Annotated in this window: 52 protein-coding genes and 1 pseudogene (1 of these 53 running past the window's edge); 13 read left to right on the top strand and 40 right to left on the bottom strand. The window is 31.8% G+C overall.

The window, feature by feature from the left end:
• Nucleotides 1-794 precede the first annotated feature (794 nt).
• The 8 genes from K5R64_RS08805 to dinB form a co-directional block, all read right to left on the bottom strand.
• A complete protein-coding gene (locus K5R64_RS08805) occupies nt 795-1,436 on the bottom strand; it encodes an SOS response-associated peptidase (protein ID WP_220762737.1) in 642 nt (213 codons plus the stop codon).
• Nucleotides 1,437-1,466: 30 nt separating this feature from the next.
• Nucleotides 1,467-1,970, bottom strand: a complete 504-nt coding sequence (locus tag K5R64_RS08810; protein WP_220762739.1) for a peptide-methionine (S)-S-oxide reductase — start codon at nt 1,968-1,970, stop codon at nt 1,467-1,469.
• Nucleotides 1,971-2,039: 69 nt separating this feature from the next.
• On the bottom strand, nt 2,040-2,471 hold the full coding sequence (locus K5R64_RS08815; protein ID WP_220762741.1) for a DUF1810 domain-containing protein: 432 nt from the start codon (nt 2,469-2,471) through the stop codon (nt 2,040-2,042).
• Between the two features lie 101 nt (nt 2,472-2,572).
• Nucleotides 2,573-3,097, bottom strand: coding sequence for a hypothetical protein (locus K5R64_RS08820; protein ID WP_220762743.1), 525 nt, complete (start codon nt 3,095-3,097; stop codon nt 2,573-2,575).
• Nucleotides 3,098-3,219: 122 nt separating this feature from the next.
• Nucleotides 3,220-4,284: a glycoside hydrolase family 130 protein gene (locus K5R64_RS08825; protein WP_220762745.1), complete on the bottom strand. Its 1,065-nt coding sequence runs from the start codon at nt 4,282-4,284 to the stop codon at nt 3,220-3,222.
• 101 nt (nt 4,285-4,385) lie between these two features.
• On the bottom strand, nt 4,386-5,759 hold the full coding sequence (locus K5R64_RS08830) for an exonuclease domain-containing protein (RefSeq protein ID WP_220762748.1): 1,374 nt from the start codon (nt 5,757-5,759) through the stop codon (nt 4,386-4,388).
• A 49-nt stretch (nt 5,760-5,808) separates the two neighbouring features.
• Nucleotides 5,809-8,859, bottom strand: coding sequence for a DNA polymerase III subunit alpha (locus tag K5R64_RS08835; protein ID WP_220762751.1), 3,051 nt, complete (start codon nt 8,857-8,859; stop codon nt 5,809-5,811).
• 362 nt (nt 8,860-9,221) lie between these two features.
• Nucleotides 9,222-10,403, bottom strand: a complete 1,182-nt coding sequence (gene dinB, locus K5R64_RS08840) for a DNA polymerase IV (RefSeq protein WP_220762753.1) — start codon at nt 10,401-10,403, stop codon at nt 9,222-9,224.
• Between the two features lie 84 nt (nt 10,404-10,487).
• Here dinB and K5R64_RS08845 point away from each other — a divergent pair, with 84 nt between their 5' ends.
• Entirely contained in the window at nt 10,488-11,255 is a 768-nt protein-coding gene (locus K5R64_RS08845) for a helix-turn-helix domain-containing protein (protein WP_220762755.1), read from the top strand.
• A 121-nt stretch (nt 11,256-11,376) separates the two neighbouring features.
• Nucleotides 11,377-11,820, top strand: coding sequence for a hypothetical protein (locus K5R64_RS08850; protein WP_220762757.1), 444 nt, complete (start codon nt 11,377-11,379; stop codon nt 11,818-11,820).
• Between the two features lie 322 nt (nt 11,821-12,142).
• On the opposite strand, the gene K5R64_RS08855 is transcribed toward K5R64_RS08850, so the two are convergent.
• From K5R64_RS08855 to K5R64_RS08920, 14 genes are all read right to left on the bottom strand, one after another.
• On the bottom strand, nt 12,143-12,685 hold the full coding sequence (locus K5R64_RS08855; RefSeq protein WP_220762759.1) for a hypothetical protein: 543 nt from the start codon (nt 12,683-12,685) through the stop codon (nt 12,143-12,145).
• 210 nt (nt 12,686-12,895) lie between these two features.
• Nucleotides 12,896-13,417: a CinA family protein gene (locus tag K5R64_RS08860; RefSeq protein ID WP_220762761.1), complete on the bottom strand. Its 522-nt coding sequence runs from the start codon at nt 13,415-13,417 to the stop codon at nt 12,896-12,898.
• A 123-nt stretch (nt 13,418-13,540) separates the two neighbouring features.
• Nucleotides 13,541-14,161, bottom strand: coding sequence for a ferritin-like domain-containing protein (locus K5R64_RS08865; protein WP_220762763.1), 621 nt, complete (start codon nt 14,159-14,161; stop codon nt 13,541-13,543).
• A gap of 488 nt (nt 14,162-14,649) precedes the next feature.
• A complete protein-coding gene (locus K5R64_RS08870; RefSeq protein ID WP_220762765.1) occupies nt 14,650-14,787 on the bottom strand; it encodes a hypothetical protein in 138 nt (45 codons plus the stop codon).
• 211 nt (nt 14,788-14,998) lie between these two features.
• Entirely contained in the window at nt 14,999-15,631 is a 633-nt protein-coding gene (locus K5R64_RS08875; RefSeq protein WP_220762767.1) for a GNAT family N-acetyltransferase, read from the bottom strand.
• A 70-nt stretch (nt 15,632-15,701) separates the two neighbouring features.
• Nucleotides 15,702-16,238 (bottom strand): YfiT family bacillithiol transferase, encoded by a 537-nt coding sequence (locus K5R64_RS08880; protein WP_220762769.1) that lies wholly within the window; start codon nt 16,236-16,238, stop codon nt 15,702-15,704.
• Between the two features lie 54 nt (nt 16,239-16,292).
• On the bottom strand, nt 16,293-16,658 hold the full coding sequence (locus tag K5R64_RS08885; protein WP_220762771.1) for a nuclear transport factor 2 family protein: 366 nt from the start codon (nt 16,656-16,658) through the stop codon (nt 16,293-16,295).
• Between the two features lie 5 nt (nt 16,659-16,663).
• Nucleotides 16,664-17,188, bottom strand: coding sequence for a DinB family protein (locus K5R64_RS08890; RefSeq protein WP_255580333.1), 525 nt, complete (start codon nt 17,186-17,188; stop codon nt 16,664-16,666).
• Complete coding sequence (locus K5R64_RS08895; RefSeq protein WP_220762775.1) at nt 17,173-17,718, bottom strand: GNAT family N-acetyltransferase; 546 nt, start codon at nt 17,716-17,718, stop codon at nt 17,173-17,175. Before K5R64_RS08895 ends, K5R64_RS08890 begins: the two co-directional genes overlap by 16 nt.
• A gap of 253 nt (nt 17,719-17,971) precedes the next feature.
• On the bottom strand, nt 17,972-18,514 hold the full coding sequence (locus K5R64_RS08900; protein WP_220762777.1) for a YbhB/YbcL family Raf kinase inhibitor-like protein: 543 nt from the start codon (nt 18,512-18,514) through the stop codon (nt 17,972-17,974).
• A 47-nt stretch (nt 18,515-18,561) separates the two neighbouring features.
• Nucleotides 18,562-19,425 (bottom strand): AraC family transcriptional regulator, encoded by an 864-nt coding sequence (locus K5R64_RS08905; RefSeq protein WP_220762778.1) that lies wholly within the window; start codon nt 19,423-19,425, stop codon nt 18,562-18,564.
• 401 nt (nt 19,426-19,826) lie between these two features.
• Complete coding sequence (locus K5R64_RS08910) at nt 19,827-21,446, bottom strand: hypothetical protein (protein ID WP_220762780.1); 1,620 nt, start codon at nt 21,444-21,446, stop codon at nt 19,827-19,829.
• Nucleotides 21,447-22,039: 593 nt separating this feature from the next.
• Nucleotides 22,040-25,378 carry a hypothetical protein gene (locus K5R64_RS08915; RefSeq protein WP_220762782.1) on the bottom strand — a complete coding sequence of 1,113 codons (3,339 nt, stop codon included), beginning with the start codon at nt 25,376-25,378 and terminating at the stop codon, nt 22,040-22,042.
• Nucleotides 25,368-25,754, bottom strand: coding sequence for a hypothetical protein (locus K5R64_RS08920; protein WP_220762784.1), 387 nt, complete (start codon nt 25,752-25,754; stop codon nt 25,368-25,370). The genes K5R64_RS08915 and K5R64_RS08920 overlap by 11 nt, the downstream gene beginning before the upstream one ends.
• A gap of 256 nt (nt 25,755-26,010) precedes the next feature.
• On the opposite strand from K5R64_RS08920, the gene K5R64_RS08925 reads away from it, so the two are divergent.
• The 8 genes from K5R64_RS08925 (at nt 26,011) to K5R64_RS08960 (ending at nt 39,957) form a co-directional block, all read left to right on the top strand.
• Nucleotides 26,011-27,579, top strand: a complete 1,569-nt coding sequence (locus tag K5R64_RS08925) for a class I SAM-dependent DNA methyltransferase (protein WP_220762786.1) — start codon at nt 26,011-26,013, stop codon at nt 27,577-27,579.
• Nucleotides 27,563-28,816: a restriction endonuclease subunit S gene (locus K5R64_RS08930; protein WP_220762788.1), complete on the top strand. Its 1,254-nt coding sequence runs from the start codon at nt 27,563-27,565 to the stop codon at nt 28,814-28,816. The genes K5R64_RS08925 and K5R64_RS08930 overlap by 17 nt, the downstream gene beginning before the upstream one ends.
• Nucleotides 28,813-30,036 carry a DUF4917 family protein gene (locus K5R64_RS08935; RefSeq protein WP_220762790.1) on the top strand — a complete coding sequence of 408 codons (1,224 nt, stop codon included), beginning with the start codon at nt 28,813-28,815 and terminating at the stop codon, nt 30,034-30,036. Before K5R64_RS08930 ends, K5R64_RS08935 begins: the two co-directional genes overlap by 4 nt.
• A gap of 146 nt (nt 30,037-30,182) precedes the next feature.
• Nucleotides 30,183-31,721 carry an ATP-binding protein gene (locus K5R64_RS08940; RefSeq protein WP_220762792.1) on the top strand — a complete coding sequence of 513 codons (1,539 nt, stop codon included), beginning with the start codon at nt 30,183-30,185 and terminating at the stop codon, nt 31,719-31,721.
• A 161-nt stretch (nt 31,722-31,882) separates the two neighbouring features.
• On the top strand, nt 31,883-34,216 hold the full coding sequence (locus K5R64_RS08945; RefSeq protein ID WP_220762793.1) for an AAA family ATPase: 2,334 nt from the start codon (nt 31,883-31,885) through the stop codon (nt 34,214-34,216).
• Nucleotides 34,194-35,195: an HNH endonuclease gene (locus K5R64_RS08950; protein WP_220762795.1), complete on the top strand. Its 1,002-nt coding sequence runs from the start codon at nt 34,194-34,196 to the stop codon at nt 35,193-35,195. The genes K5R64_RS08945 and K5R64_RS08950 overlap by 23 nt, the downstream gene beginning before the upstream one ends.
• 80 nt (nt 35,196-35,275) lie before the next feature.
• On the top strand, nt 35,276-36,772 hold the full coding sequence (locus K5R64_RS08955; protein WP_220762798.1) for an ATP-binding protein: 1,497 nt from the start codon (nt 35,276-35,278) through the stop codon (nt 36,770-36,772).
• Nucleotides 36,769-39,957: a type I restriction endonuclease subunit R gene (locus K5R64_RS08960; protein WP_220762801.1), complete on the top strand. Its 3,189-nt coding sequence runs from the start codon at nt 36,769-36,771 to the stop codon at nt 39,955-39,957. Before K5R64_RS08955 ends, K5R64_RS08960 begins: the two co-directional genes overlap by 4 nt.
• A gap of 195 nt (nt 39,958-40,152) precedes the next feature.
• On the opposite strand, the gene K5R64_RS08965 is transcribed toward K5R64_RS08960, so the two are convergent.
• The 4 genes from K5R64_RS08965 to K5R64_RS08980 form a co-directional block, all read right to left on the bottom strand.
• On the bottom strand, nt 40,153-40,764 hold the full coding sequence (locus K5R64_RS08965) for a DUF6088 family protein (protein ID WP_220762803.1): 612 nt from the start codon (nt 40,762-40,764) through the stop codon (nt 40,153-40,155).
• Between the two features lie 104 nt (nt 40,765-40,868).
• Nucleotides 40,869-41,489, bottom strand: coding sequence for an ATPase (locus K5R64_RS08970; protein WP_220762806.1), 621 nt, complete (start codon nt 41,487-41,489; stop codon nt 40,869-40,871).
• Nucleotides 41,490-41,629: 140 nt separating this feature from the next.
• Nucleotides 41,630-42,541: a transcriptional regulator gene (locus tag K5R64_RS08975; protein ID WP_220762807.1), complete on the bottom strand. Its 912-nt coding sequence runs from the start codon at nt 42,539-42,541 to the stop codon at nt 41,630-41,632.
• A gap of 79 nt (nt 42,542-42,620) precedes the next feature.
• Nucleotides 42,621-42,926 (bottom strand): helix-turn-helix domain-containing protein, encoded by a 306-nt coding sequence (locus K5R64_RS08980; RefSeq protein WP_220762809.1) that lies wholly within the window; start codon nt 42,924-42,926, stop codon nt 42,621-42,623.
• Nucleotides 42,927-43,343: 417 nt separating this feature from the next.
• Between K5R64_RS08980 and K5R64_RS08985 the strand changes: the two genes are divergently transcribed.
• Nucleotides 43,344-43,514: a hypothetical protein gene (locus K5R64_RS08985; RefSeq protein ID WP_220762811.1), complete on the top strand. Its 171-nt coding sequence runs from the start codon at nt 43,344-43,346 to the stop codon at nt 43,512-43,514.
• Here the strand turns inward: K5R64_RS08985 and K5R64_RS08990 are convergent.
• The 11 genes and pseudogenes from K5R64_RS08990 to K5R64_RS09045 all read right to left on the bottom strand — a co-directional run bounded on the left by K5R64_RS08990 (nt 43,491) and on the right by K5R64_RS09045 (nt 54,293).
• Entirely contained in the window at nt 43,491-44,870 is a 1,380-nt protein-coding gene (locus K5R64_RS08990; protein WP_220762813.1) for a hypothetical protein, read from the bottom strand. The genes K5R64_RS08985 and K5R64_RS08990 overlap by 24 nt on opposite strands.
• Before the next feature lie 625 nt (nt 44,871-45,495).
• Nucleotides 45,496-46,512: a cytochrome-c peroxidase gene (locus K5R64_RS08995; RefSeq protein ID WP_220762815.1), complete on the bottom strand. Its 1,017-nt coding sequence runs from the start codon at nt 46,510-46,512 to the stop codon at nt 45,496-45,498.
• A gap of 4 nt (nt 46,513-46,516) precedes the next feature.
• Nucleotides 46,517-47,323 carry an MbnP family protein gene (locus tag K5R64_RS09000; protein ID WP_220762817.1) on the bottom strand — a complete coding sequence of 269 codons (807 nt, stop codon included), beginning with the start codon at nt 47,321-47,323 and terminating at the stop codon, nt 46,517-46,519.
• A gap of 130 nt (nt 47,324-47,453) precedes the next feature.
• Entirely contained in the window at nt 47,454-48,554 is a 1,101-nt protein-coding gene (locus K5R64_RS09005; RefSeq protein WP_220762819.1) for a DJ-1/PfpI family protein, read from the bottom strand.
• Between the two features lie 592 nt (nt 48,555-49,146).
• Nucleotides 49,147-50,007, bottom strand: coding sequence for a helix-turn-helix domain-containing protein (locus tag K5R64_RS09010; protein ID WP_220762821.1), 861 nt, complete (start codon nt 50,005-50,007; stop codon nt 49,147-49,149).
• 276 nt (nt 50,008-50,283) lie between these two features.
• Nucleotides 50,284-50,532, bottom strand: coding sequence for a hypothetical protein (locus tag K5R64_RS09015; RefSeq protein WP_220762823.1), 249 nt, complete (start codon nt 50,530-50,532; stop codon nt 50,284-50,286).
• A 66-nt stretch (nt 50,533-50,598) separates the two neighbouring features.
• Nucleotides 50,599-51,057: a GNAT family N-acetyltransferase gene (locus tag K5R64_RS09020; RefSeq protein ID WP_220762825.1), complete on the bottom strand. Its 459-nt coding sequence runs from the start codon at nt 51,055-51,057 to the stop codon at nt 50,599-50,601.
• A 190-nt stretch (nt 51,058-51,247) separates the two neighbouring features.
• A pseudogene (locus K5R64_RS17185) lies at nt 51,248-51,703 on the bottom strand (fasciclin domain-containing protein).
• 94 nt (nt 51,704-51,797) lie between these two features.
• Nucleotides 51,798-52,379 (bottom strand): hypothetical protein, encoded by a 582-nt coding sequence (locus K5R64_RS09035; RefSeq protein ID WP_220762829.1) that lies wholly within the window; start codon nt 52,377-52,379, stop codon nt 51,798-51,800.
• A gap of 66 nt (nt 52,380-52,445) precedes the next feature.
• On the bottom strand, nt 52,446-53,762 hold the full coding sequence (locus tag K5R64_RS09040; RefSeq protein ID WP_220762831.1) for an outer membrane beta-barrel protein: 1,317 nt from the start codon (nt 53,760-53,762) through the stop codon (nt 52,446-52,448).
• Between the two features lie 6 nt (nt 53,763-53,768).
• Nucleotides 53,769-54,293, bottom strand: coding sequence for an RNA polymerase sigma factor (locus K5R64_RS09045; RefSeq protein WP_220762832.1), 525 nt, complete (start codon nt 54,291-54,293; stop codon nt 53,769-53,771).
• Between the two features lie 313 nt (nt 54,294-54,606).
• Between K5R64_RS09045 and K5R64_RS09050 the strand changes: the two genes are divergently transcribed.
• A complete protein-coding gene (locus K5R64_RS09050; RefSeq protein ID WP_220762833.1) occupies nt 54,607-55,113 on the top strand; it encodes a Crp/Fnr family transcriptional regulator in 507 nt (168 codons plus the stop codon).
• 1 nt (nt 55,114) lies between these two features.
• Nucleotides 55,115-55,723 (top strand): DinB family protein, encoded by a 609-nt coding sequence (locus K5R64_RS09055; protein WP_308443159.1) that lies wholly within the window; start codon nt 55,115-55,117, stop codon nt 55,721-55,723.
• Nucleotides 55,724-56,015: 292 nt separating this feature from the next.
• Here the strand turns inward: K5R64_RS09055 and K5R64_RS09060 are convergent, their stop codons facing one another.
• The 3 genes in view from K5R64_RS09060 to K5R64_RS09070 are tightly spaced (at most 18 nt apart) and all read right to left on the bottom strand, a layout consistent with a single transcriptional unit that may run on beyond the window.
• Complete coding sequence (locus K5R64_RS09060; protein WP_220762834.1) at nt 56,016-56,543, bottom strand: DinB family protein; 528 nt, start codon at nt 56,541-56,543, stop codon at nt 56,016-56,018.
• Nucleotides 56,544-56,560: 17 nt separating this feature from the next.
• Nucleotides 56,561-57,304 carry an SDR family oxidoreductase gene (locus K5R64_RS09065; RefSeq protein ID WP_220762835.1) on the bottom strand — a complete coding sequence of 248 codons (744 nt, stop codon included), beginning with the start codon at nt 57,302-57,304 and terminating at the stop codon, nt 56,561-56,563.
• Between the two features lie 18 nt (nt 57,305-57,322).
• A protein-coding gene (locus tag K5R64_RS09070) for a thioesterase family protein (RefSeq protein ID WP_220762836.1) crosses the window boundary here: on the bottom strand, nt 57,323-57,671 show its 3' portion. It continues 161 nt past the right edge of the window; only the last 349 of its 510 coding nucleotides appear in the window; its start codon lies beyond the right edge, outside the window — the gene reads right to left on this strand; its stop codon occupies nt 57,323-57,325.

Here is a 57,671-nt window from a genome sequence, read left to right on the forward strand (position 1 = left end):
CTCAGTCCCTCGACTGCGCTCGGGATGACAAAAGAAATCTTAATATGTAGGTGGAGCGAAACGTAGCGGCTATGAGCGTGTAACGGCGGGGAAACAATAAAAGACTCCCGCCTTTTTTTGGCGGGTAACCTTGATTCAGGGCATAGCGCCCTTCGACTGCGCTCAGGATGACAATTCAAGGAAATAAACAATTTAATTTGTACAGAAGTGATTATAAGCAGATAGTGCAGTTGAAAGGGAGCGAGCCAACCCCGATGGCTGGGCGAAGGAGCAACCGCTGAAAAAACGGAGGGCGGCAGACATAATACTGCTGGAATGTAGTGAAGCGCCCTTCGACAAGCTCAGGATGACAAAAAATATTAAAAGGAGATGTTTCGTAATTTTAAAACAAAATATTCTGAAAGCGAAACGGAATGAAGCGGTATTATGGATGCATATGCCCGACCGAACGCAGGAAGAGACCGTGTGAAGATGAGGAACAAGCAGTGCAATAAAACAGCTGCTTATTTTCATATGAATATGTTTATTGAATTTTAAAGGTCATATGTAATTCGCTACCGCTCATTTCAAGCTGCTGTTTTATTGTAACTGCGCCGTGTCTGTGGAACGGAGGGCCCTTCGTCAAGCTCAGGATTGTTGAAAGTTACATTGAAATAAGTAATTCCACAAAATAGTGTAGCCCGACTGGAACAGCCGAACGGAACAAAGGGAACGACCGTAGAGAGACCGCTTGATTGCCCGAGTTGTTATACCGTGAAAGTGTTTTTATACCTTTCTAGAATCGTGAATATTAATTAGAATAAAGTTAAAGGTTCAGAATCTGGTTTTGTTGCAACAAGATTAACATCATAAGGGAAAGCGAATTCTTTATAAGCAATATGCTCTAACCATTTCATTTCATCTTCTGGTTTTAAGATTATTGGCATTCTTTTTTTGATATTGTGTATTTCTGCCATTAACTGATTAGCTTGTGTCGTGACTATAGTATAAGTGTCTTTAATTTCTCCTGTATTTTTATCTGTCCACTGCGAATATAAACCGGCAAAGGCAAATAAGTCATGATTACCAATACCGATTTCATATTTGGTTTTATTTTTTCCTGTTGCGTCATGCCATTGCCATTCATAAAACCCAGTGGCAATTACTAAACATCTTTTGTTTATCGAATTTTTAAATGCTGGCTTTTCTTCTAGTGTTTCGACTCGTGCATTTAAAGTCATTTTTTTAATGCTTTCGTCTTTTGCCCAGGTTGGTATTAATCCCCAATTGTAGTGTATGATTTCTGTTGGATTTTCATCAATAATAACTGGTGTCTGTGGAAATACAAATCCATTAAAATGAGAAGTTGGTTTGAATTTCTCTTCATCTATTATTTTAGCTTTGAAACGAGATTCCACTTCTTTTGGAAACTTAGTTTGTTCAGTATGAAAGCACATTTAGTATAAAGTATTTTGGTTTATCTAAAATTACAAATTTTTAAGTTTTGAGTTCGAAATATATTTAGAGTATCTTTCTAATAGTATTTTCAGCTTGGGTTTTATGTAATTTTTACAGAATGGTTTTTCTGGATTTTTATAGTAATAGTTTTGAATTACTTCCCTTGAAACCTTAAATTCTACAAAAGGTAAAACTTGTGTAATAATAGGATTTTCCGAAGTTTTTCGAAGTGTGCGTACTATTTCTCGGATTCTTGCCATCTGCTTTTTATCAAAATAATAAATAGCAGATCTATACTTCCTTCTCATTGCATGGTTTATAGAACTTTGGTGTGTTTCAAGATGAATTTGAATTAAAATTTCCAACGGAATTATACCCCTGTTGTAATGAACTATAATCGCCTCGGAAAAGTCAATATTGTCTTTATCTGAAGCCATCCAGCCTTGATCCACGTGTGTTACGCCTATCAATGATTGGAAAACTGCTTCTGTACACCAATGGCACCCCCCTCCTAGCCCAATTTTTTCAGTCATTAGTTATTTTTTTCTTTCCAATTTAATTTCTTTCAACGGCTGGTTTTAATAGATTAAAATTTTGCTTAACTAAATTGGTTTATTTAACATCATCAATGTTTTTTCATCTTTATTCCCTCCATAATACTTTTCTAATACAGCATTAAATATAGGATTGGGAAATTCCAACTGGCTAAATAAAGTCATACATGATTGTAACTTTCTAGCATCTGGTTTTCCAAAAATATCTACTGCTGTTACATTATCCAATGTAAGAAGTGCTGTTGACATAATAATAAGACGTTTGCCTAAAATGGGATGCGCATAATATTTTTCTGCTTCATTAATATCTTTGATAGCATAAAATATATTGTAATCTGTGAAACCCAGTCCTCTAATTTGGGGAAAAATAAACCACATCCAGTGAGTCTTTTTCTTCCCTTTTTTTATTTCTGTAAATGCCGTTTCAAAAGTATTTTGTTGGGCAACAATAAAACGATTTAGATTATTCGAAGATTCCATAAAGATTGTAACTGAAGTGATATGAATCTAATATTAGTATTGCAACAAATTTCTATATGTTAGCAATTAGGTCAATCGAGTTAAACATACTTATTGACATCCTAAAGATTAGGAATTTCAAAATAAATATGTTTTTCTTTTATTTTAGCTAAATAACTGTAGAGTGTTGCATTTGCTGGAATAACAAGTTCCGGCAGAAAGTTATCTTTTATAATATAAATTCTATCCCCACCAAGTATTTTGAGATCTTTAAAAATTCCCTGGTACACAGAATTATTAAAATAAGTATCTGTTAAAAATGCTGTTTTGATTGTATCAAAACTATCTTCCCATGCTGGTAAAAAATTAATAAAATCATTATAAATCAATGTGGACTCTTCACCAAATTCTAAAACAAAGTTATAATTTGTAGAATTGTCAGTAGTACAATCATATAAAGTAGCTTTGAGCTTATTGTCGGATTCTTTACTAATGCCTTTCAAAAAAAATTCTAACTTGTCGTTATTGTTTTGATAACTTCCATATTCAACTGTTGCGATACCTCTTTTACTAATATCTTCTGCCAAATTTTCTAGCGAGGTACAATCAAGATTGTGTTTGCTAATTATTTTAAATTGTGCTTCCATCGTGTCCTATATTAATATTTTCTACAAATTTAGATAAGTATTCAAACCAAAATGATTCCAATATTCAAAAAAATGGCTTCTTTTAAGTAAAGTTGCCTAGTTTATTGCAGTTCACTTGGCTGCTATTTATCTTTATCACTAAAGTGTAATGATGTTAGAATCTCGTTAATTGAAAAATATGCCACACAGACTACTTCATCACTTGCTCCATAGTAGATAGTAAGCTTATCATCTTGCACAATATGTCCGTTGGTAAAGACTACATTTCCAAAAAATCCTGTCAATTCATATTGTTCAGTAGGAATCATTATTGGATTTTGTGTTCGAGCTAATACTATTGAAGGATTCTTAAGATCCATTAGAAAAGCTCCTAAGCAGTATTGGTGTTCTTCATTTGCACCATGATATATTTCGAGCCAACCTATTTCTGTTTTTATCGGGGCAGCACCTGCACCGACACGAGCACTATCCCAATATTTTTTTCGTGTTTGTAAAATACATTTATGGTTTCCCCAATGAACACCATCAGGAGATTCAGCAATCCATATAAAATTCCCTCCAATTTGTGGACTTGAAGGGCGGTGTAATGCATAAAACTTATTATTAATTTTTTCCTCAAAAATGGCACAATCTTTATTGTGTGGTGGCAGTATCAACCCTTTGTAGTCAAAAGTTTTCCAATCTTTAGTTGTTCTTAATCCCACTGCCACACCATTTGCTGAAACTGCTGTATAGGTTAGATAGTAGGTATCGTCGATTTGACTTACTCTACAATCTTCGATTCCATAGTTTTCAAGCGAACCATTTCCCGCAATTGAATAGTAGTCTTCTGCTTCATTAAAATGTAAGCCATCATCACTACAAAGTAATCGTAAATGGGAAACTGTTGTTAGGTAATCGAGTCCTTTGTAATTTACAACTCTAGGGTCATCAGCTTGTAAATCTTTATCATCAGATTTGATTTTAGTAATTTTTATTTTAGCTGACGTATCTAATGTTGGTATGGAAACGTATCCCTCTTGTTCAGGAATTGATTCGGCTACTCTTACTATAAGCCAGATTTTGCCATTATATCTAAATACACCAGGATTAAGGAGGCTAATGATTTTTAATTGATTTTCGCTAGGCGTTAAATCAATTGGAGTTAAAATAGGATTTTGAGAAAAACGTTTTGCTAAGTCACTCATAAAACTTTCTTTTTCTATTAGTTAAGTGAAATGTACAACGTTTTTCGTGCTTCGTGAAATCTATTTTCTTAAAATGTTGCTAATTGTGAATTGCTGTGTCTTTATATTTTATCTAAAAAATACTGTTTACGTGGTGCTTTTTCAATAAAACTATGGATAAGTTGCATAATGTATTGATTGCTTTTGTATAATGTAACTGCCTCTTTCACATCATTGAGATTAGTAATAGGTGTATCCCATGGAATATATCCCATCCCATAAAAATGACCTTTTTCGACCCAAATAATACTTCTTTCATCTTCCGTTCTGCCTTTGTCAATTATCGCAAATGTTTTTTTACTGTTTTTTAGAGATTGAATCGCATTTTCTACTTTATTATTATGAACATGTATGTCTGGTAAATTGGTGCTTTCTGTTTCTACCGTTTGTATGGCTCCTGTTTTCCATCCATAATTACAAAAACGATAATCCAATTGAAATTCATTAGCTAAACTTTGCAATACATTTATTCCATCTGATAAACTATTAAAATGTTCTAATGAGTCTTGAAATTTACTTTGTTTTCCTATAGCCAAATAGGAATATCCATTTCGTGCTTGATAATGGTAAAGTCCAAACTTGGGTTCAAATTTTTTTAATGCTCTGTTGTAAGCTGGCCAAAGCTTTTTGATTTCGGTGCATTCTAGTATTAATGCCATAAGTTCAGTGGCACATTCTTCAAAAGAAATGGAATGTATATCTCTTAAAAAGTTTTGTCTTTGAGCGTTTACGCTGTGTCCAGTGAAATGGGTTGCTACTCTCTTTTTTATATTGATGGCTTTGCCTACATAGATTACTTTTTTGAATTCGTTGTAGAAATAATATACTCCGGGTTTTTCGGGTAGTTTATTAAAATCATCAGGATGAAGATTGGGAGGCAGTCTTTGGTCTTGTGCTGTTTTTTTCAACATTTGTTCCAATATTTTGTCATCATCCCATTCGATTAATTTTCTAAATAGAATTGCTGTGGCATCCGCATCACCTCCAGCGCGATGTCGATTTTCTAATGGGATTCCTAAAGAATTACATAGTCTTCCTAGGCTATAGGATGGTAATCCAGGTTTAATTTTTCTAGCTGCTCTAACTGTACATAATTTTCGTGCCGTCCATTTGAATCCTGATGCTTCTAATTCATGGCGAACAAAGGAATAATCGAAATTGACATTGTGAGCCACAAATATTCTGTCAGTGAGTAATTCTAAAACTCTTTCGGAAATATCTTCAAAAAGAGGTGCATTTTTGACCATTTCATTATTAATTCCAGTTAGTGCAAAAATGGGTATTGGAATTTCTTTTTGGGGATTTACTAGTGTTTCATAGCGTTCTATAATTTCGGTTCCGTTGTGAATAATTATTGCAATTTCGGTAATGCGACTGCCACGAGCGTTTCCGCCTGTTGTTTCAATATCTACGATAGCGTATTCCATCTTTTTCATTTATCTCCTTTATGCTTTTTATTGATTAATTGCTTAACTCTTATTGTTGTTATTGCATTCGAAATCGTGGCAAATTTATTTGATGTTCTTGTGGATAAGGTTCTCGATGGGTGCAACTCACATCTTCTTTAATTTGGTTTTGTGTTTTGAATTGGTCTTTGGCATCCATATAACGAGGATCAGGCACAAAGGGCATTTTAGCCATTTTGGTTATTGTAATTGTAGGGAAGTGATAATCTACTTCGACAATTCCTAATAACAGATAACAGCCACCGCCTTGAAATGGGAATTGTAATAAGTTATCAGGAAAATGTACTGAATCAAAGTAAGTACCCTCCTTATCAATCCATGTCCCGAAATACATTGTTCCTTTCACTGTTGGTACTTGTTTACGTGATATAAGATAGGCTAGCATTTTTACTTGTTTTTTGTGATGAATAATTAAATCTTTAGCCATTACATCCCCTCTGTATTTTGTTTTAAGTAAATCAAAAACTGTGCAAGAAACTGGAAAACTTAGCAATTCGATTTCGTCAAAAGCATCTTCAAATAGTGAACGCTCCAATTTTGGAAGTTTGAATTCTTTAACGGGTTCTTGTATGAGCATAATGTTTTTGTTTTCAGGTTTTAGGTTGTTAAATAATAGACTAGCAATTACTAATAATTCATTTTTTGTTTTGCCCGTAAAACGGAAAGCTCCGATAAAAATTAGAATTTTAATATTTTCGATTCCCATAGGAATTCGGTTTATAAAATCTTCTAAAGAAATAAAATCCCCATTTTTTTCTCTGTCTGAAACTAAAAACAAAGCCATTTTGCTATCTAAACTTAGCAAGTGCATCAACCCCAAATAAACATCTGTTCCATAAAGTGTAGTTTCGTAGGTGCTTTTATTTACACATGGATTGTGAATTGTCGCACCTGCCATTCTTGCTTCGTGAACGTAAACTTCAGTTCTGTAAAATCCACCTTGGTTGTTGATTACTGCCACCATAAATTCGATAGGATAATAGACTTTTAAGTATAGACTTTGATAACTTTCTACTGCGTAAGAAGCCGAATGAGCCTTGCAAAAAGAATAGCCCGCAAAAGATTCTATTTGGCGGTAAATCTCTTCACTTAGCTTAACGGGATGTCCTTTTTTAGCACAGGAAGCAAAGAAATTGTCTTTTACTTTTTGTAAAGCAGCTAGAGAACGTCCTTTACCTGACATAGCACGCCGAAGAATATCACCATCGGCAGCAGCTAAACCTCCATAATGTAAAGCTATTTTAATCACGTCTTCCTGATAGACCATTATACCATAAGTTTCTCCTAATTGTTCTTTGAACACCTCGTGGAAATATTCAAAATGAGTGGGATTGTTATGTCTGAAAATATATTCCTTCATCATTCCTGATTTGGCTACTCCTGGGCGAATGATGGATGAAGCTGCGACTAAGGTTTTATAATTATTGCATTTGAGCCTTCGTAGTAACCCTCGCATAGCTGGGCTTTCGATATAAAAACAACCGATGGTTTTTCCTTGGGCTAAAAAACTATTGGCAACAGTTTCATTCTTTGAAATGGAAGTATCACGGATATTTACTCGAATGCCTCTATTTTTCTCGATTAGTTTGACCGTATCATCAATATGACCAATTCCTCTTTGGCTTAAAATATCAAATTTTTCGAAGCCAATATCTTCCGCTACGTACATATCAAAAAGGACTATTGGAAAGCCTTTTGGGGGCATTTCTAATGGTGTGTAATTGGTAATGGGTTCTTCGGATATAATGATGCCACAGGAATGCATACTGCGTTGATTTGGGTATTTTTCGAGCATCATCCCGTATTCCTGCACCAACTTTACTATACTATTGGTTTCGTGTAATTTCATTGGGTTTTTAGCCAATAGATCCAATTCTTCTTTTGGCAAACCAAATACTTTACCGACTTCTCTAAAAATAGAACGGTATTTGAATTCGACATTAGTACCACAAAAAGCCACGTTTTCTTTGCCATAACGATTGAATATATATTCCAGGATTACATCGCGTTCTTTCCAACTCCAATCGATATCAAAATCAGGTGGACTTTTACGGTTTTCGTTTAGAAAACGTTCGAAGTATAAATCGAGTTCTAAAGGGCATATATCCGTAATACCAAGACAATAAGCAATAATGCTATTGGCACCACTACCACGACCGATGTGCATGAAGCCTTGGCTGTTGCTATAGCGTATGATATCCCAAGTTATTAAAAAGTAACCACTGAATTCTAATTGGTCAATGACTTTGAGTTCTTTTTCTACTCGTTCCTTGGCTTTAATGTTGTTCTTACCATATCGCCATAAAAGACCTTGGTGTGCTAATGAAGTTAGCAATGCATTATCACTTTGACGGTTATTAGTATAGTATTTTTTATTTTTGGGAGTTGTGAAATTAAAGGTAAAATTGCATTGGTCAATCAGCCTTTCGGTGTTTTGAATAATTGCAGGATAGTCCGCATAGGATTCCAGCAATTCTGCTAGTGGTTTTATTACTTCAGAAGTTTTGCAATAATCTTCTTCTGTGAGTTTTGATAAAATGATATTAGAATCAATCGCTCTTAAAATTTTATGCAAATTGAATTCTTTTTTGGTTCTAACAGTTACTGGTTGTAGAACCACCATTTTATCTATTTTACTCTTCAGTTCAACCACAAAAAGTTTGGGTAATTCTTCGGGGCGTATGCCGATGAATTCGCTTTCTCTTAATGTATTTGGTGTCTTTTCTAAATTATATATTATGAAAACATTTTTGAATTCAGGCGCTTCTTTGGGTAATGGTTCACCACTGAAATTGTGCGCTGTCAAAAAACGATTCATTTCTGCTACACCCGATGCGTTTTTGGCTAAACCAATATAACGCAATTTATTTTCCGAATGGAATTCAATACCTACTATAGGTTTGATATCAACAGCTTTACAACCTTTTATAAAATCATAAATCCCTGTCACGGTATTAATATCCGTTAATGCCATCGCTTTCACTCCACATACAACAGCCTGTTCTATTAGGTCGTTTAAGGGGATTGTGCCGTAGCGGAGAGAGTGATAGGAGTGGCAATTGAGGTACATGATTATGAGTAATGGTTTAAAGTTTAGTGTTCGTTATTTACACCAATAAGGTTTTTATTAAAAATGATAATTAGACTTTCAATTTTCTTTTTTGCTTGATCTAAAAAGAAACAAAAAAATCAAGTCTTGCGCTTCCTCGTCGGTCAAATTAGTTTTCGAATACTAAAAGAAAAGAACTCGCTACGCTCAAACAGCTTTTCTTTTTACGTATTCTTCAAACATTTGACACTCGACTGCGGAAGCTAAGGACAGTTGAATCTCGTAACGAATGGCAATTGAGGTACATGGGAAGAGGGTTAACAGGTTAATCGGTTAATTGTTTAGAAAAAGTTTAAAGGTTTAAGGGTTTAAGGGTTTAAAGCTTAAGGGTTACGTTTTAAAATTTCGGCTTTGTTGTTGGGTTTGAAGGAAGCTCCAGCACAACGCATTACTGCATCGAAGCCGTAACGATTTTTCATTTTATCCATTGCTGCATAAAGTGCTAACATTTCTTCGGTATCTTCAAAAAGATTGATTTGGTATGTTCCTCTTACTAATCCACTAAAACGAATTCCGATTAATCGTAGTCGCATACGGCGTTGGAATAGTTTTTCAAATAGCTCTAATACGACTTTGTTTAAAATATGATCAGCTGAGGTATAGGCAATTTTGGATTGTTTGGTTTCAGTATCAAAATTGGCGTATCGGATTTTGACTACTACGGTTGACGTTAGCCATTGTTCTTTACGAAGTTGGAATGCTAACTTTTCAACCATACCTATGAGTATGGTTTTGAGTTTCACTATATCAATTGTGTCTTGAGCAAAGGTATGTTCTGTTGCGATGGACTTTCTTTCGGTATAGGGTTCTACAGGAGTATTATCAATCCCATTGGCTTTTTTCCAAATTTCGAGACCGTTTTTCCCTATCATTTGTTGTAGCACCTCAGCAGGCATTTCGGATAACGTTTGTATGGTTCGAATCCCTATTCTTGACAAGGTTTGAAAGGTTACATTACCCACCATTGGGATTTTTTGTATGGATAAGGGATTTAAGAATGGTTTTACAAGGTGTTCAGGGATTTCTAAATTTTGTTTTTGCTTTCCTTCTCCCGTTCCAATTTTTGAAACCGTTTTATTAACTGATAAAGCAAAAGTTAGAGGTAAACCTGTTTCATTGGTAATTTTTTTGGCGAGTTCATCTGTCCATTTGTAGCATCCATAAAATTTATCCATTCCTGTAATATCTAGATAAAATTCATCAATACTGGCTTTCTCCACTACGGGTGCTTTTTCTTGGATTATTTCAGTAATGGTATGAGAAAATTTAGAATATAGTTCCATATCACCTTTGAGTACTTTGGCTTGTGGGCAAAGTTTTAAAGCCATATTTATAGGCATGGCAGAACGCACTCCAAAATGTCGAGCTTCATACGAACAAGAAGCCACAACACCTCGGTCACCGCCTCCAATTATAAGTGGTATTCCTTCTAACTGTGAGTTGGTTAGCCTTTCGCAGGAGACGAAAAAAGTATTCATGTCCAGATGTACAATTGCCCTTTTCATAATCATTTCTTTAGTGTTACAAAATTAGTACAGATAATAACATTTTTTAATATATTTGTAGTTACAAATTGTAACAAAATCACTATGTCCTTATTTTCAGACAATATCAGAGCCTTGCGTATAAGGCATAAAATTTCCCAAGAGAAATTAGCTGAGCAGTTGCAAATCACTAGAGGTAGGTACGTTAAGTATGAAGATGGTACTTCGGAAGCACCTTATGAGATTTTGAAAAAAATTGCCTTATATTTTAAGATTAGCATTGACTTATTGCTTTCCATTGACATACGGAAAATTGAACTTGATGCTTTAGTGAAACTTGAAAACAACCGCCTTTTATTACCCATTCAAATAGATCATTATGGAGAAAATGTGATTGAAATAGTGACCGAAAAAGCCAAGGCAGGTTATTTGAGTGGATATGCTGATCCCGAATACATTGAAAGTTTGCAACAGATTTCGTTACCGTTTTTAGGTTCTGGAAAATATAGGGGGTTTCCAGTTGAGGGTGATTCAATGCCTCCACACGAAAATGGTTCTATTATTGTGGGTCGCTATGTAGAAAATTTAGGCGAAGTTATTGATGGTAAAACTTATATTTTGATAACTGTGAATCATGGTATGGTCTATAAACGTCTGAATAAAAATAAAAAGAATGCTTTGGTATTAGCATCGGATAATTCCTTTTATCCCAATTTTGAGGTTAAGTATTCTGAAATACTTGAAATTTGGGAATACAAATGTAATATCGGGCGCACTGATGCTAAACAAGTTGTAACCGAATTAGATGGTATAAAAGACCTATTGTTAGAATTAAAAAGAGAGATTTCTGAAATGAAATCCATTCATAGTTAAATTTGAAAAGGTACTTTAAAATTAAAAATATTAAAATTTTATTCAAAATTATATAATCACCACTTTTAGTTTCTTAATTACATTTACAACCTCAATTATAAATGTTAAAAAGAATATAATTATGGAATTATATACATTCATGAGTCTTCTATTAGCATCATTTATAGGGACATTAGTAATGACTTTGTTTAGTTATTTACTTTCTGATGGATTTAAAGAATTATATAAGGAACCTGTCTTGTTGACGTATTTTATACATAAATTAAATTTATCCCTTCGTCCGTTTTCATTAACAATATTAGCATGGTTGCTCCACTTATTAATTGGCTTTGTTTTTGTTTTGGCTTATCATTTTTTTTGGCATAACAACCTCTTAGAATTGAATTTGTTAAATAGTTTGTTACTAGGAGCCATAAGTGGTTTCATTGGTATATTAGGATGGACATTTATTTTTAATTTTACCAACTATGAGCCAAAAATTGACTTTTATGGCTATTTTTTTCAACTTTTTTTTGCTCATATTATTTTTGGTTTGTCCGCTTTTCTGGTATATATATACTTATAAAATATTATTTGACATTGCTAAAAATTTAATAAAAAAACGAATTTTGTTTTGATATTCCCTTGAGTTAATGCCATTAATTTAATTTTTGTTACGAAGAATCTAAACGTTATTATTTGAGTTAGTTTCTCTTAATTATTAAAAATTAAGCCTAACAAAATTTCTGTTAAATGTTAGTTCTAATTTTTTTTGCTTGTTGAAGGATTTAAATAATGTTTTAATTATACGTTATAACATTAACCTTTCCCTCTTTTTTATACCTATAAATTTAAAAGACCGTCTAAAAAATTAGACGGTCTTTATTTTCATTTATCAAAAGAACTATCTATCGATAAATTTCTTTTCCTTGGTTTGTTCTCCAATCGTTTTCAAAATATTCGGCGTCCTCCTCCGTACGTGGATACACTCCCATTACCACATTACCCTCTTTAATACCAGACTCATAAATTTTAGCTCTCTCCTCAGGAATACCTGAACCTACTAAAGCTCCAATTATACCTCCTGTAATTCCACCCGCTCCTGCACCTGCTAAACCAGCGGCTAAAGGTCCTGCTACAATGATTCCTAACCCAGGAATAAGTACACTTGTTCCTAATGCAGCTATTACTCCCACTATAGCGCCAATTGTACCACCAATTGCTGAACCAGCCCCTGCTCCTTCAGCTGCTTTATTTCCTAACTCAGAATTATCATCTGTATTGGAATAATCTCTTTCCTTGGTTTCATCTGACATTAATACATTAATTTCATCACTAGTGTAACCTCTCTCAATTAAGTTGTTATACGCTCTTTCAGTATTTTCACGATTAGCAAACATACCTGTCAACATCGGACGATTGTTTTGGTCTCTGTTATTTGAATTTTCCATTTTTTTAAATTTTAATTATTAAATTATTTAACTATTACAAATCTATATTAGATTCATTAGCAAACACTTACAATATTCAGCAGAAAGTTTATAACATTCGGGTATAATCCATTTTGGTGTAGTTACATTTGAATTCTAATAACCTATAAAATTGTTCAACATCATTTTATTTATTAAACAAATTTTTGCTATTCTCGCAAACTATTAACTTTATTCATGCGAATTTGATGTACGGCTGACATTATTTTTTTCTTGGTCAATAAGTACTTCGGTAATAATACATGCAGTTTCATCAATGGTCTCTTTAATAATTTGTTCTTGGGTTCCTTTAAATTCTATACGTCTAGCTATATGTCTATGAGGGAAAATGATATGAATAAATATTGTTCCCACAGGCTTTTCCGAGTTTTCGCTTCCACCAGGTGTTGCTAGACCTGTTACTGCCACACATATATCCGTTAGTCCTAAACTATAAAAATTTACAGCCATTGCCTGAGTAACTTCAGCAGATTCTGGGGTGAAAGTTTCAATTAAGTCTTTAGGAATTTGTAACAAATTTAATTTCATGCATACATCATAACAAACTATACCACCCAATAATATTTCTCCTGATCGCTGAACAGTTGAGAATTCAAAAGCCATTTTACCCGCCGATACACTTTCAACAAATGCTATCTTCCACTTTTTTTTAATTAAAATATTTGCACAGTCTATAACCTGTTTAGAAGCCATTTTAAACTTTTTTATTGATTAACATTCCAATTTTGTGAAGTACTTATTGATTGGGTACCTATTTATGGTAAAAAAAAAGCCTGCAATAATAAATGTATTGCAGGCTTAGCTTTTATTGAAGTATTATTTTTTTTCATCTTCATCTTTATCTTCATCTTCATCTTCTTTTTCTTTTTCAGAATCTGCAGCATCAAAGTTTATTGAGTTATAAGCGGCTTCAGTTAATATACTATCGGCATCTTTTTCCTCCGCTAATGTTTCTTCAAGCAATTTTACAGCTTTAGTTTCTTCCAATGTTTTAGCGAATGCTACTAGAGTACCGTATGATGCAATTTCATAATGTTCTATTTTTTGTGAAGCCGCTATGATACCAGCATCTCGAACCGCACCATGTTCGGTTTCTTTAAGAATATCTTTACCTTCTGTAATTAATCCATCCATGGCATCGCACTTTTTAGCAACAGCTTTTTCACCAATACTCTCAAAAACCTCTTCTACTCTGGTGACTTGATTTTTTGTAATTTCTAGATGGTCATTTATTGCATTAACTAAATTTTCATTAGAAGCATTTTTAGCCATTTTAGGAAGTGCTTTTACTAATGCTTTTTCCGCCCAGTAGATGTCTTTTAGAGCATCCACGAAAAGTTCTCTTAATCCTTCGGCAGCCGATTTTTTTGCTTTTACAATTGTTTTTTTAGAACTTGTATTTGTTTTCTTGCTTTTATTCTTACTCTTTGTTTCCATTTTTATAATATTTAAGTTAATTGTTTGTAATAATATATTTCATTTTCATTTTGATGCTCTTTATAAGATTCTGATTCCAATTCTTCACTGTCTTTTTTAGTCTGATCCTCTATATGCTCATTAAGTGAAATATTTTCTCATTATGAAACTATACCCTTTTTTGTAAATATTTTTTAGAGTCTGCAAATTGCTAATTTTCTTAGCAAGTATTTGTTATCCTTTGTTCGTCTATAATATCCACAATGTCTCTTACACTTTATCTGTGATGTTAATATTTTACTCTTGACCTACCCCAGTTTCATTAACATCTTTTAGGTTTGCAAGATGTGGATATTGTAAATAGGATGAATTTTGTGGGCATATGTTATTTACAGTTTTGGTTGCTTTTTCCATTACGAGTATATTTAATAATTAAACATTATCAAATTTATTAACAGATACTTCAGTAATCGTTACAGAATTTTAAAAGTTTATTATATAGTATCTATCTACTGCACCATTAGATATTGTAAAAGATCATTCCTAATAGTAGTAGTAGTAGTAGTAGTAGTAGTAGTAGTAGTAGTAGTAGTAGTAGTAGTAGTAGTAGTAGTAGTAGTAGGAATAAAATATAAACTGAACCTCATTACCTTACTTTCTAATTACATTACCGTGAAATATTTTACATTTGGGAATATGAAAAATGTGATTACTGAGATGCTACATAGGAAAGTGAGATAAGCGTCAGTAAATCCACTACCGTAAGCGTAATACTTTAAACTTAAACTTACACTTACTATAATTTTCACTTATTAAATTGAGCTATTGTTTTTCTATACCTAATTTATACCATTATCGCTAGCCAAGACAATTTTTGATTTCTGCCCATTCGGAATTAATTATGCTATAATAAACTGAATTACGGAAAACGCCATTCTCTCGTATTATATCATGGCGCAGAATACCCTCGAATTTACCTCCTATTTTTTCAATTGCTTTGCGAGAGCGTATGTTATTTTCATCCGTTTGAAGTTGTACTCTATTGGCTTTTAAAGTTTCGAAGATATAGGTAAGTATTAATTTTTTACATTCCTTGTTTGCATTCGTATTCCAATAGTTGGGATGTATCCATGACCAACCAATTTCTAGTTTTTTATGTTCTGGTTGAATATTTAAAAAACGGGTACTTCCTATAATTTTATTATCTTTTTTAGTCTTAATTACAAAAGGATATTGGTTACCCTCTTTTCTTTCAATCATTGCAGTATTCCAGCTTTGCAGCAGTTTTTCGGAATTACTGCCATCGACTATATAAAATTCCCAAATGCGCTTGTCTTTGGAAATTTCTAGTAAATCCTTGAAGTGTTCCATTTCTAAAGGTAGTAAGCAATAGTTATCACTTTCTAATGTTAACGGATGTTCAATCCAATTGCCTTCTGCTTTTGTTGGAATTTCTTTGTTTTGTTGCTGTGGATTTGATGAAAAGTTCATTTTACTATAAGAAAAAGAATTTCTATGGATTATATCCTGGAGAGCTGCATCTTATTCATTAGCTATAATTCTACCGCCAGTTCATTGTAGATTTAAGAAAAATAATATGAGCCAGATGATGATTACAATGCCAAGCATAAATTCCAATGTTCTCTTCGAGGCTAATTGTTTCGTTTGTTTCTGGATGTATAAAGGTTCTTTTGAGTTCTTCAATTGATAAACTTTGCAATAATAATGACCAACGAGCATGTAGTCCCTCTAAAATTAAAAGCGCAGGTTCTATGTCGATGTTTTTGCTGTCTATCAATTCCGCCCATCTATCTTCAAAATAGGGTTTGATTGTTGGATTGTCTTCGGTCAAAGCTAACTTGAATCTAATAAGGCTGTTCATGTGGCTATCTGCACAATGGTTTACGAGTTGTCTAATAGTCCAACCCCCTGGTCTGTAAACGGTGTCTAACTGAGCCTCTGAAAGCATTTTAATTTCTTTTTTTAGTCGCTCAGGGAACGCTTGAATATCTAAGATGTATTCCTCTACAATTTCCTTGGTTATATTAGTTGGTGCCGTAAATTTCCCTATAGGATATTTTAATTTTTCAATATTCATATTCTTTAGTTTTGTGACAACTAATATAGTTAGTATTTATCCCACTTTCCTATTTTACTCTTCTATAATTGCGTAATTACAAAAAACTTTGGTGGCTTTACCTTCATTATTTAATTCAAATACCTCCAAGGCTTCTTTGTTATTCACAGAAGTGTAACTGATGCATATTGTATTTATGCCAACAAAATACTTATGGAAATTAAAATGCAAATCAGGATATTTTAATAATCCTATTTTGAAATAATCTTTTAATTCCGCTCTAGAGCTTATTATTCCAGTGTCATTAAAATTTAGCATTTTAATAAAAGGAGAATGAAATTCTATCTCATTTGCATAATGAGACATGATGGTGTCAATATCATTGCTATTCCATGATTTTATCCATTCTTCAGCAAATTGCTTAGCTACCCTATTTTCCATTTTCTTTAAGTATTTAAAACATTTAAGTATCTTTTAAAAGGCCCTACCATATGATCGTATTGTTTGGCTAAAATACGTGATACCTGAATTAAATGACTTAAGTCATGTGTTGCCCAAGTAGCTAGTAATTGCTCCAAATTTACTTTCCCAAGTGTAGGATGTAACCCTGTTTTATTAAAATCAGACGGCTGCAGATTTAACAATCTAATTTTAGTAATTGCTTTTTCTCTACGTTCCTGAAATTCTGAAATGAGTTCTTCAAAGGTTTTTTCTTGTGCCAATTTAAAGTGAATTACCATATCAATTGGAACAAATGGCTGATTATTTCCCTTGTAAAGAATGATGTTTATTCTGTCTAGCCAATTTGTTTTTTCACAAATAATAAGATGTGCCACAACTTCTTTGATAGACCACCTATCTTCATTTTCTTTAGTTGTAAGCATATCTGTAGGAATTCCTACTACCATACTTTTAAGTACAGCAGGTGTATTCTCGAGTTGATTTAAAGTTTGGTTTAGTGAGAATTGCATGATTTCTTGTTATTTAATGGTTTCATCATGTACACAGCATCAACGTATTGCCCTTGGACAATTAAGTCTTCTTTTATTATCCCTCCGATAATTTCGAAACCAAATTTTTCGTAATATTTCACTAGGCTGACTTTGCTTGTAATTGTTGTTGAAAGAATTAGTTGTTCCAAATTGTTAATTGCTTCAATCCTCTCTAGCAAACAATTTATTAGCTTTGTGGCTACACCATGATTTCTGTATTCGGGATGAACATATAAAGCATGTAAACTCGCTTTGTGAGAGGCTTTTGTTCGTTCCTCGCTTTTAAATTTAACAAAACCTACTAATTCATTTGCGCTACTAAAAGCACCTAAAGTGAATTTTTCAGATTTATTACTATCATTCGAAATCTCCTGTTGGTAATCTAGTATTGATTTGGTTGCTTCATCTTCTAAACTATCACAGAAAGCAAAAGGAGATTCTTGTAAAGCAAATTTACGTAAGTGCCTATATTCATCAGCATCAGTTTTTTCCAAAATTCTAATAGTCATGACAGTATGGTATGTGGGACGTTATGCGTCTGTTTAAGAAAAAAATCCTCTTTTTGTCTAAATATATAAACGCCAATTTAAGTTAGAGTATAACTATTGACGATTCGTTTTTTATAGTATCTTACCCGTTGGGTACAAAGAAGTCTTCGACGGGCTCAGACTGACATGTTAGGTATAAATAACTTTAGATTTAAATTAAAATTACCATTTTTAAATTAATCTGAATAATTTCACCCACCGGGTTAGTATTTTATTATTTCTTAAAGTAAAATACTAATGTGGCTTTTTCAATTAGATGCTGTTGTAACATAAAGCCAACTAAGGCTGGATTTGCGTTTTCATCTAATCCTAACTTATCTGTATTTAGAGCGTGAATTGTAATTAGGTATTTATGAAACCCACTACCTTCTGGTGGACAAGGACCTCCGTATCCTTTCGTTTTAAAATCAGTCATACTTTGAATAACTGTTGAGGGTACTAGTTTTTGTGTTGGGTTACCAGCGTTAGCTTTCAACTCTACTAAGTTGGCGGGAATATCAAAAACAATCCAATGCCACCATCCACTACCCGTAGGGGCAGATTCGTCATACATTGTAATGGCAAAACTTTTTGTTCCTTTGGGTGCGTTTTCCCAGAATAATTGTGGTGAAATATTTTCACCTACACATCCAAAACCATTGAGCAATTGTTTATTGGTCGCTTGTCCTCCCAGCTCTTTACTTTTTAGTGTAAAAGTTTGGGCTGAAATACTCATTCCTAATAGGAGTATAACGATAAATAGATAGTTATTTTTCATGATTAAATGTTTTTATACAAAATTGAAAAAACACTACCATAACTACCTTATTCTGTTTGTTCAAAAACTTGTCCTAAAGGTTCATTTAATTGAAAATACTTTGGTGCTACTCCAAAATGCTTTTTGAATTCTTTACTAAATGAGGAAAGATTTTCATATCCCACGTGCAAAGCAACTTCAGAGGGTTTATTGTTAAGATGTAACATGATTTTGGCTTGTTGCATTTTTAAGTTCGTGAAATACTTTTGAGGAGTCGTACCATAAATTAAAGCAAAATGTCTTTTAAAAGAGGAAAGGCTCATGTTTGACAAGAACGCCAATTCTTCAATCGTTAAATTTGAATTAGTATTCAGTTCAACAACTTGTTTGATTTTTATCTCACTATTATCTGTAAACGCCTTTGTAATTAACTGTTCAAATACCTGTGGAAAATAATGTTTAAGGTAACTTAATAACTCATGTACCTTAGTTTTTTCCATTTTATTGTCTTGATGCTTTTGCAATAACTTCAACGAAAGACAGTAATTATTTAAAAATTCATCTCTCTTTATTTTCAAAATGGGTGGTGTCTCTATCTTGGATGCTTGGAACTGTTTCCCTTCCTGATAATGATGTGCTAAAGTATCGTTCCCAAAAAAGATGAGTATGGCCTCGTATTTTCCGTTATCGGCTAGGCTTTCTGACATCAAAGCACTGCCGTTTGTCATTATCAAAGCTTCAGTACTAGTAAGGATTTCTTTTCCAAGTGCTGTATGAATCTCTTTGCATCCGTGTTGCAGTAAACAAATCATGTTTTTAGTAAAAACCACTTTATTATTCGCTGATGCATGATTATTTGAGTGAAAATAAATCATCGTGTCGTTAGTACCGATATTAAAGTCGTCTGGTATTGTGGTTAGATTGCTATTCATGATTTCCGCATTTAAATTAAACTTAATATGCTCTTTTGTCCGCAAAATGAATGTTTTCATTACAAAATTACGTAAGAAAAATGGCTTTTGATTTAAAATGATACGAAATAGCATAAGAAAAGCTACGTTATTTTACCTAACTTCAATTTTAAAAATTGCTGCTTTTTCTTAATGGTTTACTTGAAAAAATGATTGTAAAATTGCTAGATAACTTAGAAATCAAATTATAAATAGATAGTTTTTTTGATGAAGGCCATAAGTTGAAATTCTTTTAGATAGCGTATTTTTTAATGAATAAAGACTTGTGGTTAATCGTTTTATTCTTTTCTTCAAATCGTAGAGTGTTAAATTTGTCTATTTTAGAGAGATAGATATATTAAAGATTTTTCAAAAACCATTCGCTATTTATCCCAAGTTTTGTAAGTTCCGTTTGCAAGGTATTGTATTCCTTTTCGATATCTTTCGAGAGTTTGTTGTTGAGCTGTATAACCGCTGCATAATCCCCGTAATTCAAGTATTGTTTCAATTCTTTGGGACAATGGGTCATTTCCTGAACAATCTCTTTCACTAATTCTTTCAGCAATTTGTTCGTATAACCATTGATATCCGCTTCTAAATTCCTCTTCAATTGTGGTTCTAAGCTTTCTTTCATCCGTTGTTTCTGATTGAAATTGTCTCTTAAAGGTTTCAAAGCTTTCTCGTTCTTGGTCTTCAAGTGTTCTAAATTCTTGTTCAAGTTCGCTTTCTTGGTTGCTAATTCGAAATTCTTCTCCCGCAAAATTTCCCGCAAAATTTGATTCTTTTCTCGTATCTTCCTCAATGTATCCCTGCTCTCGCTTAATTCTTTCAATTTCATGTTCAATTCTTCTTTCTTCTGCTGCAAATTCTGCGCTAATGCTGTTTTCAGGTTTTTCATCTCTGAGTGTATGTTCAATTTGCCGGACAATATCTGCTTGTTCCTCTGCAATTTTTCGTTTTCGCTTAAAATATCGTTCTTCCAGATTTCGATTTTTCTCTTCAAGCTTTCTTCTTGTTGCGTCAATACTTTCGCCTCTTGATCCAAGCTCTGAATATATTTCTCTTTCAATTCCTGCTTGAATTTCGTCCAATTTTGATTGATGCTTTCTTGTAGATTCCTCAATTCTTGATATTTCCTGTCCAATGTTGAATTCAACTCGTTTATACAATTGCGATTCCACGCATCTTGTAATTGACCGTATAAGGTTGCTAATTTGGTTCTTTCGGCAGACGATAGATTCTCCGAAAAATCCCATTTGGAGTTCATCAATTTGTGATATTCCTTCTGTATGTCCAGTGGGAAGTTGAAAGTAGTTGGAGTTTTGTTCGACATGATTAAATACCCATTTTGTGTTTTTAGTTACAAGAAAGTTTTTTGCAATATTTTCCGGAGAATCTTTCGGAATTACGATTTGAATAGTATCTATTCCTAGACGCCTTATTTTAGCTTTTTTTTCATCATTCAATTTGTGGGAAACTACAATTTCAATTAGTAATATTGGTTTTCCTTGACTATCGAAGAACGTTACATCTGGTCTAATGAGCAAATTCTTGTTATCAATTTCAGGGTTCTTTCCAAATTGAACTTCTCCATGGTCATCTTCATAAAATGAAAGTTCTTTTTTTACAGAATGCGCCTCGACAAAAGTAGCTTCTTGGATTAGTTTTGCACTTTTGCCGTCAGGTGCATATTTATATAAGTTTGGTACTTTTATTCGTTTTGTTCTTTGTAAAATATCAATGGCTAAATTATGTCTGAAATCTTGATTGCTGAATGTACAAGGAATTTCACCTTTAGCTACATCTTTAGCGATATGCCTAAAATAGGATTTGTGTAACGTGTTTTTCTTTTGAATTACCGCTTCCATTGGTGCATCGCAACCTATACACCAGTAGCCTTTGCGACCACTGATAGCATCTAAAATAAATACGGATTCGCCTTCTACGTTTTTGGCGTATTCGTTTTGTTCTTTTGAGGTAGTATGTTTATTTTGATTACTCATTAAGGAAAAACATTTTTTAAAATAAATATATTTTTAATTTCTGGCAACATTTAATTTTTTAATTCTAAAATAAGTAATTTCTTCTAGTTTAGTTGATTTTGTTATTAACAATTTAATATTTATTTATTTAAGAATCATGCATGTATTAAAAACAATCAAATTGTATCTATATATCGTTTTTAAGAGAAATTTCCGATTGCACAATTTCAACACTTATTTTTTTATTTTTATGGAATAGAATATGAATAATATCTTACTTTACCTCGAATTATAACCCGACAACTGTGATTTTTTTAATTAGGGATTAGAAAGATTATTGTATCTAAATGCGTCTGAAACAGAGGAGTAATAAAGTAAAGTACTGTTGGGTGACTGCATTTTAGTTTTGCTTGCGTAGGTTAATTTTTGAATTATGAATGTGGCTATTGTATAGGTATGTATTAAAAATTGGCGCTTATGAAATTATCGTACTTGCAAGTTGTTTAATTTTTTTTTTGATACGAGCGTGACGTTCGCACCAGCGTGGTCCCGTGATGTTTTAACCGCAAAATATCTTATCAAAGATAGCTTCAGAACCGGTTTCTATTAATATTTCAGTTTAATCGATATTCTCTCTTTAGATTATCATTTACCATTTTCCTGTAATAGAGGATTAAATCTGGATGCATACCTGTCATAGAGTTTGCATAAACTTCAGCTGTAAATTTTTTAATTGATGTTAATGGTAAAGCTGTCCGATTCAAGAAATTTATAAAGGCAATACATGTAGAAATCACATATGGATTATTGTTTCTATAAAATTGTAGGTTTTCTAAAGCCAAAAGATAGTAATTTTCTCTACCACCAATGTACTCTATAAACTCTTTTTTTAAGGTTTCATAATTAATAGTAATACCTAAATAATTTGATTTCAATAAGAAACGGTAAAAAGCAGAATCACATCTTCCAGAATAATAGGTTAATAGATACTTTTCTGGATTTAAAAAATTAGAACCAGTCTTAAATTGGAAAACAGAAACATCGCTACTGATGTATCTATGATTTTCTCTTGTTGAAAAATGCAAAGAATCAATCATATTATTCATAATAGCATTTTCAAATTTATTGTCCTTTTTTGGAAGTTTTAAAATAACATCTAATTTTTCTTCTACTAAGTCGATCTCACAGTTCTTATCTATCCAATCTAATATTGATTGTAAAAAATCAATTCTAGCGTTTTTATTTCCTTCAGGATAGAAAAAATTTTCAATACCTTCAGTAGTAATATTCATGCTTAATGTTGATTCAGGTGAATGCATATCTGAATTTATATAGCTTTCAATTTGGAGCCTCATGCTGTAAGAAATGACAAATTTATGCTTGAATTCAAATTTTAATTCTCTCTCTAAAAAATAAAATAGCATTAGAGAAGTGAAATCCAATACAAATTTTAATGATTGATTTTGAGTGTCAATATTTGATGAAGAATTATTGGGAACTGTTATAAATTTACTTTGCTTATTACCTGTTAGATGTAAATATGCATCAACGAAATTTCTTTTAAAAACTGAACTTACTAAAGCTAAATATCCAATACGATAATTGTAATAATCATCAAAGAGTTTCTCATTTTGTTCTTTTTCTTCTGTGCCAATGGTGCCAAATTGATCGATAAGAAATTTTGTAAAATCATTTATATCAGGAGGCAATTGTAATGAATAAAATCCTAAATCATTTACTGGATTTTTTGCTTCTTCTTCAATTTCTCGGAATAGATTTAAGGCGTCATTAAAAATTTCAACAATTGTAATATTGTTTTTCTTTTTAGTCATTGGATGAATTTGACTAAAAGTCTCTCCAATTTTTTTACCTACCAATTCTTTTTGTAGTCCTGTTGACTTTGTAATTTGTATTCTTTCCTGTCGGCCATCTATAAGATATACTACCCAATAGCCTAATTCAACCGTTTCAAATTTTTTGAAAAAATCATCAAACAACAAAGAAGTACCAAAATAATTCATTCTGGCTTCTGTATTATTTTTATTTGAAGCCAAATTGTATAAAATTTTGAATCCTTTTTCAATATTTTTTTTATTGCGTAATAAGACACCCGCAATATAAAGACCAATTTCATCATTCTCAAAAACATCAGGAAATGAAGATGAAATTTTCATTATTTCATCTAAATTATGCGTCATTTCAAGTGTTGCAAGATACCAATACCAATACTTTTTGTTATTAGGAAAATGGTTATATAAAAGCTGGTCTATTTGTTTAAGTTTCGCTAAATCATGTATTCGTGCACATAAATCGTGTTCCAAACAAAGCAACTGTTCGTCAATGTAGTCGCTCGTATTTCTCCAAAATACAAGTAATTCCATTAGTTCTTTGCTTTTACCTTTGGGTGTATCTTCTTTTTGTTGTAATTGACGGTGAAGAATAAAGATGTAAAGCCTAAGAGATTCGGATACTACCGATTTGTCAATGTAAGTATCCATGAAATTTAATGCTTCAAGTGGTTTGCCTAACCGATCAAAATTTTCAGCGATGAGATTTTTAAAATTAGGACCAAGAAAAATATTCTCCTTAATTGAGTTCAACGATAAAAGCATCTTCTCTACGTCATACGGCAGATTATTTTTTAACACAACATTGGATTTTAGTACTGTTTTTGAATCAGCTATGGTAAATACTTTATTTAAAGCTTTATCAAGTTGCATTATAAAATTTCTTTCTCCATCGATATGATGCTTTAGAATATCGAAGACATTTATCAGGTTGAATAAATGTCGCTCATCAATTATTTCAATAGAATCCAAATAATCATTATAAAGGATTTCGATTTCTTTAGCTCTTCCAAGAAAATGAAGAGCTACCAATTTGAAAAGATAGAATTCCGCATGTAATTCACCTTTTGAATTTTCATATTCTGTTAAACAATCCAATGATTTACTAAAATCTTTTTGATGATTTAAAATCTGGCAATAGCAATGGGTGTAAATCCAATGGGGCTTTTCTGTCTGTTCATAGATGTCTGTTAGCAATTTAGAATATTCTAAATTATTTGATGTCAAATACTGAAAGTAATGAAGATAGAATTTTTGATGTTTTGTAGTACTTGAAATCTCTGTTGAATCTAAGGTGGTAATAAAAAGTTCTAATAGTTTTATTAGTGAAGCAATTTTCGTGTCGTTTTCGACAATAAAGTTATCTCCAGAGATATATTTCAAAGTTGACGAGTTGATAACTGTACTTATCATCAAATCAAGTGCAATTATCCACGCCTGTTTATTTTCGAAGGAAACCACTTTATACTTATCAAGGTCAAAAGTCAATTGAAGACCATAGTCTTTTAAATCACTAAAACTCTTTAAGTTATTCTTAGTAACTATTTGGTAAATTGTGCTATGTTGAAAATTGTAGTTGTTTAAAATAACTTTAGGAATAGTGGGTAAAAATGATTTAAGATCTGATGATGTCATTGATTTGACAAACCAACCGATCATGCTATAATTGTCAAATTTTAATATATCATCAGCTATTTCTTCTGCTTTTGCATTACCATCAATATTTAGAAATTCTATGCAAGCTCTATTTCTTATTTCGTCATCTTCAGGATTTAGGTTGTGAGCTTTGATGAAATCCTGAGCGGAATCCTCTTTTGAAAAATTTTCCAATTCCCTTTTGCAAAGCGCTTTTAAGAAGAGTATTTTACTTTCAATTATTTTGTTTTTGGGGATATTACTTTCCTTAATACGTTTTTCTAAATCAACGAGTAAATTGAAAGCTGTTTTTGGTTTGAACTCAAAAATTAGTTTGTTAATATTTTTTATCTGCGCCTGATAGTCCGACAAAAGAAAGGACAATCCTTCAAATACGTTTGTCACATATTGATCACCAATTCCAACATTATTTGCATGAATGGTTCCTGTATTTAAATTTTTAATTTCCATAATTATCCCCAATTCTAAAATTTCCACCAGCTGTGTTCACATTTCCTGTATTTACGTTTTTACTATTTGAAATTGTGCTTTGAGTTTTAGGTGTTTTTTCTATGATTTCCTTTATGTAGGCTTGGAACTGTAGATTATCTTCTATGGAATTATTAATAATTGCTATGGCATTACTTAGTTTTTCCGCATTTTCAGGGTCTTCCTGCAATTCTTTCAAAATCTTCTTTGGTTCACTTTCTTTATAAAACAATGATTTTATCCAATTATAAGCATCTTCCGAAACTTTTTCACTTCCAGTTTCAAATGCTTTGTCTAATCCTTTTTTAGCTAATTTTATTAAAAAAGCAGTTACTGCTACAGTGGAAATTACAGGCATATTTTTAAAATTTTAATTGTTTTATTATAAATTTAATTTGGTAGCCTGTAATTATCTTATATGGGAATAATTGTAGGCTTTTTTGTCCAAAAGATACCAAAATTTATTCTATATTTGACGATACCAGACAAAATTAAAGTTAAACTTTGTCAAAAAGCATTAAAATAAAATTAATATTTTATTCTTGTAGTTGTAAGAATTTGATTAAGTGGGTTTTAGTGCTTTTAATTATACAATTACAATTTACATATACTAAATGGCCAAACAAGCAAAACCAAAAAAAGAAAAATCGATTGAAGAAACCCTTTGGGATTCTGCCAACAAACTAAGAGGAACCGTAGAATCATCCGAATACAAACACGTAGTACTGGGATTAATCTTCTTGAAATTCGTAAGCGATAAATTTGAAGTACGAAGAAAAGAATTGGTTGCCGACGGAAAAGAAAAGTTTTTGGAGATGAAGGAATTTTACAACATGTCCAATATTTTCTATCTGCCCGAAGAAGCTCGCTGGTCTTACATTATCGAAAACTCCAAGCAAAGTGATATTGCCTTAAAGATTGATACCGCTTTGCACACCATCGAAAAGAACAACCCATCGCTGAAAGGCGCTTTACCGGATAATTACTTTTCGCGCCTGAATATGGATGTGAGCAAACTATCGGCTTTGCTGGATACCATTAACAATATCGACACCACCAAAGACAAAGAACAAGACATTGTAGGTCGAGTGTACGAATACTTTTTGAGTAAGTTTGCCATAGCCGAAGGAAAAGGGAAAGGGGAATTCTACACGCCAAAAAGCATTGTAAACCTCATCGCCGAAATGATTGAACCCTACAAGGGAATTATTTATGACCCCGCCTGCGGTTCGGGCGGTATGTTTGTGCAGTCTGTTAAATTTATTGAAGCCCATCACGGGAATAAAAAAGAAGTCTCCATTTACGGGCAGGAATATACTTCGACCACCTATAAACTGGCCAAGATGAATCTTGCTATTCGTGGTATTTCGGCTAATTTGGGAGATGTCCCTGCCGATACCTTTGGCAATGACCAACACCCTGATTTGAAAGCCGACTTTATCATGGCGAATCCGCCGTTTAACCAAAAAGACTGGAGAGCGGCTGATGAATTAGTGGACGACCCACGTTGGAGAGGTTATGAAGTGCCACCAACTAGCAACGCCAATTACGGATGGATTTTAAATATGGTAAGCAAACTCTCTGAAAATGGTGTGGCCGGATTTATTTTGGCCAACGGTGCGCTGAGTGGCAGTGGAACCGAGTATGAGATACGCAAAAAACTCATTGAAAACGATTTGGTAGAAGCCATTGTGATTTTACCGCAAGATATGTTTTATACCACCAACATTAGTGTTACTCTTTGGATTTTGAATAAAAACAAGGCAGCACGCACCGTTCAGTTCCCGGATGAAACCCGAAATTACCGTAACCGTGAGGACGAGATTTTGTTTTTAGACTTGCGCCAAAGAGGAATTCCTTTCGAAAAGAAATACACTCAGTTTTCGGAAGATGAGATTGTTGATATTGCTAAAACTTATCACACTTGGCAGACTAATTTAGAATCCTATCAGAACATACCTGAGTTTAGTTATGGGGCTACTAAAGCTGAAGTAGTTGGCAAAAATTATTCATTGGTACCGAGCAAATATATTGAATTTGTAAATAGAGATGAAAACATCGATTATGAACACATGATGTTGGCATTACAACAGGATATAACACAATTACTCAAAGAAGAAACTCAATCGAAAGAAGATTTATTAACCGTGTTTAAAGGATTAGGTTATGAAATCAAGCTATAAAGCAATTGGGAATTACATACAGCTTGTAGATGAAAGAAATAAAGGTTTACAAGTTAAAACACTTTTAGGACTTAGTATTTCTAAGCAATTTATAAAATCTGTAGCCAATACGATTGGAACGGATATGCAGAATTATAAAATTATCCGTAAAAATCAATTTGCTTGCAGTACTATGCAGGTACGCCGAGACAAAAAAATGCCTGTTGCCTTATACACAGGAGATGAACCTGCAATAATTTCGCAGGCTTATCCGATTTTTGAAATACTTGACTCATCAGAGCTTCTTCCCGAATATTTAATGATGTGGTTTAGTCGTTCGGAATTTGATAGAGAAGCCTGTTTTCATGCTGTTGGTGGTGTTCGAGGAAGTTTGGAATGGGAAGATTTTTGTGGTATGAAATTACCAATTCCTTCCCCTGAAAAACAACTGGAAATCGTGCGTGAATACAACGTGATTCAAAACCGCATCGCGCTTAACAACCAACTTATTGCTAAACTCGAAGAAACTGCTCAGGCTGTGTATAAGCAGTGGTTTGTGGAGTTTGAGTTTCCTGATGAAAATGGGAAACCCTATAAAAGCAATGGCGGAGAGATGGTTTGGTGTGAGGAATTGGAAAAGGAAATTCCGGAGGGGTGGGGATTAAAAAGGTTAGATGATTTTATAAAAATCACGAATGGCTATGCTTTTACGTCAGATGAATTTTCAAATGAAAAGGAATTGCCAATAATAAAAATATCTAATATTAATGATAGCAAAGTTATTTTAGAAAATATACAATATTCAAAGCTATACAATAATCTATTAAAGTATAAAGTGCAATTTGGCGATATCTTGATTACTCTTACAGGAAGTCATAAAACGCAAATTAATTCAGCGGTAGGCAAAGTAGCAATGTATAATTACAAATTTGACGCACTATTAAATCAACGAGTTAGCAAAATATCCTCAAAAGCACAAAATATCATATATCAGTTAATCCAATCAGAATTTTTTAGAGAGTATTTGATGAATGGTGCCACAGGTAGTGCAAATCAAGCTAACATTTCACCAGACTTAATAAAGGAATATATTGTTGTTTATCCAGGAATTAAATCGCTAATGGAATTTGATAATACATTCGATGTCATTCGTAAAAATATTATGAATGCAATTAATGAAAACCAAAAAATGGAGGAGTTGAAGGAGTTGTTGTTGGCTAAAATGACGAAAGTTGAAGTTAAAACTGTTGAAATATGAGTTTAGTGAAATATTCGGAAATGATATCTGAAATTAAAAATACTGAAAATCATCTGTTATTAGGCAATGGGTTTAATTATTCACTAGGAGTTAATACTGGGTATGCTAATATTTTCGAGGTTATGAAAGAACATAATCCGATTTATAACAATTTAATAATCGAAAATGATAATTACGATATTGAGGGTATTATTGGAAGGTTAAAAAGCAATATTGAAAATTCAGACAAAGATTTTTTGCATGTATTCATCAACAATCAGGTTAAAAAAGATTTTATTAGAGCCTGTTTTTCAATTGTGAAAGAATCAATCAAAAATATTTATGAAGAAAAGAACAATGGATTAGGGCTTTTATTCAAAAACTTTACAAATTACTTTACCCTCAATTATGATCCTTTTTTATACCTACTGTTATTAAAATTCAAGAAAAATGAAAATCTATTAGTATTTAATAACACAATCCCATTTAAAGAAATTGATCTGAATGTACAAACTTCTGAGAAATATAAAACAATAAAAGATATTTATCATACTTATAAAAAAGACATTTTTGATAGTGGAGGAAATAAAATATTAGAAAAGGATTTTAATAAATTAACAAAGACTGATTTTGAAAAGCAGTTAAGTGACGTTTTAAAAAATAAAGGTGTAAAAAATTACAAGAAATGTTTAGAGGTTTTGTATCAGGAGTTGTTAGAAAATGAAATTAAATTAGATATTTCAGATGGCTTTACTAAAAATAGTATGTTACAACTTTTTGAATATAGGCCTGAAATTAACAAAAATTTATTTTTCCTTCATGGAGCTTTTCATTTGTATAAAGACAAAAAAAGTATTTATAAAATAACCAAAGCAAATGAAAAGGCTTTGTATGAAATAATTGATGAAATCTTGGATAATGAATCTAAAGATTTGATTTGTGTATTTACAAATGACAGTAAAATAGATGAAATAAACGATAGTAGATATTTAAAAGACTCATTAGATGAATTTTCAAATTTGAGAGGTAATATTGTAATCATTGGTAGTTCGTTGGATAACAATGACAAGCATATATTTGATGCGATAAACGACAGTGAGGCAAATAGAGTCTATATTTCATCATCCCAAAAAAGTTTTGAAAAAGATTTTCAACGAGCAACGGAATTATTTAAGAATAAAGAAATTGTTCTATTTGATAGAGATACAATTTGTTACGATAAAGTTGAAGTATCTGAATAATCGATTTGGAAAGGTTGTGAATTGTTTAATTAATTTAAATAATAAAAATAATAACTATAAGGAGTTGTAGGAGATGTTGTTGGCAAAAATGACAAGATTTGAAAATAACTAGAAACTAACAAACCGAAATAAAGAAAACTTAGATTATGAAATTACACTCAATTAAATTAAAAAACTTTAGGAGTTATAAAGAAGAAATAGAGATTAAAATAGATGATTTAACGGTTTTTGTTGGTAAAAATGATATTGGTAAATCAACAGTTTTAGAAGCATTAGATGTTTTTTTTAATGATGGTAAAGGAAATGGAGTAATAAAACTAGACAAGGAAGATATTAATAAAACAGCCCTAAATGAAGGAGATAAGGATGTTTTTATTAGTGCGACTTTTACAGATTTACCAGACTCAATCACGATTGATGCAACTAACCTAACGACATTTCAAAGTGAATATTTGTTGAATTCTGAAGATAGGTTAGAAATTGTAAAAAAATATCCAAATGCTGGTTCTCCAAAAGTATTTATAAAAGCAAATCATCCTACAAATCCAAAATGCTCAGAGTTATTACTTAAGAAGATAACCGATTATAGAAAAATCATTAAGGATGAATCTATAGAATCTGAAAATTTAACTACAAATGCAGTTATGCGTACTGCAATTTGGAATCATTTTGCAACTGATTTGCAATTGAGTGAAATAGAAATAGATACATCGAAAGAAGATGCGAAAAATATATGGGAAAGACTTCAAACATATTTACCTCAATACTCCCTTTTTCAATCTGATAGAAAAAATAGCGATAATGATAGTGAAGTTCAGGATCCATTGAGGAAGGCTGTTTCTCAGATTTTGGGAGATCAAGAAGTTCTTGATATGTTTGCAGATATTGCAGGTAGGGTCGAAACTCATCTACGTGCTGTTTCTGATGCAACTTTAGGGAAATTAAGAGAAATGAATCCTGATATTGCTGATTCTTTAACACCTGTAATTCCATCGGCTAGTGCTCTTAAATGGATAGATGTATTTAAAAATGTTTCTATTTCAGGTGATGAAAATATTCCAATTAATAAGAGAGGTAGTGGTGTTAAAAGATTGATTTTGCTAAACTTTTTTAGAGCCGAAGCAGAAAGAAGACTTCAAACAGGAAATTCACAATCTATTATTTATGCTATTGAAGAACCTGAAACATCTCAACATACAGATCATCAAAAGTTATTGATAAAAGCTTTCGTGGAATTGTCACAAGCTAATAATACCCAAGTTTTATTAACAACTCACAGTTCAACGGTCGTAAAATCATTAGAATTTGAAAATTTAAGATTAATTAATAAGGATATGGATGGAAACAAAGTTATATCAGAAGTAATGTCTAGCCAATTGCCATATCCATCTTTAAATGAAATTAATTTTGTTGCGTTCCGTGATTTAACGGAAGAGTATCACAATGAATTGCACGGTTATATTGAAGCAGAAGAATTGTGGAACGATTATAAAAGTGGGAAGCCCACAGTTATTTACAATAAGATATTTAGAGGTAATGCCAGTATTCAGCAAATAATATTGACCGAGTATATCAGACATCAAATTCATCATCCGGAGAATACTTTGAATCCTAGATTTACTTTTGAACAATTGGAGGATTCAGTTAATCTAATGAGAGATTTTATTCTTAGTCAAAGAAATTAGTATTATAGGACAAGTTACAATTTGCTCTAACAGAAAAAAAGAGTAAGAAAAGCATCATTACAATCCTCAAAGGCATCATCACTAATCAATATGATTGCAAGGTTATGATTATAGTAGTTGTGAAGAGAATGAGTGGGTATTTTAACATGAAAAACTAAAATATGAGTAGTTTAAAGCACTATAATGAATTTAAATTATTAGCTATTCGCCCGTTGGAAGGCACGGCACCAGAATTATTAAAAAGTCTGCAAAAGAATTGTATTTATTCTTTTTATAATGAATATCAATATACATTAAAAGATGGTACGTATGAAATAGAAGGTATTAAGTATATTCCGAGTGTTCCCTCCAATTTATATGGTAATAATATTAACATTTCTGCAATAGTTGGTCAAAATGGAAGTGGAAAAAGTAGTTTGTTAGAATTGTTTTATTATGCTATTCTTCTTGCTTCTAAAGAGCATTTGGAAAATGATACCGATTTAGAAATTAAATTTAATGCAGAGCTAATTGTTTTATATGGGAATCGTATAAAAGTATTGAGAATTAACAATGAATCAACAAAAGCTATAATATTTAAAAAAAATGATGAAAACGAGTTTGTAAAAGATAAACTAACTAGCGATAAAGTAGATCTTGACTTTTATACAAATGTGCTTAATTATTCAATTTATGGTTTGAATTCGAATTTAATACCTTGGATTAATTCAATTTTTTACAAAAACGATGCTTATCAATTACCTATTGTTATTAATCCATTTAAAGATTATGGAAATTACGATATTAATAGAGAATACATGCTAATGCAATCTAGAGCTGTGTTTTATTCTTATGTATTGGGTTTCAAAGAAATTATAGATGACGTGTATATCCATTCTGTTGAATTTGAAATCGAAATTGAGAAAATTCTGAAAATCAATAATAAAAATGATTCGACTTTTGATTTATTACTAAAGTTTTTAGAAAAAACTATTTCAGAAAAAAGTTATAATATGCTTATCTTTAAGGATATAGAAAGAAAACTGCTTTCTCTAGAAATAATTTCCAATTTCATTAATAAAGAAAAAAGCAGGTGTAATGATTTTTATACTTCAAAATTAGAAGATAGGAACCTTTACAAATCATTTACTTATTTATACATCTTTAAAAAACTTTATAAAATATCTAAAACGTATAAGAAATATAAAAAATATCATTTTATGTTTTCGGATAGATTGCCGTTTGATTTTAAATTTAATGATGCAAATCAAAATTTAGAAATCCACACAAATCCTGAATTACCTGACAAGATTAATACTGAAATTATTTATGAACAAATCATGTTAAGCTTAGATTTAACAGGGGGAGAATCTGCAGGATTAAATGAAGATGATGTATTCTATATAAAAGAATTGTTTATGAGTTTTTATAGTGTAATTCATTCTGAACCTAATAACATTGATAGGCATTTACAAAAACTTAAATATGATCGGGATAATATTCTAAATAATATTGCGCCTACAAAGGAATTAATTCAAGAGTTATTTAATGGTCAAGAATTTAAACAATATTTGTTTGGAGATTATATTAGTGAATTAAACAAAGATACTAGCCATATTACTTTTAAATTGAAACAAGCTATACAGTACTTTAATTTAGACATTTTCAGTAGTATAGAAACAGACAAGTGTTTAATCATTAATAAAGAAAATAATTGTCAAATCAAATTAAGTATAGATAAAGAATATTTTAAGGATAGAAATAAAATAGAAGATATTCCTTTGGCTGTATTTAATCATGTAATAATGGTTGTTAAGACAAAAGAGAAAGATGAGGCTAAAAGAAATAAACTAATTAATAATAATAAGATTCAGCCTTATCCATATACTTCATTGAGTTCTGGTGAACAGCACTTAATAAATTCTATTTTAACAATAGCCTATCATAATTACAATTTACTTTCAGTAAGGACTGATTCTGGATTGAAAAAATATAAAAATATTAATTTAGTCTTTGATGAGTTAGAATTGTATTTACATCCTGAATATCAAAGGGCTTATATTAATAATCTAATGAATGTTTTAAATAAAATTCAGGAAATCACAAATCAAAATGATATTTATTACAATATATTAATGGTTACCCATTCTCCTTTTATCTTATCTGATATTCCATCTCAGAATATTTTGAAATTAGAAAATGGAGAACCAAAATCTAATGACAGTGTAAATTCCTTCGCAGCAAATATCTACGATATATTGAAAGATGAATTCTTTTTAAAAGATGGTGCTATTGGTGCTTATGTCTCGAATAAAATAAAATCAATTTTAAAGAAGAATATTGTAGAGAAAGAAGATCTTGAAGTTATAAATTTAATAGGTGATTCATTTCTAAAAGGAGTCATCAACAAGCAAATTGAAAATAAAGTTTCTACTGAAATATTAAATAAAGAGATTATGAGATTGCAAGAAATTTTAACTAACCGCTCTGAAAATGATACAAATCAAGGAATATAATTTAGGGAGTATTGAATCGGAGTTGGATGTAGATATTAAAGCTATAGACAATTTGATAAAGTCAGATTTAAAAAAAATTTCTAGAATAAAAACTATTGAAACTTTTTTCGAAGATTTAAAACCAATAATTAATATTGAAGACGATTCTTCTTTTATAAAAGCTCCAAGAAATAAGATTGAACAACTGAAACAGATAGATACATCTATTAGTATCGCTGATTTAAGATCCTTTAATACAAAATTCAAATTATTAGCTCCATACTTGAAGAAAAAGGGAAAGTATAAAAAATGTACTTTAAACGATATATTAGAATTTATTTTTGGCTATCATTTAGAAAATAGAACTCAAACTTTAAAAAAAGTTTTACGTAAAATAGATATTCAAAATTGTGTATATTGTCTAGCTCAGTATACCACTTCTTATGGTCTTGATAAGAAAAAAATCTATGTAAAAGGTAATTTAGATCATATTTATCCTAAAAGTTTAAATGCTTTGGTTAGTTTGAGTATTAATAATTTAGTGCCAGTTTGCGGACATTGTAATCAAAGAAAATTAAACGCATCAATTTCAAAATTTAATTTTAATCCATTCGATTCCAATATAATTCCAATTTTTAAATTTAAAGATGTTTTAGAAATCAAAAAAGGACAAGTTAATTTTAAAAATTTGACTGATTTGAAAATTGAAAATGTTAATTCTACACTAGAGAGTAGATTAGAATTGACATCATTGTATAAAGAATACAAATCACCAATTGAAAATCTGTTAGAAAGATATAAAAAATTCAATTCTACCTCTTATGAAGAGCATATTGAAAAATTAGTAAAAAAAGGAATATCTGCTGATTTAGAATATTTTATTTCCGAAACACCATATACAGAAGAGAATTTACAAAATATACCTTTACATAAATTTAAGAGTGACTTCTACAAAGAGTTAGAGGGCTGTAAAAAAAGTGGCAAAATAACATTTTCTTGACATGAAATTCACAGAATCCCAATTAGAACAAACTTTTATTCAGTCACAGCAAATCTATTATACAAATAACTAGTGTAACAATGAGCGAATCCCAAAACATAGAATGGAAAAGAAGCTGGCATGACGATTATCTAAAATGGATATGCGGTTTTGCTAATGCTGTGGGAGGTACTATTTTCATCGGAAAGGATGATGATGGTGTGGTAACCCATTTGGAAAATTACAAAGCCCTGATGGAATCCCTCCCTAATAAAATTCGTGAAAATTTAGGGATTATCTGTAATGTGAATTTGCATGATGAGGACGGCAAAAAACACTATATTGAGATTAAGGTTAATCCGTATAGTGTACCCGTTTCATTGAGAGGGCGTTACTATTATCGTTCGGGCAGTTCCAAGATGGAAATGACCGGAAATACCCTGAACGAATTCCTACTAAAAAAAGCCGGTAAAACCTGGGATGATGTTTTAGAAGAAGGTGCCGAGTTGGAGGACATCGATATTGAAAGCATTCAGCAGTTTGTCAAAGATGCCATAAAGAGTGGCCGTATGCCTGAGGATATTGGTGATTTAAGTAAGGAGGAACTTTTGGAAAAGCTGCGCTTATTTGATAAAGGCAAACTCAAAAGGGCAGCCGTTATTTTGTTTGGTAAAGACCCCAACCGTTTTTATCCCAATATCAAGGTCAAAATTGGTCGATTTGGGGTGAACGATGCTGACCTGCGTTTTCAGGAAGTAGAGGAAGGCAGTATCGTACAATTACTAAAAGCGGTCCCCAATCAGCTTAATTACAAGTTTTTTATCAAACCAATAGACTTTGAAGGTATGCAGCGGGTGGAAAAGGATGAATATCCTGTGGCTGCTATCCGAGAGATGCTTCTGAATGCTTTGGTTCACCGTTCCTATATGGGTTCTATGGTACAAATGCGTGTGTATGACGATAAACTGACGATTTGGAATGAGGGTAATCTTCCGGAAGGGATGGCCTTGGAGAGCCTCAAACGCCATCATATTTCGCGTCCGAGAAATCCCTTGATTGCCGATGTTTGTTTTAAAGCCGGGTATATTGATTCCTGGGGTCGCGGTACTATCAAAATTTTCGAGGCTTGTGCAGCAGCAGGATTGCCGGAACCTGAAATTAGTAGTATGGATGGCGGAATATTGGTTACTCTATTCAAGAAATCGACCGAGTCGGTAAACGACCAAGTTGACACCGAGCCTGTAAAACAAATAGAACAACTCCAAATGGAATTTGGGGTATTATCTAATCGAATTGCTCTTGGAAAGGAAACAAATATTGCTTTTTTTCAGGATCATTACGGGGTGTTAACGGAAGAAGTTCGGAAGAAGTTCGGAAGAAGTTCGGAAGAAATTCGGAAGAAATTCGGAGAAAAAGCGATTTACACGGTTTTTCTGATATTACTCAAAAATAGCATAACCACTAAAGAAATTGGTTTGTTGTTGGGTGTATCACAACGAACGGTTGAAAAATACATCGATACTCTCAAAAACAACTCTATTATTGAACGTATAGGTTCTAATAAAGGAGGACATTGGAAAATAATACCAAAAAAATGAAATTTACCGAATCACAATTAGAATTAGCCTTTATAAACTTGCTGCAAGAAGAGCAAATGACACATCTTGTTGGTGGACAAGTACGCAAAGTTGAATTTAACGGTTTGGCTGAACCGGCACTTCAGTATGGGCATTATGTGAGTGAAAAAGTTTTGATTGCCGAGGATTTGAAAGAATATCTGCGTAGTCAGTACAAGGATGAAAACATTACCGAAAATGAAATCGATTCTATTATCAGGGATTTGGATCGACTTCCTGCTTCTGATTTGTATGACAGCAATAAGGCTTTTATGAAAATGCTCTGTGACGGTTTTCTGTTGAAGCGTGAAGACCGCAACCAGAAAGACATTTACATTCAGCTGATTGATTATTCTGAACTGGATAATAATATTTATAAAATCGTGAACCAGTTGGCCATTAAAGGCTATGATATGCGTATTCCGGATTTGATTTTATATATTAATGGATTGCCTTTGGTGGTATTTGAGTTTAAATCGGCTATTCAGGAAGATACGACTATTCATAATGCCTATGTTCAATTGACCACCCGATACAAAAGAGACATTCCTGAATTGTTTAAATATAATGCTTTTTGTATCATAAGTGATGGTGTGAATACTAAAGCTGGTTCGTTTTTTGCTCCTTATGATTTTTTCTATGCCTGGCGAAAGATTGAAGGAATGAGCAACGAAGCAGATGGTATCGATGCTCTGTTCAGCTTGATTCAGGGTATGTTTAACCGCAAACGCTTACGGGATATTTTGCAGCATTTTATTTTTATGCCCGACAGTTCAAAGAAAAACGAGAAAATTGTTTGTCGGTATCCGCAGTACTACGCCACCGTAAAGTTGTTCGAAAGTATTAAACAAAACCAAAAACCAGAAGGAAATGGTAAAGGCGGGACTTATTTTGGCACAACAGGTTGCGGAAAGAGTTACACCATGCTGTTTTTATCCCGCATGATTATGCGCAGCAAGTTTTTTAAAAGTCCTACCATTGTTCTCATAACCGACAGAACCGATTTGGACGACCAGTTATCGGGGCAATTTACCAATGCTAAGGGATATATTGGAGATGAGACCATCATCAGTGTGGAAAGTCGTTCCGATTTACGCGAACAATTACAGGGGCGTAACAGTGGCGGAGTTTTTCTGACTACGATACATAAATTTACAGAAGATACTCAATTGTTGACCGACAGGTTCAATGTGATTTGCATTTCGGACGAAGCCCATCGCAGCCAAACTAATTTAAACCAAAAAGTAACTTATTCAGAAAACGGGGTCAAGAAAACTTATGGTTTTGCCAAATATTTACATGATTCACTGCCCAATGCCACGTTTGTAGGTTTTACAGGAACGCCTGTAGATGCCACTTTGGATGTTTTCGGGGATATTGTGGATTCCTATACTATGAGGGAATCGGTAGCTGATGAAATTACGGTTCCGCTAGTTTATGAAGGAAGAGCTGCTAAAGTGATGCTTCATCAGGATAAGCTGAAAGAAATCGAGGCGTATTATGAACAATGTGCTGAGGAAGGAAGTAACGAAAACCAGATTGAGGAGAGCAAAAAAGCCATGTCGCAGATGAATGTGATTTTAGGCGATCCATCGCGTTTGAAAGTCATTGCTGCCGATTTTGTGAGGCATTACGAAAAGCGCACGGAAGAGAAAGCAAGCGTTGCAGGAAAAGCAATGTTTGTTTCAAGTAGTCGGGAGGTTGCCTATGAATTGTATAAAAATATTCTGGAACTCCGTCCCGATTGGGGTATAGCGAAAGAAGCCGAAAATATCGAACTCCTAAGCGAAAAAGAAAAGCGAGAACTTAAAGCTGTGGAGAGAATGAAGTTGGTTATGACCCGAGGCAAAGATGATGCAAAAGAATTGTATGATTTGTTAGGCACTAAAGAATACCGTAAAGAATTGAACCGCCAATTCAAGTTTGAACATTCCAATTTCAAGATAGCTATTGTAGTTGATATGTGGCTTACCGGTTTTGATGTGCCTTTTTTGGATACGATTTATATTGACAAACCGATTCAAAGACATAATCTGATACAAACCATATCAAGGGTAAACCGAAAATTTGAAGGCAAAGAAAAAGGCTTAATCGTTGATTATATCGGGATTAAAAAGCAGATGAATTTGGCTTTAGCACAATATAATTCCGGTCAGGAAACCAATATTGAAGAGGTCGAGCAATCGGTAATTGTGGTCAAAAACCAATTGGATTTACTGGAAAGGCTTTTTCATACTTTTGATGATTCCAAATATTTTGATGGTACTCCTGTTGAACAATTACAGACGCTGAATAAAGGAGCTGAAATTGTTCAGTTGACCAAAGAAATTGAAACCCGTTTTATGAATATCGTCAAGCGATTAAAGGCTTCTTTTGATATTTGTTCGGGTAGTGAATTACTTTTAGAAGCCGAAAAGGATAAAATTTATTTTTACCTAGCCATTCGTTCCATAATTTACAAACTAACAAAAGGGACTGCCCCTGATGCGGCTCAAATGAACGAGAAGGTTCGAAACATGATGCAACAAGCCATAGAAAGTGAAGGAGTAGAAGAAATCTTTAAACTAGGGGAAGATGAAGCTGCCGAAATTGATTTGTTCTCGGATGATTATTTGACTAAACTGGATAAAATAAAATTGCCGCATACCAAATTCAAATTACTTCAAAAGCTACTGCAGCAGGCTATCGATAAAATGAAAAAAGTCAATAAAGTAGCCGGAATTGATTTTTCAAAACGACTGGAATTCATCGTGAGCAAATACAACGAAAGAGATGAAAGTGATGTGTTGCGAAGTGAGGTTTTGGAAGACTTTACCAACGAAATCATGGAGTTGTATTTTGTTATAAAAAAAGAGAATGAATCCATACAGGAATTGGGCATTGATATAGAAGAAAAGGCATTTTACGATATTTTGAAAATGCTGACTGTCAAATATGATTTTCCTTATCCGGAAGATAAATTAACGGATTTGGCCAAAAAAGTAAAATCAGTCGTTGACGATAAAACCAAATATACAGACTGGAGTAAACGAGAGGATATCAAAGCCGAATTAAAGGTAGATTTAATTATACTTTTAGCAGAGAATGATTATCCGCCTATTGATCGAGACGAAATCTACAAAGAAATTTTTGAACAGGCAGAGAATTTTAAGAAGTATAACAATTAATGTGGCTTAAATAAACTATTATCAAGTTATTAAACAGCCTATTCTAATTATAATAATTTAATAGGTTGTTTTTCTATCAAACCCAATCAAATTAAACATCGCTCGCATGCGGGAACGGAGGCGGTTGCCATTCCTGTATTTTCAGCAATTTGAGTGTAGGCAATAGTTTTGCGTTCATCCGGGAGTGTCAACCATTTATTCATCGGTATCTTTTTTTAGTGCCTGGCGCATGATAATTCGAATCCATTCGGGAGCCAATTTGATGTCATGCTCCAAACGGTATGGATCTTCTTTTTTCAGGTGGTCTATTATTATTTGTTTTTCTTTTTCGGAAATATCGTCTTTGCCAATTTCTCTGGCAGCCTGAATGACCAAGCTGCTTATTTGGCCAATGGCCGATAAATTTTTAGGACTCGTCTTTTTGAATATGATTTTTCGCTTGCCTAAATCAATTTTGCGAGCTGCTCCATCAGTAAGGTACACTGCATTCATCGGAATTTGGGTAGAAAGTCCCAAAGCATTTAGTGCTAAACTTCCAGTTGGGATTATCCTGGCTTTATCTCTTTTTGCTATTGCCTGTGCAATGGCCTCTGTGCTGGGTTTCAAAACTCCAAAAACCGGGTCTGTTTCTAAGCGGGCATAGATACCTCTTGCCACACGGGAAATCATTTCTTTTAATACTAATCTCTCTAAGGCTTTTGAGACGGCTTTTGCCGAACCAAAAGACAAGAAATCCTCCGTAAAAAATAGCGAACCCTTCTTGGCTTTTTTAATTTTTAAAATTACTTTGTCATCAATGCTTTGCATAGTTGTTATGTGGATAATTTGTCGCAAAAATAGTAAATATTTGCGACAAAATAATACTATTTAAGTTTTGGCAGTAAATTGAATTTATTGCCGAAAGTTAATTGCTATTTACGTTTGTCTATTGTACCTCTATCAAAAGCTATCAGGTTGCATATTTCTCTTAATCTGCTTCTCACTCTGTTGCCGTAATGGCTTTCTATTTCAGAAGCTGAAAGGTTGGTTGTGATGTGGGTTTGTAGTTTTTTTGAAATGAAAATATCATAGCGGCTCAAAAGTATTTCGGCCATTACGTTGCATTCGTTACCATAGTATTTTAGATTGTTTTCAATACCTAAGTCATCGAAGCATATTGTTTTTGGCTGTGATTCATATAATTTTCCGATACTGTACTTATGAATGATTTGGTAGCCGTCCTGAATAAATTCGAAGCTGATATCCCGGCATGGTTTTACTGAGAATTTGTGTTCTAACGGAGTGAGGTGCTTCATTAGGTTCATGATTGTCGTTTTGCCACAGCCTACAGGTCCAGAAAGAAGGATTCCTTTGTTGAGGTTGATATTGTATTGGAAGCAGGTTGGTTCGTCTTTAAGGAAATAAGCAATGAGTTTATAGATTACAGAGTAATCAGATTCATGAATTTTGAAGTGATTGCCGTACAGTTCTAAGCCTTTTTTTTCAAGCCAGAGGATTATTTCAGAGTAGTTGTAATGGTTTGTTGTTTCCATAAGTTTTAATGTTTAACCGAAAAGGATGTAAAGCCCTTCGACAGGCTCAGGGTGCCATCGCAAGGTTCGCATAGTAGAATACATTCAAGAAAACAGGTTGTCCACCCTACCCTTTCATCATCCCTCCATCGGAAAGTAAACTAAAGTGGTTCTGAATAGTCTTTATCAGTACCTGTGTTGAGGTGTTTTGCTCTGCTGGTGTTTTGTTCATTTGAAATGAATTTAGGTGCGTTTAAAATCCAGTTTTGTGCTGCGGCCTGCCAATTGACCATGGGTGTTTTTCCACCTACTAACCAGCCGTTGCTGGAAAAATAATTGAAAAACTTTATGGCTTCGAGTTCTGGGAAATTTTGATTGAGGAAATAGGATTTGACTTCATCAAGAACTGGATTTGAATTTAGATTATGTTTCACTTCGATACTTCGACTAAGCTCAGCACAGGTTTGCTCTGTGTGACAACTTTCCTCTTTTTCTTTTTTGGCGGAACTTTTTTCATTTTTAGCTGCTTCAATTTTTAAAAAATCATCTTCCTTTTTATTTTTTTTTGCTTGCTTGTCCAAGTTTACAATCTTTAAATCGTTTGAAATGTTTGGTATGTTTGTATTGTTTATATAAGATACTAGCGCTTGTTCAGTACTAGTCTCATTAGTTGTACCAGTACTAGTTTGAGACTGGTTCACGACTTGTTCATTGACTAGTTCAGAAACAGGTTCGTTTTTTGGAACTGTTGTTTTTTCGTTTTTTGGAATTGGTTTTAAATCGTCCGCAAAATTGAATAGGTGAACATGACTTCCTTTGAACGGATTGTAAGATGGTTCATAGTTGATATAGCCTAGTGCATGTAAGTTTTTGAGGCACTTGTGATATGTTGCTTTGGAACTGATTTTGCTAATCCGCATGACTTCATCACGAGATATACTTATTGGATTTTTGAACCGATTGCAATTCCAGAATTGGAATAAAGCAATGTACAAACTTACGTGTGTTGGATTTAGCGTTTTGTCAATTGCTACTTTTTCAAAAAATCCTGTGAGGTGTTTGATGTAGTTCATAGGTCAAGGATAATTGTTATAATTTATGTGCTTCGACAAGCTCAGCATGACAGTAGAATTGTTTGTTCATTATCTCGTCTTATCTAACTAGCCACTTTGGATTGAATAAAGTAACTGAAGCATCGACTTTGTTAGCTTCTAGCAGCTTGTCTAAATCTGCACTGGAGTAGTAAAGAATGCCCCCAATCTTAGTGTATGAGATGGTTCCATTGATGCGGAGATTTTGCAAAGTACCTGGTGAAATATTTAATAGCTTTCGGACTTCATTAGATTTGAGCCATTGTTTGGATTGCTCTGGTTTGGATTGCAGGATTTCTTTTAAGTCGTTTAATAAAAGAGTTCTGAATTCGTTTAAATCTTCGCGAGTAATTACTTCGATTGCCATAATGTTGAGGTTTTAATGATTTTGGACAAAGAGAAATAATTAAGTTGTACCAAAACAGTTGTGGGGGTTGTACAACCCCCAGCAAATAGCAGTAAAACAAAGCAATTAGACAAAAAATTTTTTTTAAAACACCCCAGATTAATTGTATTTATCTTGTTTTATGACTAGATTTGCTTTGTAAATAAATACAGAGGAATATCCTCTTACGACATATTAGCGAAAGTTATTTCGAGCAACAGAAAACCGGCAAAGATTCTATTACAGCTCACATGAATAAACTATTCGCCTACGCAATGCGTGGGCTCGGTTTATCGTGTGCTGTGGGTGCTTGCCGGTACCTCTGTTGCTGGTGATCGATGTCCCACGCAGCTTGTTTATAGCAACTCCAGTTGGGACGTGATTTTAAATTTTAAAATTATGAATGCAAAGCAGGAGGTTATATCGCCAGAACTTCAAGAATTTATGAATACACAAAGAATCCCAAGTGTGGCCGCTCTATTAGTTATTGATGATGAGCGTTTACTTGGGATGGAAGGTTTTGGATATCGGTTGCTAAAAGAGGTTCTACAACTTCGTAAAATTCAATAATTCAATTATTTTTTCTCTTACTGCGCTTTTTGTGGCCGTTTCTACATTATAGTACTTAGTATTTAAACTATCTACAGAAATTGTGTTGGTCATTTTAGTTTTAAAATGCTCTGCTATAAATTTAAAAATGGCTCTGTGAGTGGGTGGATGAATGATACCCGCTTGCACTAATAAACTAAAGAAATAACTTAATTGTGGTACCGATAAATCGGTGTGGAATTTGGTTTTCATTTCAACGCTTATTGAATGCTCCGTAGAGTACGATTCTAATATTCTTTGCTGATTTAGGTACTTAATTTCTTCTTCTAACCAGCCCGCTATTTGCTTTTTAGCAGATGGTAGATTCGGATTCCATTTGTTGTTTGTGTATAATTGTTTTTGATTGGTATGTTTAAGATATCTGTATAAGATTTTATATTTCTGAATGTCATCTTCCTGTTTATTGAGCTCCTTGTTAATTTCATCAGTATAAAAGTCAAAAAACTCTAATGTGTTGAAATTAAATTCTAACATAATATCTTTAAGACACTTTTTAGCTTTCTGCTTATTACTAATGTGCTGGTATACGATGGGAAGGATTTCAGAAGCATATAGCAACTCGTTATAAGTGATTTTTTGTTTAAAATCTACTTCTGCAATTTTTGAAAAACTATGTAATATAATTCTAATTGCTTTTTGATCGGCACTTCTTTTACAAGATTGTTGGAGTGCTATGTAAAATGGTTCCAGTTGTATCTTTATATTTAGAATGCTTTTGATTGAAGCCGGGCTATTTTTATCTAGGTATTTAAGATATTCCTTTTCTAAAAAGCGAATTACTTTTTCAATGTAACTGTAGATGATTTTTAGACAATCTTGTTCTGAAAATGTAGCAGAATATGTGTACAGCTCATATACATCCTCAGCTTTGATTATCTTAATCAATTTTGCCGCTAAATTTCCTAATGCTAGTTGTTTTTTAAGGATGTAGGTTTCTATTTGTTCTTGTGAGTTTATTCCAGATATGATTTCTTTTATTCTTTTTTGAATTACTTCAGTTTCAATTTTTAATATTTGATTGCAATAGAGAAAATAGCATTCGACTTTTTCAATTTCTTCCAAGTTGGTGTTTACTAGAATGAAAAGCTTTGTTGATTTTTCATTGAGTGACCATTTCAACTTTTTATTTTGATGTTTTATATTGAGTTTTTGCTCAATTTGTGGTAATAGTTTTTCTAAATCCGAAACAATATTATTCTTGCAATCTTTAAGAACTGGAGCTTGAGGATGCCAATTATGAATTGGACCTTCTATTTTATATTTAATGTCAGAATCGGTTCTTTTGAAATCAACAGTATAAATATAAAAGCTTTCCAAATAGTTGGAACTAGCAAAATCAATAATTTGGGCTATGGGACAGCTTTTTGAATTTAGTATTTCACTAATTAGCGTATCATAAATTTCTAGTAGGTAATTGAACTTCATAAACAAAATAAACTGTATTCTATTGTATTGATAAATTTTTAAAGCTTACTTTAATAAAATTACAATTGAATAGTTCTACATGGGATTCGTTTCAGTTATGAAGTAAAAATTCAAAAATGAATTCCAGATGCTGAAATTTAGAAGTCCTAAAATAGTCAATCAATTGTACTTATAAGTTATTGATCATTGTATATTTTGGACAACTGTAATTTATCGATAGGGAAACTCTAAGTTGGAATCGCCTAGTTGTTTCCCTAACTGATAAATCCGTGGTATTAAGTTGGATAAATTTGTTTTCCTGCCACTGCATCGGCAAGAGAAAAGGTTTGTTTTTGGATAATATACTATTGTGACTAGTTAGGAATTAAAGTCTGTTACTCTTATTAAGATATTTCATTAGTAAAGATAAATTGGTCATCAAATAAATTATTAAAAGGTTCTTAGTTAGATTTTCTCCACTTTTTTAATTTGACTTACTCCTTATATATACTACTTTCATAAATGTTATTAGATTAAACTACTCAGATAAATCTTTTCTTGTTATAAAGTATTTATCATCTAAAGTTTTCAAAAAAACCTTTAGCACTTCTTTTTCCTCCGTAGTTAATGAAATACCGAGCGTACCATTTTGTTTTAACAAAGGGTCAATTGTAGGATGGTTTTCTATGCCTTTACTATAATGATTTAAAACCATATCAATTTTTGAAAATCTTCCATCATGCATATAGGGTGCAGTATAGCTTAGATTACGCAACGATGGTACTTTAAATTTGTATTTATCATTTTCATCTTGTGTAATTAGTTGTCTTCCTATGTCTTTGTTAAATTGTGTACTTAATCCATTATTTCTAAAAGAACCATCAGTGAAAAGTGGTTCAGTATGACAATTGTTGCAATGTTTTTGGAATATACTATAGCCTTTTCTTTCCCTTTCAGTAAATGTTACTCCAGTTTTTCGCATTACGCTATCATACTTAGAATTACTACTAATACACAGCAACATGAAAGCTGAAAGCGATTTAAAAAGTTGATTAGCCGTAATCTCATCAGAACCATATACCGCCTTGAAAGCAAGACGATAATCTCCTTTTTGACGAAGTTTTGCTAAAACATTATTCAAATTCTCGTCCATCTCTACAGGATTTGTGATTGGTGAAATTGAAAACATATCTAGATGGAAAACACCACCATCCCAAAAAAAAGATTTATTCCATGCTAAGTTCATTATAGGTGGTGTATTACGATTTCCTAGACGATCATCAATTCCATGACTAATGTCATGGCCGTGCTGGGTAAAAGCCGAAGATTGAATATGACAGGAGCCGCAAGAAATTGTATTGTTTCGTGATAGAACCGGATCGTAAAATAATTTTTTACCTAATTCAAAATTTTCTTGCGTTATGGAATTGTCAATGAATTTATATTGTGGATCAGGAAAGTTTTCAGGGATTGCAAATCCTTCAAACTTTACAACTTGGAATGACATAAATATCATAATAAATATGCTTGCAATAATAACTATATTCGTTTTCATAGCTTCAATTATTAGTTAACTTATGCGAAAACATATTCGTATATTTATTAGAAACTGTTTTACTTATCTCACTAAACATGATAGTTGGATTTTGGGCAATACTAATCGGCTTATGACCATTAAAAATATGTAAAATATCAACCTCTAGTTGTACCGTGCTCTTCTTATATTTTTTTGCATTAATAATTCCCTTTTCTTTTAAATCTATATTTACTGTTCGAATATTATTCATTGAACGCTTATCGTAGCCTCCAAAACCACCAATATGATAGCGAAATTTTTTTTGTCCAGTTCTATCTACTTTGAGCTGGTCACAAACCCCCTCCAACTTCAAGAAAATGTAGCCACTATTCCAAGTCCAATACATTCCTTCAAGCATTCCTCCTGAAATATCTAACGCTCCCCTACGTTTGTTTATATCCATAGTACTGCGTAAACTATCCACCCCAACTGTAAAGGAAATTGCTGTGTATTTACCTTTTGGAATATTTATATTTACTATTTTACTTTTATAATTATTTTCTTTTATTAAAAAATAACTACTGTCTTGTGGTACTTTATAGAAATCTCCATTCTTTTTCTTCAAAATAATATTGCTAACAAAGTAATTGAAGGTAGTGATGCTAAACTGTTCTCCAAATTGATTTTTATACTGTAAATTATCGAGCTTTAAAGGATGCCCACCCACAAAATGATGAAATTCTATTTGTAAGTTGGAAAGGTCTTTTTCTTTATTTTGCGAATAGAGCGAAATATTTATTGTTACTAATAGTAAAAACAAATATGAAATGAATTTTATTATATTTTTCATTTTTTAAAATTTTATATGGATAAAAGTTATTTATGCAAATGAATTTTGATACGATTGCAATAATTCGTAGAAAAATTGAGTATCTATTTTATAAATTTTGATCTTATAAAAAGTTAAACAACAATCTTCTTTAATTTTTTCCAGAAATATATTTTGTTAACACAGGATATTCCATTGTAATTGCTACTTCTGCTGCAGATTCTTTTCCGTACCATTGAGCAATTTTATCAAGAATCTTATCAAGAACCTCAATTGATTTATAATTTTGTAAACTAGGCACTGTTTTCATATCAATTGTAGATTCCGTCGAATCGCTAGGAAAAATTTCTAGTCCGCATGCTAACTTAATGGGAGTACTTGTTTTAGATACAATTTGAACTGAAGCTTTACCCGTCATTAGAAGTGCATCAGCTACTAAACCTATGGCAATTTCGTCATCCCCATTTTTTACATTAAGAGCTATAGGCTCTTTTTTTACATTATCTTGTACTACTATCTTATCAGTTAACTTTAGAAACATGTCGCTATTATGGTTGGATGACCAAGTTTGTACACCTATTTTTTTAGCCGTTTCAATCGCTTTGTCATAACCTGCAATTGCTTCAACTAAAGCAAGAGATAATGGAATGGATGCGCTTATTCCTGCACTAGTAATCATTTTTCCGTCGGCCACATATCTAATATTTTCCTGCCACTTTACATTTGGAAATGATTTTTTCATCTCAGGAATGTTTCTGAAATATGTGGTCGCAGAATGCCCATTCAATAAACCAGTATTAGCAGCAACCGTGACTCCAATACAAATACTAACAATTGTACTTCCTTTTTTTTCTTGCTCTTTTATCCACGATAACATTTGTATATTTTTATCATCTCTAACAGCAGGAATTATAACAAAATCAGCACCCTCTGGATAAAGTGTGTCAAATTCAGCAATTGTATTTTGTAGTTTAAATTGAAGAGAACTCATACGCACAGTTCCTGGTTTAACAGAAACTGAAACCATCTTGGCAGTGCCAGATCTTGCTAATATTCCATAAGGAATAATAAAATCTGATAATTCAGTACCTTCATTCATAGCTAAAACCGCTACTACAGGTTGGCTTCGACCAAATCTGGAACTATAAACTTCAATATTATTTGAAGACCTTTTTTTAATTTCATTTTGTCCAAATGATTTATTGCCAATTAAAATCATTAAAGCAATAATCATATTAAAGAATAATTTCATTTGTGTTGTATTTAGTAAATAATATTATATTTAAAATGTACTTGTGAGGTAATATACAATCTCATTTAATTTTCGAAAATTAAGCTGTAGCAATTGTATTTATGGAAAATTTTATTTGAATTGAGGAGGTTTCAAAATGAATGGAATGTATGAACAACTATAATTTAGAAGTGATAAAAAAGAAATTTGTAGAACAATGTTCTTAAAAAAAAGAATTGTATTTACAGAGAAAATTTCCTGCTTAAAAAAAACTTCTGAGAATTTTGTATTGTCTTTTTCTACTGTATTTTTTTCAATTTCTTGAAGTTGTTTTATTTTTTTTAAAAAATAGCATTTCCCCTTACATAACAACTGAGGGAGTGCTTTATTTTCACAATGATTTTCCACAATATACTGCTTGTTTAATTCAAAGAAAGCAATAACAAAAAAACGTGAAAAGTTTGAACTAATCAGAATTGGAAGCAGTAATATGGAAAGTATTTTATTAAACATGCTTACAAATCTACATCGTAGGAAATATGCTTAATTATACTTTTGCATCAATTAATTGTACATAAAGTATGTTTTTATAGTTTCCTACGCGGAATTGTAATTATACAGTCCATTTACATTGTTTTGATTTTTGATATTCTTTAGGAGTAGTATTGGTGAATTTTTTAAAAAACCTATTAAAATATGCGTCAGTTTCAAAACCTAGTTCCCAAGCGACTTCTCTAACAGTTATATTTGACCAGTATAAAAGTCTTTTAGCTTCCAAAAGCAAATATTCATCGATAAGCTGTTTTGGTGTTTTATTACAGGATCGTTTTACAACACGAGTAAGTACTTCGGTACTAATATTAAGACTCTCAGCGTAATAGTTCACTTGGTGGTAGCTTTTATATTGCTTTTTAAGTAATTTTGTAAACTTTGAAAATATTTCCATCTTTTTATTAGAATCAGATTGATTCTCATTTGTTAATTCGGAACAAAGGATTAAAATTACTGTAAGTAAACATCTAATAATTTCAAGATTTTTATTTACCCCTTTATTGTATTCTAAAGTAATAAGTTTTATGTAAGTATCAATTTCTTCCAAATTTGCTTGACTTAATTGCAAAAAAGACTGTGAAAAAATAAATTCAACATGGTCACCTATTTTTTTACTTTGACCATAAATAAACTCTGAAGTAAATGCTAATGAAACCATTTCAGCATCGCTACTATTATCATGTATATGAACCTGATCTATATTTAGAATAACCACAGCAGGTCCTATAAGTTCTTTGGTTTTAAAATCAGCATAATGTTTGGTTTTTCCTTTGTATAAAATACTTAGACAATAATAGTTATGACTGTGAGGATGATTAAAGGACGAAACTTTATTATCATATGGGTTATGAGTATGTATAACAAAATAGTTCGATGCTTTATTATTAAAATCTAAATTGTATTTAGGTATTACATTTTCCATTATACTGAAGTTACTTAAAAACATACAAATTATACTATAAAATTACAGCTATTATTTGAAATCTGTAGTTTAATTTAATAGATTTTAGTATTAAAAGTACCTAAATAACTTTATTTTATAAACGTTAAATGCTGTTCTTCAATTTATTTACAGCTTGAAAAAAAAATCTAGCCCCAAGGAGTACTCTATAAGTAATATTTCTTTATCATATCAATTATTAGTCATACCGAACACCAACAAGTTTGCCATTATTAATTGATTTTGAAGTAATTACAATCAGTATCTTTTTGAATTTGTATAAATTGGTTCATCTGATAAAATTTCAATGTAATAACCACTGCTTTGCACTACATCCATAATTACATCATCTTCTATATTAATAACTGAAGATTCAACTCTAAGAATTCGATCAGAATCTTCCAAATCAAAATTAATTTCATAATAAGGAAATCTTATTTTAAGTTGGAGGTACACCTCCCTAGCTTGATTGCTATCTTTTATATCGGTCTTATATACTTCTACCATTCACATATTCATTATATTCATATAAAAACATTTTTTACCAGAGTAGGATAAAGAGTTCTTTAATAATTAAAGAACGTAGTAAAAATGAGAAACATCCTCTTCGACTGTTGGTTTTGTTTTGCGATAAAATTTAACTGCATAATCATCTACTTTATCCGCTTGTACAAAGACTTCCTCATATCCAATTTCTTTAAAATATTCTTTCGAATAATTAATAAGTTGTGTTCCCACGTTTTGTCGTTGAAATTGAACCGCTACAGCTAGGTCAAAAATATATGCTAAAGGTTTTATGGAATAATATTGCTGTAAAGTATAAGCGGTTAAGCCACCAACAATTTCATTGTTATGTATAGCAACAATAGCATGAAAATCATTTTTATTTAAAAGATTTTCCAAGTGTGGGTCATTTGGGATATCAAAATTCTCCATTATAAAAACGTCTTCAAAAAGGTATATTAGTTTTTTAAAAAGTGAAATATCTTCTTTTTTGAGAGGATAAATTGTAATTTGATCTAGGTAATTCATAATTTAATGATTGATTCGATTATTTTTACAAAATTCTTTATTTAGTTTTTCACAACAATTCTAAATTATAAATACCCATGATTTTAAAAATAAAAATCATGGGCTTATGTGCAGTCTAAACAATTACTAAAAACCGATTTGCACAAATAAATATTAAAAACAAACTTTAAATTGATGAAACATGCGATAACTAATTTGTAGTAATTGGAATCAGCATTTTGTCAATACAATGAATGATTCCATTTCTTGTATTTATATCATATTTTATTATTTTACTTTCTATATTTCCTATCCCATCTTGAATTACTGTATTTTCATTCACTATTGCAAATCTACGAATGTCACCTTCTAAACTTTTAACGGATTGGAAACCATCAGTTAATAATTTTTTTTAAATCATTTTGTTTGTCACTAGTACCTTGAATACTTCTTTAGAAACATCATAGATATCTTTATAATTATTTTCTTTTAAGAAGTTTTCAAATGCTACGTCCTCTGGAGCAAAAACTGTATATTTCATGGTTCCGTGGAAATTATCCAGAAAATTCACTCTATTTAATGCAATGGTAAAAAGTTTGACATGCCTACCAATGTATAAGGTTTCGGCAATTCTTATTTCTTTAGGTAATAGAATTTCATTGTTCATACAAGATGTACTTAAAACCAAACAAAATAAAGTAAGAATAGTAATTTATTGACAAGTTAAATTTAAATTCATATACTATAACCACTATTAATATTTAGTCTGTTACTGTTATACTACAGTTTCCATTGCAATTTATATCCTCTAATGCACAAGCATCTTTTATTACAAAATTTGTGGTTTTTATATTATTGGGGTTAACATCTTTAAGGACTAGTTCTAAATTTATTTTTAAAGTATCTCTTTCGGAAGCAAATCTTTTATTGTCGCATTTTTCAGCTTTTGCACGAATATATAAATTACTTTGCATGGGAAATGATTCCCGAATTTCACCACTCCAAATGATATCGTAGTTAATTTGACAGCCAAGTGGTTTCAAAATTTCGATAGTTAAAATATTATCCTCTCGTTTCACTTTTGAGATTTTAGTTTCAACTTGACAAAATTCGTCTTTTCCTCTTTTTACATTAGTTTCTTGAAACTTTTGGGGATCTGCGTAAAAGGTAAAATGTTCCCCTATTATTTGATAATTTTCTTTTAATTTAAATTCATCATTCGCATCATGACCCGTATTTTCGCAACTAAACAAAAATACACTGAGTGCAAATGTTGAAATGAAAACTAAAGTAGGAATAAGTGTTACCCATTTACTGCTAAAATAATTGATGTTGATTTTCATATATTTACTTTTTAATGTTTAATACCAATACGCTCACTTTTGACAGAACGCTACATGCTAATGCTATTATTTTGAAAAAAAAACTTTTACTGTTACTCCTGCAGAATGCACTTTGTAACTTTCCTTGGTTAAGGCACTAATTGGATATTTATAAAATGGCTGGATTTCATATCCTATATTTTTTGACATATGTGCTCTAAAACCAAATGACAAATTCAAAGATTTCAATGGAGAAAAACGGATATTATCATTATTAATAGATTTTTTGGTGGTAACAGACTCTTTTGTTATAAAACTTTCAATAACACCACCATTTGATTGAAATACTTCGACCTCTCGATAAGTTGTAGAAGTGTACGCAATTGTCTCGCTAAAAATTATATAAGAAGATAATCCTGCCCTTAGATAAATCTTATCGTTTAATACATTGTAGGTGATATTTAATGGAATATCTAAATGATTTAACTTGGATTCATTACGTTTACTCTCATCATCTGAATTCGAAAATAAATTAACTATGTTGCTTTCATTAGTTATATTCATGGTATTATAAATTGTTCCTGTACTTAAAGAAAAGTGTGAATGATTTAGAGGTAAATCAATTTCGAAACCAGCACCATAATTTGAAGAAGTAACCGACTCTATGTTATCTGAATCTGAACCAAAACTAGGCGACACCAAAACACTCACTCGAATATTGTTATGAGTTTTGTTGATTACTTCTTTCTTCTCTGAATCTTTAATAAGTGCTAGTAGATCAATTGCCAAATTATCATTATTTGCTTTACTCATTGACTGAATTTTCACCAGACTTTCGGGTTCTTTAAGGCAATATTTTATATTATGTTTTATTTGTCCAACTGCTTTTAAATCGATAGTCTTATCATTTTTATTAGATAAATTATTCGTTACGACTGAATTTTTCATGTTAGAATCATCTTCATTTGCAGCTTTTTTTTGAGTTACACTATCTCTGTAGTTCGGACCAGTAGTATTTAATGTTACTATATTTTTTATATTGTTTTGACCAGTTTTAATATAAATACTATCTTTTATTACAAATTTTGATTTCTCACTTATAGCAGTCTTATTTGTTTGCTCCAAATCTTTACAGATAACACTTGTAGAATCTTTAAAAAAATATTGAATATTTATATTTGTATCATTTATAGTTTTTGTAATATTTTTTAAAAAGGAAAAAATAACAGTCATTAGAATAAATATAGCAGCAGCTCCCTTATAAAACCAATATAGAGTTCTTCGTTTTTTCTTTTTCTTTTTAGCTAAAAAGTTTTCCCAAGCTCCTTCTTGGTACTTTTCTTCATGACTATATAGTTGTTCTTTTATCTTTTGAACTATTTTTTTGTCAATATGCTCATTCATTTCAAATTAATTACAATATTTTACAATTTGGTCTTTCAATCTTTCTTTAGCCCTTGTGAGATAAGTTCGGGAAGAACTCTCGGCGATGTTAACAATAGCCGCAATTTCTTTGTGACTATAACCTTCAATTTCATAGAGATTGAAAACTACCCTTAACATATCAGGTAGGTCAGCTATCAGTGTATAGATATCATTTAATGATAGCTGATCTATCGCTTCAATTGAAGGTAATTGATTTTTATACTCATATAAGTCTAAATGAAGTTTGAATTTTTTATTTTTTCTTAAATGATCAATAGCAGTGTTTATAGTTATTCTCCGTAACCATCTTTTGAAGGGTTGGTCTAAATTATATGTCTTAATTGAATCAAAAACTTTTATAAAAGTATCATCAACAATTTCTTGAGCTATTTCACGATTTGAACTATATGATAAACCAATGGACATCACATATCCGTAATATTTCCTATATAGAAGTTCCTGATCATTATTGTTTTTATTAATACAACCCAAGATTAAAGCTACTTCCATTCTTTTATCCGTATCCAATCTTTTTTAATGTTTATGCTTTAGTTTAAAAGATTTTATAATCTATACGTTAATAAACTCTAAAACGCTACAGTGTTCTTGTATGTAGATTATTTAATGACGAAAAGGTTATTTAATTTTATGTTAAATATAATTCCGGTAAGTTGATTAAACATCTAATGACTAAATGTTTAAACATTTTTCCTTGCGTAGTGATTTGTAGTCGCTTCTATTGTCGTAAGAAATTAATATTCAGTATTATCATACTGTCAAATAGTTTTTGATATTTTTATAAATTTGATTTAAACAACTAAAAATGAATGAAATATTTGAAATGTCATCTAGAACAGTGACACTAAAACGAAACGAATATTTAAAAATTGAGGGAACTTCAGACACCAATATTTATTATATAGAAAGCGGATGTTTGAAAATTTTCGTCTGGGATGAAGTAGAAAAACGTATTATAAGGTTTGGTTACAAAGGAAACATAATTGCGGCATTAGACTCATTTTTAACTGAAAATTCCTCACCACTATGTATTCAGGCTATCAAAACCACAGTCTTAAAAGTAGCGACTAAAACCCAACTTAATAAATTTATAGAAAATGACAACAATTTAACTTTTTGGAGAAACATATTAGAAAATTTGGTACTCCAACAAATGGAAAGAGAAATGGATATTCTAACCGCATCACCAAGGCAACGCTATGAAAGAGTATTAAAAAGAAGTCCGCAACTTTTTCAGGAGGTTCCTAATAAATATATTGCTAATTATTTAAGAATGAGTCCTGAAACATTATCAAGATTATTAAAATCTTGATTTGAGTCAAGGTTTTTCAAAAAAACTTTTTAGAGATTTGCTTAAAACTTTAAAAATGCAAACGGAAAAATTAATACAGCAGCTTATAGAGCAAACGGAACAACTTCTTACGAAAGCTGAAAAATTAAAACTTTATAATTTGGATCATTTAAGTTGGAGAGAAAACGAAAATTCATGGAATATTCTTGAATGTTTGGAACATTTAAATCTATATGGGGATTTTTACTTACCGCAAATTGAATCTAAAATAAAAAAAACAAATTCACTGCCTGAACAAGAATTCAGAAAAGGATTATTTGGTAATTATTTTGCAAAAAGTATGCTTCCAAAGGTGAAACCTAATAAAATGAAAACTTTTAAAGATAAAGACCCTGTACATCGAAAACTACATAAGTCCGTAATAGATAGATTTATTAACCAACAAGTTAAACTTTTAGAGCTACTAAATTTATCAAAAAAAGTAAACCTAAATAAAGTAAAAATTGAAACCTCAATCTCAAGTTTAATCAAATTAAAATTAGGTGACACTTTCCAGTTTTACATCAATCATATGATTAGGCATTTCATTCAAATTGATAGATTAGAACACTTAATAAAAAATAGAAATTAAGTTTATATAACCATGCAAAGAATCGATTAAAAAGATTGCATATTAAGGGTTTTATATTGATAAGTTAGAAAACTTAACAATTTAAACTACTTTGCCAGGATGAGCTAGCAACCAGATATTACCAAAACCAAATGATTAGATTTAAAAATATTTTTGAGCTTTTTTTAGAAGAGCTCAAAAATATTTTTCTGAATAACTTTTAGCGTACGCAGTTGTTGAAAAACTACTTATAAAATCTTAGTAAATTGAATTAGCATTTAGATTGACCGCAAATTCTTAATTCAATCTCATGCTATTTATATTTTAAAATAGTTAAATATTCAATCCAAGGACCTACTTCTTTTTTATATTGCTTTGCCAATATTCGGGTGATTTGTGCAATATGATTCAAATCATGTACCATCCAAGTTGCGATTAGTTGAGCTAAAGTGACTTCACCAAATACCGTATGAACTCCTTTTTTTTCTAAATCTTTTGGAGTGATTTTTTTTGATTTTAAATACTGCATGTTCTCTTTTCTAAGTTGGACAAATTCCTTAAGTAAATCATCCATCTTTTTTCCGTTACTATTTTTAAACTGGGCTAAGCGGTCATACGGAGGAAACGATTTATCTGAATTATTAGAGAGTATAGTTGTTACTCGAGGAATCCAATCCGTTTTTTCACCGTGAATTAGATGGCCAAGTACATCAAATGCTGACCAAGAATTATTTCCTTCATTCAAAAGCACCCAATCTTCTGATATATTATTCAGTAAAGAATATATGGTAGTAGGTGTTCTTTCTAGTATTTCGATAGATTTATCTAAGTTGAATTTCATGCTTATTGAGATTTGATTTATTTACCTCCTGCGATATCAATATAGGATCCAGTAACGTATGATGCTTCATCTGAAAGTAACCATAAGATAGCATTTGCGACTTCTATTGGAGAACCACCCCGTTTCATAGGAATGCTGTCTTTTAATCGGTCCACTCTATTTGGCTCGCCTCCAGCCGCATGAATGTCGCTATAAATAAAGCCAGGACGAACAGCATTTACTCGGATTCCTTCGTTTGCTACTTCTTTAGATAGACCTATGGTAAGTGCATCTATAGCGCCTTTTGTTGCCGCATAATCAATATATTCATTTGGAGCGCCTGTTTTTGAAGCAATGGATGAAACATTTACAATTGCACCGCCTTTGCCACCATAAGCTGTTGACATTTGTTTAATTGCTTCTTTTGAGCAAATAAAGCAACTGACAATATTTGTATTGATGACTCTTTCCAACCTGTCCATTTCTAAATTATCTAGTCGTGATTGATTTTCAAGAATACCCACATTATTTACCAAGGCGTCTATTTTTCCAAAATGAGACAAAATGTTTTTAAATAAATCTATTACCTCTTTTTCTTTGGAAACATCAGCTTGAAATGCCACAGCCTTTCCGCCTAGTTTTAAAATTTTGTTTACAGTTTTTTCTGCAGCTTCTTTATTCTTTACGTAATTTACCGCCACATTGTATCCTTTTTGAGCTGCTAGTACTGCTGTAGCTGCACCAATGCCACGACTTGCTCCTGTGATTAATACTGTTTTCATACATATTTTTCCTTAATTCTATTTGTTGGTTAAAGAGTAGTGTTTATTGTCTTTAAGGATAGAAGTCAATTGTTTAATCCGGGCTTGTAAATCTTGAATTTGATTTGCTTCTTGGTTTTCAATTGTTTTAGCCCACTTCAAAAAATCGGAACTATGAAGTTCTTTTTTACCCGTAACCGTGCTTACATGTATCAGCTTGGTTCTCATTATTGTTTTTAAGTGATTTTGATTTTCATCCAACATTATGGCTTCGAAATGTAGAAATTGGTCACATGCAGAAAGTAAAGAAGATTGAATCGTTACCACTTCATTGTATTTTGCTGGTCGTACATACGCAATTTCGTGACTCCATACTACCCATCCTAAG

The organism is Flavobacterium sp. UMI-01, from assembly GCF_019656315.1.
Lineage (GTDB): Bacteria > Bacteroidota > Bacteroidia > Flavobacteriales > Flavobacteriaceae > Flavobacterium.

Bases quoted from the DNA above. Each gene is read 5' to 3' on its own strand.
- K5R64_RS08805 (WP_220762737.1), bottom strand. From the start codon at position 1,436: ATGTGCTTTCATACTGAACAAACTAAGTTTCCAAAAGAAGTGGAATCT.
- K5R64_RS08810 (WP_220762739.1), bottom strand. From the start codon at position 1,970: ATGACTGAAAAAATTGGGCTAGGAGGGGGGTGCCATTGGTGTACAGAA.
- K5R64_RS08815 (WP_220762741.1), bottom strand. From the start codon at position 2,471: ATGGAATCTTCGAATAATCTAAATCGTTTTATTGTTGCCCAACAAAAT.
- K5R64_RS08820 (WP_220762743.1), bottom strand. From the start codon at position 3,097: ATGGAAGCACAATTTAAAATAATTAGCAAACACAATCTTGATTGTACC.
- K5R64_RS08825 (WP_220762745.1), bottom strand. From the start codon at position 4,284: ATGAGTGACTTAGCAAAACGTTTTTCTCAAAATCCTATTTTAACTCCA.
- K5R64_RS08830 (WP_220762748.1), bottom strand. From the start codon at position 5,759: ATGAAAAAGATGGAATACGCTATCGTAGATATTGAAACAACAGGCGGA.
- K5R64_RS08835 (WP_220762751.1), bottom strand. From the start codon at position 8,859: ATGTACCTCAATTGCCACTCCTATCACTCTCTCCGCTACGGCACAATC.
- dinB (WP_220762753.1), bottom strand. From the start codon at position 10,403: ATGAAAAGGGCAATTGTACATCTGGACATGAATACTTTTTTCGTCTCC.
- K5R64_RS08845 (WP_220762755.1), top strand. From the start codon at position 10,488: ATGTCCTTATTTTCAGACAATATCAGAGCCTTGCGTATAAGGCATAAA.
- K5R64_RS08850 (WP_220762757.1), top strand. From the start codon at position 11,377: ATGGAATTATATACATTCATGAGTCTTCTATTAGCATCATTTATAGGG.
- K5R64_RS08855 (WP_220762759.1), bottom strand. From the start codon at position 12,685: ATGGAAAATTCAAATAACAGAGACCAAAACAATCGTCCGATGTTGACA.
- K5R64_RS08860 (WP_220762761.1), bottom strand. From the start codon at position 13,417: ATGGCTTCTAAACAGGTTATAGACTGTGCAAATATTTTAATTAAAAAA.
- K5R64_RS08865 (WP_220762763.1), bottom strand. From the start codon at position 14,161: ATGGAAACAAAGAGTAAGAATAAAAGCAAGAAAACAAATACAAGTTCT.
- K5R64_RS08870 (WP_220762765.1), bottom strand. From the start codon at position 14,787: ATGAGGTTCAGTTTATATTTTATTCCTACTACTACTACTACTACTACT.
- K5R64_RS08875 (WP_220762767.1), bottom strand. From the start codon at position 15,631: ATGAACTTTTCATCAAATCCACAGCAACAAAACAAAGAAATTCCAACA.
- K5R64_RS08880 (WP_220762769.1), bottom strand. From the start codon at position 16,238: ATGAATATTGAAAAATTAAAATATCCTATAGGGAAATTTACGGCACCA.
- K5R64_RS08885 (WP_220762771.1), bottom strand. From the start codon at position 16,658: ATGGAAAATAGGGTAGCTAAGCAATTTGCTGAAGAATGGATAAAATCA.
- K5R64_RS08890 (WP_255580333.1), bottom strand. From the start codon at position 17,188: ATGCAATTCTCACTAAACCAAACTTTAAATCAACTCGAGAATACACCT.
- K5R64_RS08895 (WP_220762775.1), bottom strand. From the start codon at position 17,718: ATGACTATTAGAATTTTGGAAAAAACTGATGCTGATGAATATAGGCAC.
- K5R64_RS08900 (WP_220762777.1), bottom strand. From the start codon at position 18,514: ATGAAAAATAACTATCTATTTATCGTTATACTCCTATTAGGAATGAGT.
- K5R64_RS08905 (WP_220762778.1), bottom strand. From the start codon at position 19,425: ATGAATAGCAATCTAACCACAATACCAGACGACTTTAATATCGGTACT.
- K5R64_RS08910 (WP_220762780.1), bottom strand. From the start codon at position 21,446: ATGAGTAATCAAAATAAACATACTACCTCAAAAGAACAAAACGAATAC.
- K5R64_RS08915 (WP_220762782.1), bottom strand. From the start codon at position 25,378: ATGGAAATTAAAAATTTAAATACAGGAACCATTCATGCAAATAATGTT.
- K5R64_RS08920 (WP_220762784.1), bottom strand. From the start codon at position 25,754: ATGCCTGTAATTTCCACTGTAGCAGTAACTGCTTTTTTAATAAAATTA.
- K5R64_RS08925 (WP_220762786.1), top strand. From the start codon at position 26,011: ATGGCCAAACAAGCAAAACCAAAAAAAGAAAAATCGATTGAAGAAACC.
- K5R64_RS08930 (WP_220762788.1), top strand. From the start codon at position 27,563: ATGAAATCAAGCTATAAAGCAATTGGGAATTACATACAGCTTGTAGAT.
- K5R64_RS08935 (WP_220762790.1), top strand. From the start codon at position 28,813: ATGAGTTTAGTGAAATATTCGGAAATGATATCTGAAATTAAAAATACT.
- K5R64_RS08940 (WP_220762792.1), top strand. From the start codon at position 30,183: ATGAAATTACACTCAATTAAATTAAAAAACTTTAGGAGTTATAAAGAA.
- K5R64_RS08945 (WP_220762793.1), top strand. From the start codon at position 31,883: ATGAGTAGTTTAAAGCACTATAATGAATTTAAATTATTAGCTATTCGC.
- K5R64_RS08950 (WP_220762795.1), top strand. From the start codon at position 34,194: ATGATACAAATCAAGGAATATAATTTAGGGAGTATTGAATCGGAGTTG.
- K5R64_RS08955 (WP_220762798.1), top strand. From the start codon at position 35,276: ATGAGCGAATCCCAAAACATAGAATGGAAAAGAAGCTGGCATGACGAT.
- K5R64_RS08960 (WP_220762801.1), top strand. From the start codon at position 36,769: ATGAAATTTACCGAATCACAATTAGAATTAGCCTTTATAAACTTGCTG.
- K5R64_RS08965 (WP_220762803.1), bottom strand. From the start codon at position 40,764: ATGCAAAGCATTGATGACAAAGTAATTTTAAAAATTAAAAAAGCCAAG.
- K5R64_RS08970 (WP_220762806.1), bottom strand. From the start codon at position 41,489: ATGGAAACAACAAACCATTACAACTACTCTGAAATAATCCTCTGGCTT.
- K5R64_RS08975 (WP_220762807.1), bottom strand. From the start codon at position 42,541: ATGAACTACATCAAACACCTCACAGGATTTTTTGAAAAAGTAGCAATT.
- K5R64_RS08980 (WP_220762809.1), bottom strand. From the start codon at position 42,926: ATGGCAATCGAAGTAATTACTCGCGAAGATTTAAACGAATTCAGAACT.
- K5R64_RS08985 (WP_220762811.1), top strand. From the start codon at position 43,344: ATGAATGCAAAGCAGGAGGTTATATCGCCAGAACTTCAAGAATTTATG.
- K5R64_RS08995 (WP_220762815.1), bottom strand. From the start codon at position 46,512: ATGAAAACGAATATAGTTATTATTGCAAGCATATTTATTATGATATTT.
- K5R64_RS09000 (WP_220762817.1), bottom strand. From the start codon at position 47,323: ATGAAAAATATAATAAAATTCATTTCATATTTGTTTTTACTATTAGTA.
- K5R64_RS09005 (WP_220762819.1), bottom strand. From the start codon at position 48,554: ATGAAATTATTCTTTAATATGATTATTGCTTTAATGATTTTAATTGGC.
- K5R64_RS09010 (WP_220762821.1), bottom strand. From the start codon at position 50,007: ATGGAAAATGTAATACCTAAATACAATTTAGATTTTAATAATAAAGCA.
- K5R64_RS09015 (WP_220762823.1), bottom strand. From the start codon at position 50,532: ATGGTAGAAGTATATAAGACCGATATAAAAGATAGCAATCAAGCTAGG.
- K5R64_RS09020 (WP_220762825.1), bottom strand. From the start codon at position 51,057: ATGAATTACCTAGATCAAATTACAATTTATCCTCTCAAAAAAGAAGAT.
- K5R64_RS09035 (WP_220762829.1), bottom strand. From the start codon at position 52,379: ATGAAAATCAACATCAATTATTTTAGCAGTAAATGGGTAACACTTATT.
- K5R64_RS09040 (WP_220762831.1), bottom strand. From the start codon at position 53,762: ATGAATGAGCATATTGACAAAAAAATAGTTCAAAAGATAAAAGAACAA.
- K5R64_RS09045 (WP_220762832.1), bottom strand. From the start codon at position 54,293: ATGGAAGTAGCTTTAATCTTGGGTTGTATTAATAAAAACAATAATGAT.
- K5R64_RS09050 (WP_220762833.1), top strand. From the start codon at position 54,607: ATGAATGAAATATTTGAAATGTCATCTAGAACAGTGACACTAAAACGA.
- K5R64_RS09060 (WP_220762834.1), bottom strand. From the start codon at position 56,543: ATGAAATTCAACTTAGATAAATCTATCGAAATACTAGAAAGAACACCT.
- K5R64_RS09065 (WP_220762835.1), bottom strand. From the start codon at position 57,304: ATGAAAACAGTATTAATCACAGGAGCAAGTCGTGGCATTGGTGCAGCT.